This window comes from Mycobacterium sp. 1165196.3, from assembly GCF_001673415.1.
GTDB classification, from domain to species: Bacteria; Actinomycetota; Actinomycetes; order Mycobacteriales; family Mycobacteriaceae; genus Mycobacterium; species Mycobacterium europaeum_A.
Genome location: NZ_LZLU01000058.1, coordinates 1 through 49,295, shown reverse-complemented (window position 1 = coordinate 49,295; position 49,295 = coordinate 1). Strand labels below are relative to the sequence as shown.

Here is a 49,295-nt window from a genome sequence, read left to right as displayed (position 1 = left end):
CCATCGAGATCACCGAGACCATGCTCCCCGGACATGCCGCCCTGCCCAACGGATTCGGGCTCGACTACATCGGCGACGACGGGCGCACCGTCACCGCGGGTGTCGCCCCGAACGCGCTCACCTCCACCGAATGGCGCGATCCCTACGCCGGCACGCCGTGGCACAAGCACGTCCCCGCCCGGATCGAGCCCGCGCAGGTGAGCGTCAGTTCCAGATCTTGACCCGGTTGTCCGGTTCCAGGAACAGCGCGCCGGCATCGGCGCCGTCGAAGGCGTCGTAGAAGGCGTCCATGTTGCGCAGCACGCCGTTGCAGCGGAACTCCGGCGGCGAGTGCGGATCCACCGCCAGGCGCCGGATCGCCTCGGCCTCACGGGATTTGGTGCGCCATACCTGGGCCCACCCGTAGAACACCCGCTGCACGCCGGTCAGGCCGTCGATGACCGGAGCCGGCTGGCCGTTCAGTGACAACTGGTAGGCCAGCAGCGCGATCGACAAGCCACCCAGGTCGCCGATGTAGTCGAGCCCGAATCCGTTGGGCAGGGCGGCATGTCCGGGGAGCATGGTCTCGGTGATCTCGACGGTGGCCTCGGCGCTGCCGGTCGCGGTGCTGATGCGGGCCCGGCAGCCGTCGACGAGCCCCAGGGCCTGGGCGTCCTCGACGCTGACCCGCAGTGCGCCGTCGGCGTCGCGCTTGCGCCAGGACGGGTCGCGGAAGATGTCGTTGGCGGTATAGGCGCGCCGCTCCCCCACCGACAGCACGATCGGGAAATCCGGCGTGGTAAGCCGGGGCGGGGTGCGGGTCAGCGCCCCCAATTCGTCGAGCATCGCGGGGATTTCCAGGGCGATCTTGCGGTCGGCGTGGCTGATCAACGCGAAGTCGTCCTCGTAATTGTGCACGGTGAACGTCACCCCCGACGGGTTGTCCATGATCGCGTCGAACAGCGCGTTGCCGTCGGCGTGACCGGCGCGCCGCACGGCGTCGGGATAGCTCATCGCGGTTTTCTGGGCGAGGCCCCACAGGGCGGCGGCGCCGCGCAGTCCGTCGGGCAGGGTGGGCCCCAGCGTCTCGTAGAGAACATACGGAAGCAGCTGCGCCACAGTCGGATTGGTGGCGACGGCGGAGAGGAACGCCTCGGTGTAGGCCTGCCGTCCCCGCTGGGCGGCCTCGCGCAGGGGCCGCAGGTCCGCGTCGTCCACCACCCCGAGCGCCCGCACCAGCCGCGCCCAGATCTCGGGTTCGGGCAGGGTGCCCGGCAAGGGTGGCAGCAGTGGGCGGCGCAGCTGGAAGGTGTTGTGCGGGAATTCCAGGTTGAAGAAGGTGGCCTCCGGCTTCTCGAACTGGGAGGCGGCGGGAAGCACATAGTGGGCGAGCCTGGCCGTCTCGGTCATCGCGACGTCGATGACCACCATCAGCTCCAGAGATCCGAACGCCTCGCGGCAGGCGGCCGAATTCGCCAGTGAGTGAGCCGGATTGCTGCTTTCGACGATCATGGCCCGGAAGCGATCCGGGTGATCGGTCAGGATTTCCTCGGGCACCACGTTGCTGGGCACCAGCCCGGAGATGATCGGGGCGCCGGTCACCGGGGTGCGGCCGGAGAACTGGCCGAACAGCGGCGCGAACGACGAATGTAGGTGCTGGCCGCCCTGTTTCGCGAAATTGCCGGTGAAGATCCAGAGCAGCTTGTTCAGATAGGAGCACAGCGTGCTGTTGGGTGCCTGCTGCACCCCGAGGTCCTCGAACACCGAGACGCTGGCCGCGGTGCCGATGCGCCGCGCCGCCGCGCGCAGCAGTTCCTCGTCCACCCCGCAGTGCTGCGCGTAGCCGGCCACCGGAATCTGGCGCAGCGCGTCACGCACGGTGTCGGCACCGCGCACATGCTCGGCGAGAAACGCTTCGTCGCAAAGGTTTTCCTGTACGAGGATGGCGGCCAGCGCGGCCAGGCACCACGCGTCGGTGCCCGGCCGCACCCGCAGGTGGAAGTCGGACATCTTGGCGGTGTCGGTGACGACGGGATCGATGACGATCATCGAGCGGTTCGGATCCTTCGCGATCTCGTTGAGCACCACCCGGGCCCGCGGGAAGCTCTGCGACATCCACGGGTTCTTTCCGACGAACACCGCCACCTCGGCGTGCTCGAACTCGCCCCGGGTGTGGCCGCCGTACAGCTGGCCGTCGACCCAGGCCTCGCCGGTTTTCTCCTGCGCCAAGGCATTTGACCGGTAACGCGAACCCAGCGCCTTGAGGAAGGCGCCGCTGTACGCCCCGCCCAGGTGGTTGCCCTGCCCGCCGCCGCCGTAGTAGAAGATCTTGTCCCCGCCGTAGGCGTCGCGGATGTGTTTGAAGCCCTCGGCGATCTCCACGATCGCGGTGTCCCAGTCGATCTCCTCGTAGCTGCCGTCGGCGCGGCGGCGCAGCGGCGAGGTCAGCCGGGCGCGGCTGTTCTGATAGTGGTCCAGGCGCAACGCCTTGTTGCAGGTGTAGCCCTGCGAGGCGGGATGGGCTTTGTCACCGCGGATGCGGGCCAGCCGGCGATCCTCGACTTGAACCACGATGCCACAGTTGCATTCGCACAGAATGCATGCGCTGGGTTGCCATTCACCGGTCATTGCGGGTGTCCTTTCCGGCTGCCTGATAGGACGAGGTGGCCAGCAGCAGCTCGCGCAGCTGGCGATGGACGACGTCGAGGGGCATCAGGTCGCGTCGCACCCGGGCCAGCACGATCGCACCCTCGAGCGCGGTGGTGGCCAGGACGGCCAGCTCGCTCGCCCGCTCCCGCGGAACACCGTCGGCGATCAACCGCGCGGCGATCAGGTCGTTCCACCGGTCGAAGGCCGCGGCGGCGCGTTCGACCACCGGGGCGATGCGCTCGGCGTCCTGCTGTTCGCCCGCCTCGACGGAGACCGCCACGATCGGGCAGCCGGCGCGGAAGTCGGTATCGAGCAGCTGCCGGCGGTACTGGTCGATCAACGTGTCGATCAACTGCAGTCCGTCGGCCGCGCCGGCGATCACGGCGGCGACGTACTCGCCGGCGAAGTCGACGGCCTCGCAGAGCAACTGGGTGCGCCCGCCGGGGAAGTAGTGGTAGGCCGACCCCCGCGGCGCGCCGCTGTGTTCGAGCACGTCGGAGATGGCGGTGGCGCGCGCGCCCCGCTCGCGGATCAGCAGCGCGGCGGACACGACCATCCGCTCGCGTGGACTACGCATCGCAGCTCCTCAGCCATCGGGGTATGTATGATGCTATACATAACGCGCGCGCGAGCGGAACCCCCAGGCAACAACAACCCGCCTAACCGCAAATCGCCCATTCCCGCTCGGGAATGGGCGATTGTGCGCTGTCGCTGCGGGTTAGTTCATCCAGTCGGCGGAGCCGTCGTTCTTCTTGTAATTGCCGCCGCTGGAGTTCTTCACGACGATCGGGTCACCGGGACCGAAGTTGTCGAAGAACCACTTGGCGTTGGTCGGGCTGATGTTGATGCAGCCGTGGCTGACGTCGCGCTTGCCCTGGTCGTCCACCGACCACGGCGCGCTGTGCACGTAGTCGCCGACGTTGTCGAAGCGGACCGCGTCCTCCACCGTCACCTTGTAGCCGTAGGTCGAGTTGACCGGCACGCCGTAGGTCGAGGAGTCCATCACCACCGACGCCTTCTTGTCCTGGACGTAATAGGTGCCGTTGGGGGTTTGGTGATTGCCCGACGTCATGCCCATCGACATCGGGAAGGTCTTCTCGACGGTGCCGTTGCGGGTGACAGTCAGCTGGTGGGTGGCGTCGTCGGCGGTGGCGATCAGCGTGTCACCGGTCTGAAAGGTGGACACGGTGCCGCCGGCGTCGACCGTCACGGCGGTGTGGGCGGGCCAGAAGTTGATCGGCCGCCAGCGCAGCTGGGTCGGGGTCATCCAGTAGAACTTGCCCGGCACCGGCGGGACCGAGGAGACGTGCACCGCCGCGATGGCCGCGTCGGCGTTCTCGACCGTGCCCGGGAAGTTGATGATGATCGGCTGGCCCACGCCCACGGTCGAGCCGCTCTTCGGGACGAACGACGGCGGCCCGAACGGCGCCGTGCCGGTGAACGGCGTGTTGTTCTGCCCATCGGCGGCGCGAACGGGTCGGGCGGCGCGGGTGGTGCTGGCGGAGCCGCGACCGCGCCCGGGTCAGCGGGGGCCGGGTCCGGATCCGCCAGTGCGGGAACCGCACTCAGCACCAGCGCCAAGCCCACGACGGACGCCAAGCCGGCGGTGTTCAGAGCGGCGAAGAGGCCCTTTCCGGTCCTGTCCCTCGTCCTGCCCGACATACGCATACCTCCACTCGTGTTCTCGACACAGTGTGGCATAGGGCATGCGCCAGCTACCGTCAGCCGCGGCTGAACCGGGCCCGCAAGCAGCGCTGATTGCGTGGTTGAGCTGGGCGGCTATGAATCGGGTGAGCTTGTCGGAGCAACATCCAGCATCCGCCGGTTGGCCACGATGCCGGCCAGGGCGACGGCCATCAGGGCCGCCGACGCGGTCAGCATCATCGTGACGCTGCGTTCGAAGAGCAGGCCACCGGCCAGCGAGCCGGCCATGATGCCGACCTGGAACGCGGTGACGTAGAGCCCCGACGCGCCGTCGGGGTCGTCGGCCCCGTTGCGCATCGCGGCGGATTGCATCATCGGCGAGACCGCGGTGGCCATCGCCCCCCACAGCACGATGGCGGCGGTCCCGATCAGCGCGGTGGCCACGCCGGTCCGGCCACCGATCGCCAGGGCGGTCAGCGCCACGAAGGCCGCCGTCAACCCTGTGATGCACAGGATGATCGCGCTCTTGGGCCGGTGGTCCAGCGGCCGGGCCACCAGCGGCAGCGACAGCAGGCCGGCCAGCCCGTAGGCGGCCAGCACGAAGGCGAGGTTCGGCCCGCGCACCCCGAGCACGTTGCGGATGACCTCGACGATGTAGGTGTAGGAGACGAAATGGCCGGTGACGGCGATCATCGCCAGCACGCTGACCAGGATCAGCCGCGGGTTGCGGTGGTGTCGCGACCGCGGACCCACGTGGGCGAGCTGGTCGGAGGTGAGCACCATCTCCGGCAGCATCAGGCGGGCGGCGACCGTAACGGCGGCGGCCGCGACGGTGACGCACACGACGGCCAGGCGCCAGCCCCACATCAGGCTCAGGGCCGCGGTCAGCGGGCTGCCCACCACCAGCGCCAGGCTGGTGCCGACGTAGATCGACATGGTGGCGCGCCCGGCGTGGCTTGGCGGCACCAGCCGGGTGGCGATCGGTGCGATGACCGCCCACAGCAGGCCGTGGGTGATCGCGCAGAGCACCCGCCCGGCGGCCAGCACCGCGAAACTGGGCGCCAGCGCCGAGATGACCTGTGAGGCGGTCAGGCAGCTCAGGCTGAGCATGAGCGCACGACGCCGGGGCCAATGCGCGGTCCAGCGCACCAGCGGAAACGTCGTCAGCGCCGCCACGAAGGCATACCAGGTCAGCAGCGTGCCCACCGCAAACAGGCTGACGTGCAGGTCGCGGGCGATGGCCGGCAGCGCGCCCACCGGCAGGATCTCGGCGGTGACGTAGGTGAACGCCGCGGCCGCCAGCACAGCCAACTGAGCCGCGATCCGTGGGGTCCACGTTCGCGCGGCAGCATTAATTTCGGCAGTCATGGCGTCTGTATCGGCCGGACTACCCACTTCCTGGGTTGTCGCGCCTAATGCGATCACACTGCCTTACCGTACGGACCGCAACTACGCCTCCCCCTGAATCAGGGCCGATACGCAGGTCTCAACTGCGTCACCGATCAGGAACGAACCAGCCGCGCAATCGCGGCGGAGGCCTCGTCGAGCTTGGCCTGGGCGTCGTCGCCGCCTTCGGCGACGGCGCGGGTGACGCAGTGGTTCAGGTGCTCGTCCAGCAAATTCAGGGCGACCGACCGCAGGGCGCTGTTGACGGCGCTGACCTGGGTGAGGACGTCGATGCAGTACTTGTCCTCCTCGATCATCCGGGCGATGCCACGGACCTGGCCCTCGATGCGCCGCAGCCGTTTGGCGTAGTTGTCCTTCTGCTGCGAGTACCCGTGCTCGTCGGTCATCTGCCACCCCTGCTCACTCGGCCGCCCGTCGGCGGCATCACGCCGGACTCCAGCTTATACCCCAGCGGGGTATCACCCCGGAAATGGGCATCGCGACTGGCCAGCGCATACTTGAACAATGCCTACCGATCCGGCCACCACCGCCGACATCAAGCCGCGTAGTCGTGACGTCACCGACGGCCTGGAGAAGGCCGCCGCCCGGGGCATGCTGCGGGCCGTAGGCATGGGAGACGAGGACTTCGCGAAACCGCAGATCGGGGTCGCGTCGTCGTGGAACGAGATCACCCCGTGCAATCTCTCCCTGGACCGGCTCGCCAAGGCCGTCAAGGAGGGCGTGTTCTCGGCCGGCGGGTATCCCCTCGAGTTCGGCACCATCTCGGTGTCCGACGGCATCTCGATGGGCCACGAGGGCATGCACTTCTCCCTGGTGTCGCGCGAGGTGATCGCCGACAGCGTCGAGACGGTCATGCAGGCCGAGCGCCTGGACGGCTCGGTGCTGCTGGCCGGTTGCGACAAGTCGCTGCCCGGGATGCTGATGGCCGCCGCACGGCTGGACCTGGCCTCGGTGTTCCTCTACGCCGGCTCGATCCTGCCCGGCGTCGCCAAGCTGTCCGACGGCACCGAGCGCGAGGTCACCATCATCGACGCGTTCGAGGCGGTGGGTGCGTGCGCCCGGGGCCTGATGCCGCGTGAGGACGTCGACGCCATCGAGCGGGCGATCTGTCCCGGCGAGGGCGCGTGCGGCGGCATGTACACGGCCAACACGATGGCCAGCGCCGCCGAGGCGCTCGGGATGTCCCTGCCGGGCAGCGCGGCGCCGCCGGCGACCGACCGCCGCCGCGACGGGTTCGCCCGGCGCAGCGGTGCGGCCGTCGTCGAATTGCTGCGGCGCGGCATCACCGCCCGCGACATCCTGACCAAGGAGGCGTTCGAGAACGCGATCGCGGTGGTGATGGCGTTCGGCGGCTCGACCAACGCGGTGCTGCACCTGCTGGCCATCGCCCACGAGGCCGACGTCGAACTGTCGCTGGACGATTTCAGCCGGATCGGGTCGAAGGTGCCGCACCTGGCCGACGTCAAGCCGTTCGGCCGCCACGTGATGTCGCACGTCGACCACATCGGCGGCGTGCCGGTGGTGATGAAGGCGCTGCTGGACGCCGGGCTGCTGCGCGGCGACTGCCTGACGGTGACCGGCGCGACCGTGGCCGAGAACCTGGCCGAGATCGCCCCGCCCGACCCGGACGGCAAGGTGCTGCGCGCGCTGAGCAATCCCATCCACCCGACCGGCGGCATCACCATCCTGCGCGGATCGCTGGCGCCCGAGGGCGCGGTGGTCAAGTCGGCCGGTTTCGATTCCGACGTGTTCGAGGGCACCGCAAGGGTTTTCGACGGCGAACGGGCCGCGCTGGACGCGCTGGAGGACGGCACCATCACCAAGGGTGACGCCGTGGTGATCCGCTACGAAGGCCCCAAGGGCGGCCCCGGCATGCGCGAGATGCTGGCCATCACCGGCGCCATCAAGGGCGCCGGTCTGGGCAAAGACGTGCTGCTGCTGACCGACGGCCGGTTCTCCGGGGGGACCACCGGCCTGTGCGTCGGCCACATCGCGCCCGAGGCGGTCGACGCCGGGCCGATCGCCTTCTTGCGGGACGGCGACCGGATCCGCCTGGACGTGGCCAACCATGTCCTCGACGTCCTGACCGATCCGGCCGAATTCGAGGCCCGCCGCAGGGATTTCACCCCGCCGGAGCCGCGCTACAAGACCGGGGTGCTGGCCAAGTACGTGAAGCTGGTCAGCTCGGCCGCGATCGGCGCGGTCTGCGGCTGATCGCCGCCCCGGGCCGCACCGCGCCGGCCCGGGACCGGCGAATTGCCTTGCTGCTGAACCGAGTTCGAGACTACGCGTGCGTGCCCGCCGCGCGGGTGCGCATGCCGAAGTAGGTCGCGTTGAGCCCCAGGAACGTCAACAGCGCCCCCGCAACGACATTCGACCACGTCATGCCGGAGGTCAGCGTGACGCCCGGCAGGATCCACGTCGACACGATGACCCACACGCCCAACACCGGTAGCGTCCAGGTCATGCCGTGTGCACGATCCAGCGTCGTCGCGAACCCGTAGGCCAAGAACGCCACCGCAATCCCGACGATAAGGTCGGACGTGGCAAGCGATCCCGTCCCGTTGAATCCGATGATCCACGGCGACGCCGCCACGTACAGGCCCGTCAACAGGACCAGCCCGAACGTGACATGCGCACTCATCGACTCGGCAACGCGCTCGTAGCGCGCGCGAAGAGCCAACAAATCGGGGTGGTGATCGATTGATGAATGGACTGTACTCATTTTGTGACCTTTCTGTTATGCGACAAGCCTTTTGAGCGTTGCCGCACCCATCCATCTGCCGTCCAGATTACGCCCGCGCGCCGTGGACCAGCAACGAAAATTGACGCCCCGGCAAGCCCGGGAGGTGGGGCTATTTCGGCGACCCGCGTAGCGTCTTGAGGCATGGACATCGCGGACCGGCTTCGCCTCGATGTGCCGATCGGCCAGGCCGGCATGGGTGGCGGGCTGGCGGGCGCGGCACTGGCGGGCGCCGTCGCCGCGGCGGGCGCACTGGGCACGCTGGGCATCGACACGCCACGCCGGCTACGGGCTTCGATAGATGAAGTGCGAGAACGGGCCCCGGGCCGCGCCGTCGCCGTGAACCTGCTGGTGCCCTTCGTCCATCGCCGGCACGTCGCGGTCTGTGTCGACGCCCGGGTGGACGCGGTCGTGGTGGCGTTCGGCGAAAAGCGGGGGCTCGTCGAGCACCTGCGCGAGGCGAGGATCTTCGTGTTCGTGATGGTGGGCACCGAAGCGGCGGCCCGGGCCGCGATCGCCTGTGGCGCCGATGGTTTGATCGCGCAGGGGCGCGAGGCTGGGGGCCATCTCGTCGGGACCATGCCGGCTCTGGAGTTCGTGCCGCCCGCCCTGCGCGCGGCGGGGACGCGCCCGGTGTTCGTGGCCGGTGGCATCGCCACCGCCGCCGACACGCGCGCCGCGCTGGCCGCCGGCGCCAGCGGCGTCATAGCCGGCACCCGCTTCCTGCTGACGCACGAGGCCAACGCGAACCGCGCGTACCAACGACGAATCTTGCAGGCTGACAGGACGATCGAAACCAACCTGTTCGGCCTGAGCTGGCCGTTGCGCCACCGCGTCGTGCCCAACGCTGCCACCCGCCGCTGGTGCGGCGAGGACGGGCAGGCCAGGCCGCTGCCCGCCGCCCTGAACGCGATCAGCCGCCCGCTGTCGGCGCTGGGCTACTTCGACGCCGGGCCGTTGATGCGGCTGCAGTCACCGGCGCTGCCGTTTTTCACGCCGCTGGCACCGGTGGCCGGCGTGCCCGATTCCTGGCTGGACAGCGCCGCCCTGTACGCCGGCGAAACCGCCTTGCGGATAGACGAACTCACCTCCGCCGGGCAGGCCGTGGCCGACCTGAACCCCCGCTGACGCCCTACCGCACCACGGCGAACGCGAAGCCGTCCCAGTGCTTGGCGCCCACCGTCTGGAGCACGGCCGTGTCCAGCCGCGGATCCTCACCCATCGCCTGCAGGGTTTGGCGCACCGCCTGCGCTTGAGCGTTGGACTCCGGGTCGAGGATCTGGCCCTGCCGAATCACGTTGTCTGCCAGGATGATCGCGCCAGGACGGGCCAGCCGCACCGCCCAATCGAGGTAGGCGGGGTAGTTCTCTTTGTCGGCGTCGATGAAGATCAGGTCGAAGGGGCCGGTCACCGTCGGCAGCGTGTCCAGTGCGGCTCCGACGATCACCTCCACCCGGTCGGCGAGACCGGCCCGGTCCAGGTTGGTGCGCGCCACCTCGGCGTGCTTGGGCTCGTATTCGAGCGTCACCACCCGCCCTTGCGGGCCGGCGCCGCGCGCCAGCCAGATGGTGCTGAAACCGCCCAGCGTCCCGAGCTCGAGGATGTTGCGGGCACCGACGGCACCGGCGAGCAGGCTCAAGAACTTTCCCTGCTGCACCGACACCGCGATCGGCGGCAAGCCGGCGGCGCTGCTGGCCTCCAGGGCCGCGGTCAAGGACGGATCGTCGTCCACCACCGTGCTGTCCAAGAATGCGTCGACGTCTTTGGGGGTTGGTTTCTCGGTCATGGCGCCCACGCTAGCCGCGGCCGCCGACGACGGCATCGAGCGGCGGGGCGGTATCGCCCCGGTCGCGACTCCTTGCGTATACCCATGGGGGGTATATAGTGAGGGTGCGGTCGACCCGCACCGCAAAAGTCACCACAACGAGAAAAGGGTGAGTTAAATGGCAACATACGAGGCCGGGACCGAGTTGACGTGCGGTCACGAAGGCTGCGGCTGTCGCGTCCGCATCGAGGTCCCCTGCCACTGCTCGGGTTCGGGTGAGCCGTACCGCTGCACGTGCGGCGACGCGTTGACCCCCGTCAAGTAATCCGTCGGGCCGGTCGTGCGTTCGGGCGTCAGCCCGCGACACTCATCGCCCGAACGTACGGCCGGTCAGCTCGACCGTGGCGTGCAGGCACATCGCGATCGCCGACGCGCCCACCGCCACCGCGTAGGAGCCCGGGTCGATCCGCCAGCGCCCGACGCCGCCGTCATAGCGGGCGAGCAGGCGCGGATCCGCCTCGAGGGTCACCCGCCGCGTTGCACCCGGCTCGAGCTCGACGCGCTCAAACCCCAGCAGCCGTAGACACGGCTTTCCGGCCGCGGCCGTCAGGTAGAGCTGCGGTACATCCGCCCCGGCACGGTCGCCGACGTTGACGACGCTGAAACTGGCGCTGACGGTCTGTTCGCCACCGATCACCAGGTCACGGTAGTCAAACCTGGTGTAGGACAAGCCATGACCGAAAGCGAACATCGGGTCGTGGCCACACCGGGCAAACCAGCGGTAGCCGACGTCGGCCCCTTCGAAGTAGTCGATCGTGGTCGGCGTCCCCCACGGTTCCCCCGCGCCGGGCAACTGCGGGCGCGGCGTCTGGGCCAGATCGGCCGGGAAGGTGATCGGCAGCCGGCCCGAGGGATTCACCTTGCCGCTCAGGATCTCCGCGATGGCACGAGCGCCGGCCTGGCCCGGAAACCATGCTTGCACAATGGCATTCACCGAGCCCCGCCACGGCATGTCAGCCGGATTGCCGGTCTGCAGAACCACCACGGTGTTGGGGTTGGCGGCCGACACCGCCGTGATCAGCTCGTCCTGGCCCCACGGCAGCGAGAGGTCGGCGATGTCGAACCCTTCGCCCTCGGCGCGCACGGCGAATACGATGGCGATGTCGGCCGCCGCCGCCGCGCGCACCGCCTCGGCGCGGCTGATGCCGGGATCGAACTCGATCTGCGCGTGCGGCAGCCGCTTTCGCAATTCTTCCAGCGGGCTCGACGGCAACAGGTACAGGTTGCGCAGCGCGGCCTCCTGGCCCGGGCCGCCGATGGGCACCACGCCCGCGTAACCGCCCGCCGGGACGACGGTGCTCGAACCGTAGCCGGCCGGCACACCCAGGTGCGCAAACCCGCCGATGACGGCGATGCGCGCGTTCGACTCGGCCGCCACCGGCAACAGCCCGCGGTTGGTCAGCAGCACCGTTCCCTGGCGCGCTATGCGCAGCGCAATCTCGTTGTGCGCGGCCAGATCGGGCGCCGGGGCCGTATCGGTGCGCTCGGCTCCGACGGCGAACATGGATCGCAGGATCCGGCGGACCATGTCCGACAGGCGTTGCCTGGGCAGCCTGCCGTCGGCGTAGGCGTCGCGCAGCGGCGCACCGAAGGACTCGGCCTGCCACAGCAGCGCGTCGATCTGGGCCCCGCACTCCTGGTCCAGACCGGCCAGGGCGCACTCCCAGCTGGGCGTGGCGCCCCAATCGGACATGACCCAACCCCGGTACGCCCAGGCGCCCTTGAGCACGTCGTTGATCAAGGCGGAGTTGGCCGCGGCGTAGTCGCCGTTGACCTTGTTGTAGGCGGTCATCACGGCGCCGGGCTGTGCGCGCTCGATCGTCAATTCGAAAGCCAGCAGGTCGGATTCGCGGTGTGCGTCGGGGGCGATGACGGCGTTCAGGAAGTGCCGATTGGTTTCGTTGCAGTTCAGCGAGTAATGCTTGACCGTCGAGATGACGCCGTGTTGCTGGATGCCGCGGATCGACTCGGCGGCGATGGTGGCGGTCAACAGCGGGTCCTCGGAAAGGTATTCGAAGTTGCGGCCGTTGCGCGGGTCGCGGGCCAGGTTCATCGCGCCGGCCAGTTGCACGTTGAACCCGCGGCTGCGGGCTTCGCTGCCGATCACGTCGCCGGCGGCCCGGGCCAGCGGCGGGTCGAAGGCCGCGGCCAGCGCCAGTCCGGCGGGCAGCGCGGTGGCCGTGTCACCCGGGCGATAGCCGGGATTGGTGACGCCCAGCCCGGCATCGCTCATCAGCAGCGCGGGCACCCCGAGGCGGGGAACGCCGGGCACGTATCCCGCGCACATCGGCGCGTTAGCGGGGATGCGCTCGTCACGCACCGGCCACATGTCGCCGGCCCCCATCACCGAGACCAGCAGCGCGAACCGCTCGTCGTCGGTCATCCGGGCTTCGACCTCGCGCGCCCGCGCGTCGGGATCGGGCCGGCTCACCGCACGCCCTCTTTGGCGTAGACGACGCGCAGCACGTGCCCCAGTTCCGGTCCCATCACCAGCTCCGTCAACTCACAGATCGTCGCCACGAACTCGGGGCCGTGCGGCGGCTCGGCCTGGCACAAATGATGCGCCACTTCGTGCAGCATCACCAGCTCGCGCAGCGCCCAGTCGGCGGTGTCACGATCGGGCACCGCGATAACGCCTGTGCCGTCACGGTTTTCGTAGTGCGCGGCGGTGGCGGCCCGTCGCGCACGGACCCGCAGCGGCGACACACCCGGCCACCGTTGCCGCACCGCCGCCAGCCCCAGCACGTCGTCCACATAGCGCTGCGCGGACTCCACCGAGCCGAAACGCCCCTCCGGCGGCAGCGTCAATTGCGTGCCGAAGAACTCCACCACCGGGGTGCCATGCTGGGCGGCACGGTCGAACAGCGTCCGGACGAACTCCTCAGCCGCATAAACCTTGGAGCGTTGAGAATCCCGCGGTGGGGGCTTCCCCGCGCTCACCCGCTCAGCGCGCTCCGCGCCCCGGGCAGTTCGGGGCTGTTGCCGAGCCGCGCTCGCTTGCCGGCCCGGTCGCCCGCGCGTCGCGCCGCCGACGAATACCCTGCCGACGCCCGGCTGGCCTGCCAGGTGCCCCGCGCCTTCGACGCGCCGCGGTAGTAGTCCACCAGCTCGACTTCCTTGTCCCGCAAGGCAATGGCGGTGCCCGGCGACCGGCGGCGATCCTTGGTGGCTTCCTGGCGGGCCTGGTCGCGGGCCTCGGTCAGCCGCTGGCCGACCCGTGCCCCGAAGGCCAGCTGAAAGTTGAGTCGGGCGGTGATCGTCGGCGTGGGACGATGCGCACCCGAGGCCAGGTAGGCGTCCGACGCACGGACCATCTGCACCACCAGGCTGGCGTACAGGGCGTGGCTGGCGTCGATGTCCTCGACGAACCCGTAGGCGTACACGAACGTCGAATTCGAGGCCACGTCACAGCGCACGTCGTTGGCCGCGGCGATCAGCACGAACAGCTGCACGTAGGTGCGTAGCCCCTTGGTGCCCGCCGCCCCGATGGTGATCGTGCGCTGCGTCGGCGCCTGCGCCGCCGACCGCTGGGCCGAATGCGAGCGTGCCACCGCCAGGTCGATGGACGCGGCCGTCGCGAGCCGCTGCGCGGCGGACATGAACGCATCGGCTTCGTGGCTGTTGTCGGTGCCTTCGGCCTGACGCAGCAGCGCGGCAATGCGCGACAGCATTTTGTCGTCACTCACGGCGACGCTCCTCCCCATCGCTTGGCTCTGTCGCCAAAGTACGGGAGCCGGCTGACACGCCCCGCCTCACAGCCGAGCGGTGATCCAGGAGACCACATCGTCGAGCACCTGCTCGCGCTCGGGCTCGTTGAAAACCTCGTGGTAGAGCCCCGGATAGATTTTCAGCTCCACGTCAGCAGATCCCACGCACTCCACCAGGCGACGGCTGCCGGCGACGGCGACCAACCGGTCCTGTTCCCCGTGCACCACCAGCAGCGGCGCCGTCAGGGCCGGCGCCCGCTGCGGCATCGTCTCGCCGACCAGCAGCAGCGCGCGACCGATGCCGGCCGGCACCTTGCCGTGGTACACCAGCGGGTCCTCTTTGTAGGCGGCCACCACCGCGGGGTCCCGGGAGATGGCGTCGACGTCGAGTTCTTGGGCCGGCAGTCCGGGCACGACGGCGCCGAGCACTTTGGCGGCCAGCCCGAGCAGCGGCGACACCTGATCCTGGGCCGCCACCGCGGGACCCGACAGCACCATCAGGTCGTAGTTGTCCGGGCGTTCGACGCCATAGGCGAACACGATTCCGCCGCCCATGCTGTGCCCCAGCACGATGCACTTGAGCCCGTGGTGTTCCCGGGTGGCGATACCGACCAGGGTGTCGAAGTCGGCGGTGTACTCGTGGATGTCACGCACCAGCACCCGCTTACCGCCCGAGCGGCCGTGCCCACGATGGTCCAGCGCGTAGGTGACCAGGCCCGCCTCGCCGAAGCGCTTCGCGACGTGGTCGTAGCGGCGGGCGTACTCCCCGAGACCGTGTGAGAGCACCAGGACCGCGCGCGGTGCGGTCTCGGGCGTCCAGACGTCGTAGACGATCCGCACGCCGCCGTACCCGTCGAAACTGCGTTCGCTGCGGTTCACTCGGGGGTCCTAGTCATTACGGGCAGCGTAATGGCTGCTGATGTGGGCCGCGCGCCCCGACACTGCGTAGGCTCATGCGGATGAGCCTTCTCGCGCAGAACTCTGAAGGTGACCCGGTGGCCAACGCAGATTTCTCGGCGCACGCCGAACCGTACCGGCGCGAACTGCTGACCCACTGCTACCGCATGACCGGGTCGCTGCACGACGCGGAGGACCTGGTGCAAGAGACCCTGCTGCGGGCCTGGAAGGCGTACGACCGTTTCGAAGGCAAGTCCTCGATCCGGACCTGGCTGCATCGCATCGCCACCAACACCTGTCTGAGCGCGCTGGAGGGACGCCAGCGCAGGCCGTTGCCGGTCGGGTTGGGCGCGCCCAGCTCGGACCCGACCGCCGAGCTGGTGGAGCGCCGCGAGGTGCCGTGGCTGGAGCCGCTGCCGTCGCTGACCGAGCATCCGGCCGACCCGTCGGTCGTGGTCGGGTCGCGCGAGTCGGTACGGCTGGCGTTTGTCGCTGCGCTGCAACACCTTCCACCCCGGCAGCGGGCGGTGCTGCTGCTGCGTGACGTGCTGGGCTGGCGCTCGGCCGAGGTGGCCGAGGCGGTCGGCACCACCACAACCGCCGTCAACAGCCTGCTGCAGCGGGCCCGGTCCCAGCTGGAGGCCGTCGGGCCCAGCGCCGAAGACCCACTGGTGCAACCGGATTCGCCCGAAGCCCAGGACCTGCTGGCGCGCTACATCGCGGCGTTCGAGACCTATGACATCGATCGGCTGGTCGAGCTGTTCACCGCGGAGGCCGTCTGGGAGATGCCGCCGTACACCGGCTGGTACCAGGGGCCGCGGGCCATCGTCACCCTCATTCACCAGCAATGCCCGGCGGAGGGCAGCGGGGACATGCGCATGCTGCCGCTGGTCGCCAACGGCCAGCTTGCCGCGGCCATGTACATGCGCGCCGGCGACGTCCACGTCCCGTTCCAGCTGCACGTGCTGGATGTGCAGGGCGGGAAGGTATCCCACGTGGTGGCGTTCCTCGACGACGCCTTGTTCGTGAAATTCGGGCTGCCCGCTTCGCTGTCCGCGGGCCAGAGCTGACAGGACCGCCGCGATGACGAACGCCACCCAGGTGACGCCCATCCCCGGAAAGCCGGCGCTGCTGCTGAGCGCTTTCGACCTCGCCGACGTGGGCTACACCGTCGAGGAGTTCTTCGTCTGCGCCACGGCGTCCTGCTACGCCCCGGCAGGTGAACCGGCCCCCGACGGCCGATGGGACGTAACCCCCTCGGGCTCCGCCGATTACACGACCCGCATCGTGGCGCTGACGCCGACCGATTCGGCCCGGTTCAACGGGACGGTCCTCGTCGAGTGGCTCAACGTCAGCGGTGGCATCGACGCCGCCGCGGTATGGATGATGGCGCACCGCGAAATCATCCGCGGCGGTTACGCCTACGTCGCGGTGTCGGCCCAGCGGGTGGGAGTCGAGGGCGGCGACAACATGCTGGGTGCTGACATGTCGCTGAAAAGCCAGGACCCGCAACGATACGCGGACCTGCAGCACCCCGGCGACGCGTTCGCCTACGACATCTTCGCCCAGGTCGGCGGCCTGCTCAGAAGCGGTGAACACGGCGCCGTCCTGCGCGGCCTGCCCGCCCGGCGCGTGATCGCGGTGGGCGAATCGCAATCCGCGATGTTCCTCACCACCTACATCAACGCCGTCGACCCGCTGACCCCCGGCTACGACGGCTTCCTGGTGCACTCCCGGTTCGGCCCGGCCGCACCCCTGGACGGCGGCTCGATCTTCGCCGAATCCGTTGCACGGCAGGCGGTCCCGTTCCGTCCGGACCTGCGCGTTCCGTTGCTCGCGGTCGTCACCGAGACCGACGTCTTCGGCGGCCCACGCGACGGCTACTACTTCGCCAGGCAGCCGGACAACGAACGGCTGCGGGTCTGGGAGATCGCCGGGGCCGCCCACGCCGACAACTACACGATTCAGGTGGCGTTCATCGACAGCGGCTCGGCACCGCTGGAGGCGATCGTGGCCGGCTACGCGCCGACCGACGTGTTGATGGGCCAGCGACTCGCGCACTACATCAACTTCGGCCCCCAGCATCACTACGTGGTGCAGGCGGCGCTCGCGGCGCTGAACGCCTGGGTCGGCACCGGCGAGCCGGCCCCCCACGCCGATCCGCTCGAGGTTCGGGAAAGCGCCGGGCCGCAACCGGTTCTGGACGGCAACGGCCTGGCCCGCGGTGGCATCAGGACCCCGTGGGTGGACGTGCCGACCGCCAGGACGTCGGGTCTGGGCGGCCAGGAGAGCATCATGTCGGCGATCTTCGGCTCCGGGGAACCCTTCGACGCCAACACGATTCGGCGGCTCTACCCGGGTGGGCGCGGGCAGTATCTGGATAGCTTCACCGCGGCCCTCGACGCGGCGATCGGCTCCGGGTTCATCCTGGCGGCCGATCGCGCCGAGATTCTGCAGCTCGCCGCCGCGACGTATCCCGGCGAGCCGGGCTAGGTAAGATCGCCCGGCTCCTCACTCGCGCCGTCCCGGCGCTCACCGTCGCCGGGCTAGAACAACCGGCTGTCCGGCGAGGGCCCCGGCACCGGACGCAGCAGTCCGGCGCCGGTGATCAGGGGCAGATCCAGCGCGGACAGCAGCCCGGGCGGGGCCGCGCACACCGCGGGGATGGCGTTGACCATCCGCGACGCGCCGGCGATGCGGGCACCCAGGTCATGGTCGGCGTCCTCGGCCATCTCGAACTCGCACCGCATGCTCGGGGAGCCCTCGATCTCCACCCGGTACAGGCCGCGTCCGGACGCCTGCCCGTAGCCGAGGTCCTTCGGCGGGATCGAGATGTGCGGCTGCGGCCAGTCCGGGGCGATGTCGTCACGCATGCGGGTCACGTGGTCGAGCACGAACGTCGGCTTCCCGTCGACGTACCCGGTGAGCGTCGAGCGCATCGCGGCGATGGTCCCGGCCGCGATGTGACCGGTGGGCGTGTCGAAGGATTCGGGGGACGGCACGCGCTCGTTGCTCTCCTCGATGTCGTCGATCTTGACGCCCAGCCCGGCCGCCAGCTGGTGCAGCACCGGCCCCCAGCCGAAGGTGAACATTCCCGGCTGCGCCGCGAACGCCTGATATTCCGGCGGCTGGCCGAAACCCAGGATCTCGTAGACGGCGGCCCTGTCCGGATAGGTGGCATAGTTGAACATCTCGGTGACACGCACCGACTCGATCACCCGGGAGACTCCCGTAAGGACCAGCGGCAGAACGTCATTGGCGAAGCCGGAGTCGATACCTGTGGTGAAGAACGAAACGCCGCCGTCGAGGGCGGCTTGCCGCAGCGGAGCGGTGAAGGCGGCGTCAAGCCCGTCCGGAAAGACCAGCGGCACCACCGAACACGACACCACGTTCTTGCCCGCCCGCAGGATCGACACCATGTCCGCGACGGCCTCCAGCGGCCGCAGGTTGGCGCCGGCCGCGTACACCACCGCGTCGGCGTCCCCCGCCAGCAGGGCGGCCGGATCCTGGGTCGCCCGCACCCCGACCGGCGCGATGCCACACAGCTCTCCCGCATCGCGGCCGGCCTTCGCGTCGCTGTGCACGACGAGGTCGACCAGTTGCAGCTCCGGATGGTCGATCACCCCGCGCAGGGCGATCACGCCCATCGAACCGGGCCCCCAAACTCCCACCTTGAACACGACTATCTCCTAATATTAGGACTTATATCCTGGCATTTTGGACGGATCGTAAGGAGGTGGCGGTGGATACGTCAATGGCCGCGACCCGCGGCGACTCGGGCGCCAAGTCGCCGCCCACCGCGCGGGTGATGGATATCCTTGCCGCGCTGGCTAATTCACCGCACGGCCGGACCTCGGCCGAGCTGGCGAAGAACTGCGCGATCAGCACTTCCACCTGCGCGCTGGTGCTGGCCGAGCTGCAACGGAGGGCCTGGGTGTCCCGGCGGGGCGATCGTCGCTACGTGCTGGGCAGCGGGCTGTTTGGACTGGTCCACGGCTTACGGCAACAATTCCCGCTGCTCGACCGCGGGCGTGACGCGCTGCGCTTCCTGAACGATACGCTCGGCGCGGGCTGTTCGATGTCGAAAATCGGTGCCCGGCATCTCACCACGGTCGACGCGGTCGGCCACGGCACCGACGGTGAGCACGCCGTGGGGCAGCGCTTCCCCATCGACCCGCCGTTCGGTCTGGTGGCCATGGCCTGGCGCGACGACGACTCCGTCCGAGCGTGGTTGCACCGCGTGACACCCCGGCTCACCCGCACCGAGATCGCCGAGCACCAGCGGGTGCTCGCCGATATCCGCGCCCGCGGCTACGGCGCATGGCGGTTCGACGACACCCACCGGTCGCTGCACACTCGGCTCGCCGACGTGCTGGCCTCGCTGGAGCCCACCGCCCAGGTCACCCGCCAGCTCACCACCCTGATGACGATGGTGACCCTGCAGTCGGTTACCCACTCGCTCGAAACAGACCTCGCCACAACGGAATTCGTCGTCCTGCCGATATTCGCCCACGACGGCCAGCCCGAGTACCAGATCGAGATCCACCTGGGTCACTCGACCGGGTTGACCATGCCGGAGCTCGACGCCGCGCTTCGGCAGGCCCAAGGTCTGCTCACCGACGCGGTGACCTGACGCCGCCCACGATTAGGCTGGGGTCATGTCGGCCACCACCGAGATCAGGAGCGCGGCGAGCCGGGCCGTCACCACCACCGGATGGCTGACCTCCCGGCACTCCTTCTCCTTCGGCGACCACTACGACCCGGACAACACCCACTTCGGGCTGCTGCTGGTGAACAACGACGACATCGTCTCGCCCGGAACGGGATTCGACACCCACCCACACCGGGACATGGAGATCGTGACCTGGGTGCTGCGCGGCGAGCTGTCGCATCACGACTCGGCCGGCAATCGCGGCGTGATCTATCCCGGTTTGGCGCAACGGATGTCGGCCGGCAGCGGGATCCTGCACTCCGAACGCAACGACTCCCCCAGCGAGCCGGTGCATTTCGTGCAGATGTGGGTGGCGCCGGACGAGGCCGGTGTCGATCCGAGCTACCAGCAGCACGAGATCGACGACAAGCTGATGGCGGGCAATCTCGTGACGATCGCCTCCGGGAGGCCCGCGCACGATGCCGCGATCACCCTGCACAACCGCAACGCCGCGCTGCACGGAACCCGGTTGCCGGCCGGGGCATCGGTGGACCTTCCGCCGGCCCCCTACCTGCACCTCTTCGTGGCCCGGGGCCAGGCCGTCATAGAGGGCATCGGGGCGGTCGACGAGGGTGATGCGGTGCGCGTCACCGACGCCGACGGCCGGCGCGTCACCGCGCGCGAGCCGGCGGAACTGCTGATCTGGGAGATGCACGCGAAGCTGGGCGACTGAGGCCGTAGAGGGTCGGCGGGCCAGCCCATAAAGTGGGCACGACAGAACAGGAGTCGGCATGCCTCACTCGCACCCGCAGCACGCGGCGCCCAACCCCAACCGGAACGTCAAGGCGGTCCGCACCGTGCGATTCTGGGCGGCCCCCCTGGTCATCACCCTGGCGCTGATGGCGGCGTTGTGCGCGCTGTATCTCGGTGGCATCTTGAACCCGACGACCAACCTGCGTCATTTCCCCATCGCGGTGGTCAACGAGGACGCCGGTCCCGGCGGCGCGCAGATCGTCGATCGGCTGGTCAATGGGTTGGATAAGAACAAGTTCGACGTCCGCGTGCTCTCCCGCGACGAGGCCCGCCGCCAGATGGACACCGGCCGTGTCTACGGCCAGGTGCTGATACCGCCGAGCTTCTCGTCGTTGCTGCGCGACTTCGCGGATAGTGCGGTCTCGCCGGCCCGCGCGGACCGCCCGTCGATCACGGTTTCCACCAATCCGAGGGCCGGCACGCTCGGCGCGAGCATCGCCGGTCAGACCCTCAGCACGGCGATGGGGATGGCCAACGGCATTGCCGGGCAACGGGTTATGGCGGAGGTGGTCGCGCAGACCGGCGGCGCACCGCTGGCCGGCGCGGCGCAGGTGGGCCTGAGTGCCCCCATCGACATCCAGTCGAACGTGTACAACCCGCTGCCGAACGGCACCGGCAACGGCCTGTCGGCCTTCTATTACGCGCTGTTGCTGTTGCTGGCGGGTTTCACCGGCAGCATCGTGGTGAGCACGCTGGTGGACGCGCTGCTCGGTTACGTGCCCGCCGAATTCGGGCCGGTGTACCGGTTCGCCGAGCAGGTCAAGATCTCCAGATTCCAGACGTTGCTGCTGAAGTGGGCCATGATGGTGCTGCTCGGGCTGCTCACCTCGGCGGTGTACCTGTCGATCGCCGACGGGCTCGGCATGCCCATCGATCACGGCTGGCGGCTTTGGGCGTTCGGCGTCTTCGCGATCGCCGCGGTGGGCATCACGTCCAGTTCGTTGCTCTCGGTGCTGGGCACGGCCGGAATGCTGGTCAGCATGCTCATCTTCGTGATCCTCGGGCTGCCGTCGGCCGGCGCGACGGTGCCGTTGGAGGCGACGCCGTCCTTCTTCCGCTGGCTGGCCGAATTCGAACCGATGCACCAGGTCTTCCTCGGGGCCCGGTCGCTGCTCTACTTCGGCGGCCGTGGCGATGCGGGGCTGACGCAGGCGTTGACGATGACGACCATCGGCGTCGTCGTCGGCCTGCTACTCGGCGGCATCGTCACTTACCTGTACGACCGCAAGGGCTTTCACCGGATCCCGGGCGCGGTCGAACTGGCCATCGCCCAGGAGCACCAGTCGAAGCACCAGACCCGCCGCGGCAAGCGCGCCGAACCGGCGGCCGCCGTGCCCATCGCTACAGAGCCATCCGGCGCCGAGCCCACCACCGCTACCCAGCCGACCGCTGGCGATCACGAAAGTCCAAGCGAGCAAGCGTAATTCGGGCGTGGCCCTATCGTCACCCCACCGTGACCTTTGTTGACAGTGTGACTTATGGGGCTGATGATGTTTATGTTGCATTAGTTCCGGGCGGAAAGGGCTACCGTGCTGACCCGACGCGCCAGCTTCCGCCGGCTGGCAGCGTCGTGCGCCGCCCTCGTCGCCTGTTTCACCCTGGCCGTCACCTCCGGGCAGCCCCTCGCCCGCGCCGCCGACGGGCGCGATCTGCTCGCCAATGCCATCGGCAGCACCCGCGGTTCCTACCTGGTCTACAACTTCGGCCCCGGCCATCCCGCGCCGATGCTCAACGCCGGCGGCAGCTGGTATGAGATGGACAACGGCGGGCACCTGATGATCATCAAGAACGCGGCGGGGCGCCTGTCCCCGCACCTGCTGGTCGACACGCATCGCGGCGATCAGGCCCGCTGCGAGAACAACCCCGGGGCGCGCACCGGCGAGGGTCTCTGGCAGGCCTCCGAGCTCTACGCACCGCTGCAGGCGTGGCAGCGCATGGGCCAGCCGACCATCGCCATCAACGCCAACTTCTTCGACGTCCGCGGGCAGAAGGGCGGCTCGTGGCGTCAGACCGGCTGCAGCTCACCGCTGGGCGCCTTCGTCGACAACACGCAGGGCCAGGGTCGCGCCAACCAGGCGGTCACCGGCACCGTCGCCTACCCCGGCAAGCAGGGTCTGTCCGGTGGCGGTGAAAGCTGGAGCGCGCTGTCGACGATGATCCTGCCGTCCGGTGGTGCGCCATATGTGGTGTGGCCCAGGACAAAGAGCGACTACGACGCCGCCACCCCGGTGGTCGCCGACCTGCTCAACAAGAACGAGAAGTTCGTCGCGGTCTCGGGCATCGGGCTGTTGGCGCCCGGCAACACCGGGCAGCTGCACGACGGCGGACCCAGCGCGGCCCGAACGGCGTTGGCCTACGCCCGGCAAAAGGACGAGATGTACATCTTCGAGGGCGGCAACTACACCCCGGACAACATGCAGGACCTGTTCCGCGGGCTGGGCAGTGACAACGCGGTGCTGCTCGACGGCGGCGGCTCGTCGGCGATCGTGCTGCGCCGCGACACCGGGGGCATGTGGGCCGGCGCCGGATCACCGCGGGGATCATGCGACACCCGGCAAGTGCTCTGTGATTCACACGAGCGGGCGCTGCCCAGCTGGCTGGCGTTCAACTAGTAACGGGCGCTTCGGGTTTTCGCCGCCGGCGGCCCGAAGCGGAAGATCAGCAGGCTGGTGGCGATCACCGCCGCGGTGACAACGAACACCGGGGCGATCACGTATCTCGACATCGTCGCCCCGAAGAAGGCGCCGGCGCACATGGTGGCCACGACGCCGATGCGCAACCGCTGCCGTTCGCCGGTGCCTCCGGCCAACCGACTGTCCAGTCCGAGGCTGACGATCGTCGACGTGAGCACCGTGGTGGAGAGCTCTTGGATGCCGAACTGGCGCGCGCTGGAGTGTTGTAGACCGAACGTCACCGCGAGCATGCCGATCATGACCAGCTTGGAGGTCGCCTGGTAGCGCAGCACTCCCGTGCCCGCCAGAACCGCGAGCGCCAGCAGCAGGACGATTTCGATCGTCAGCACCGTGGTGATCCATGTCCGCGTCCGCAGGCCGAAATACCGCGCCAATCGGCCGCTGGCGATCGTGGTGCAGACGAAGGTCGGCAGGGCGACCGCGACGGCGGTCAGGTCGATGATCGTCCTTGGGGCCAGCCAGAATCCGAGGAAGATCACGTTGCCGGTCATGTTGGCGACGAACACGTGGCCGAGCACCAGGATGCTGATCGAGTCGGCCAACCCGGTGGCGAAGGTCAAGAGCAGCAACGCCGCTACCGTCCATCGCTCGGAGACCGGTGACGTGACAGCCATGCGCCCGGACTCGCCGCTAAACCTTGGGCGTCAGATCCAGCGACGTGATCGTCGTCATCCTGGTCACCAGCCAACGGTTGTCGGAACGTTTCAGGAACAGCCGGTAGGACAGGTACTTCAGCGACGGGACGTTCTTGGTCAACGGGCTGGTGGACGTCGTGTTGGTGTAGACGATGACCACGGCGTTGGAGTCGTCGAGGGTTTCGACCGCGGCGCCGGTCACGTCGGTGTGGTTGGTGATCTTGGCCTGCTTGTTGGGTGCCACGATCGCGTCGACGAATTTGCGGTACTGCGCCTCGAAATCGCCACTGAGATACCGGGATGCGCGATCGGCCAGGGTGTCCATGTTTTCCGGGGTGTACGTCCACAGCGTGGTGATCGCATTGGCGGCGGTCCGCGCGACGTTGAGTTTCGTTGCGGCGGTGGCCCGGTCGGCCAGGTACGGCTGCAGCATCGCGCCGGCGAACGCGGCGGAACCGACGAACAGCAGGGCGGCGATGGCGGAAACGGCGGCCCAGACCTTTGCGGTCCGCCGGTTCTTGCGCGCGGCGGTACCCTGCGGCGCGTCGGCCACCCGCTCCGCGTCCTCGTCGTCGGTGGCCCCGTCATCAGCGCTGTGCGGTGCGGCCGCGTCCCGGTCGGTGGCCTCGGATTCCGTTGTGGCCTCGGCCTCTTCGTCGTGGCGCTCCGGGCGGGCCTGGTGCGTCGCGTCCGTCGCGTCGTTCGCGTCGTCCCCGGAGGCGGCCGGAGTCCGCTCGGCGGTCACATCACCTGCTGCAGGTTGCTGATCTTCCACTTGTTCCCTTCCTGCGTCGCGGTCGCCGCCCATCGATTGGCGTTCTCCAACACCTGCTTCTCGTCCGGCGACTTGGTGCTGATCGCCGTCGCCACCATGACGTTGGCGCTGCCGTCGTCGTTCCATCGCTCCAGGCCGGCATCCAGGACCGTGCCGGTGGCCGGTTCGGCCCGGGCGACCTGCAGCAGGATCTCGTTGGCGTTCTTCTCATACTGCTTGGCGAAGTCCCCGGTCGCCTCCGCCAGGATCCGGTTCACGTAATCGTTGGCGTGAAAGGGATCGATGGAGATGAACTGCGTCATGAACCCGGTCACGTAGGTCAGCACCTCGCGGTCCTTGGACGCGGCCCGCGCCCGGATTTCGTGCGAGACGAGCATCAGTGTGCAGGCCGTGATCGCCACCACCATGAGCGCCGCGGCGACCGTGCCGGCCAACGGCAACAGCCATGGCCGCCCGGCCTCGACCGGGCGCGCGATGAGCAGTGGCCGCTCGCCGGGCGCAAATCTGCGGCGGGGACTCACTTGCCGCTCCCGGGCTGCTTCGGCTTGGTCAGCACCGTGAGATCGTCGACGCGCCAAGCGTTTCCGGGGCCCTTGGCAAATACCACCCGCACCGTCGCGCTGATGTAGCGCTGCTCGGGCCCGACGCCCCGTCGACCTTGCATGAAGATCAACATCGTTGCGCTGGACGGGGCGGCCGATTCAATCGAACTGTTGGTGACCCAGTACTCGTTGATCACCGGGTGCCCCTTTTGCACCAGGTCCTGCTGGGCCGACAGCTGGGGCCGATACTTGTCGGTCGCCAGCGACAGCGCCCGGGCGAAGTCGTCGTGCAGCGACTTAGGGTCGTAGGTCAGCATCTGGGCGACGATTTTGGGCCCCTGCGTCGCCAGCTGGGCGCGGGTCTGGTCGGTCGCCCGGTCCTGCCAGTACCCCCCGAAAAAACTCATCGCGACCCCGGCCAGGCAGAGCGCCGCCGCGCTTAGCACCGCGACCGCGCTCCAGCGGCGGACGTGTGGCGGCGACGCGTCCGGTGGGAGGCGCCGCACTTCGGTGCGCGCCAGCATGTCGGCGAACGTGCGACGGCGCGAATCCCACAGGGGCCAAAGCCATCCCACCACCGACGCGGTGTCGAGCAGGTGGGCGACGTCGCGCAGCAGCAGGGTCCAGGGGCCCGGTGCGTCTCCGGTGCGGCGCGTCACCGCGACGCCCGCCAGAGCGCGGCCCAGGCTCCACCCGGTGATCACCGGCAGCAGCAACCGGTTGGCCAGCACCAGCAGGGTGACGACGCCCAGGGCGGAAATGCTCAGCCACCACCACACGCCCTGGGCCGGCACGGTACGCAGGACCAACGCCATCGTGACGATGACGGCCAGGCCCGCCACCGCATCGACTGAGAAGGCGATGACACGAGAATGCCACGGCGCCAAGGCTTCCCGCGGTGACTCCTGAATTGCCCGGGGCGCAGTCTGTTCGACCACCACCGTCACTTCGTCACCTGGTCGAGCTTGGAAATCTTGTACTGCCCTTCGGCGAACGCCATTTTCACGCGCAGCCGGTAGCCGGCCTCGTTCTGGTTCTGGTCGCTGGCCACCTTGACGCGCAGCGCGACGAGAATGTCGATCGACCCGTCTCGGTTGTTGCGCTCGACCGCCGCCCGGACGTCCGACACCTGAACATGGATGTTCGCGGCCTGATACGCCTGCACCAGCATGCTCGTGTACAGCAGCGCCTGCGAGCGGAAGGCGTCGGTCCCACAGTCGACGATCTTCTGCTCGCTCGCCGTCATCGCATTGGTGTCGGGCGCCTGGGTCGCGGAGACGCATTCCACCGCCGCCTTCAGCGCCAGCGCGTCGTTGCGCGCCATCTGTTGGCTTTGCTGGTGGTAATGCAGCGCGAGGTAGCCACCGGCCCCGACGCCGGCGGCGCACAACACCAGCACAGCGGCGATCGCGGCCAGCCACCCGCGGGTCACCCGGGACGGACGGCGCTGGGCGGCGGCGACGGCGGATTCGGCGGCTGCCGGGTCGTCCGCCGCCGTGCCCTCGGACTCGGACTGGTCGGCCTCGGCGTCGGCACCGGCGGCATCGTCGGTGGATTCGGTCAGATCCGCGGAGGCATCCTGCGGACCGGTCTGCTCGGCTCCGTTCTCAGGTGCCGCCGAATCCTCGCTCTTGTCCTGGGTGGTCAACGAATCGTCCGTGTCGATGGGGTTCAGCCGGCTGGCGCCAGCATCTCCTTCCATCCATCGTCTCCTGTTCTGGTCGAGTTCTCGACGGAGTATTTAACTCCGTCTGGCCCTACCAGTTCACCGCTTTGGGGACTGTAGATCGCCGAGGGAGGCCCGCTGGGTTTGTAGACACAGGGGTTGGGCTGCTGGCCATTGCACTGCACGGTACCCGACCCCGGTCGGGACAACGGATCGCTGGTGGGCGGGGGTGTGCCCGCCACCCGGTCCGAGGGCGCCGGGTTGAGTCCGTTGTCCACCGACGGCGCCGGGATCACCATGCCCGGCTTCACCGGCTGATCACAGCGCGCCGCGGGTGCGGGGCAGGTCAGAATCTGGTTCGGGTCGCCGTACCAGGGGTTGGTACCGGCCGGCACATACGGCTTGGGGTCGCGGCATTCCCGCGGGGTTGCGGCCCGTTTGCCCGGAATGTCCGTGCACGGGATGTTGCGCGAGCCGCGCACGCTGTTCGCCGGTGTCTCCATCGGGATCTTGCAATACGTGCCGGTGGGCAGCGGTTGGATGCTGGTGTCGGCCGGGGACCGCCACTCCGACGCCGGAATGAAGCCGGTCAGGCAGGGCGGCGGCTGGTTGATCGACAACGCCAGGTCCAGGGCGGCCATGTTCGGGAACGGCGCCGCCACCGTCTGGGCGATCGACGCACCCTGCGGCAGGAACACCAGGACCTGCTCGACGCCGGTGTGGTAGCGCTTGAGCAGGTCGAAGACGACCTCGAGGTTGGCCAGCGTCTGGGGCAGCGAATCCTTGACGTCGTTGAACACCGAGTTGACCTGGTCGGCCGTCGGGGCCGCCTGGCGCAGCAGGCTTCTCAGGTGCTGGTCCTCCTGCGCGGACTGCGCGCCCAGCCTGTTCAGGTTGCGCGCCCAGCGCTCGATGTTGTCACTCGATTTCACCTGGCTGTCCAGCACCGGGCCGGAGTTCTGGATGATGTCGTTGACGTCGGTGATCTGGTTCTTGAAGTCGCCGACGATCGCCTGGGTGGCGTCGACCAACCGCTGCAGGTTGGGACCCAACCCGCCGACGGACTGCGCCGTCTCGTCGAGGAGCTTGCCGATCTTGTCCTTGGGCAGCACCGACAGGCCGCGGTTCGCCGTGTCCAGGGCCGGCCCGATCTCGGCGGGCACGGTGCCCTTCGTGATCGTCTGTCCTTCCGCCAGGTACTTGCCGGGGTTGCCGCTCGAGGTGAGGTCCAGGTACTGCTCACCGACCGCCGACACGGAGTGCACGTTGGCCGTCGCATCGATCGGGATCTTGTAGCGACTGTCGATGCTCATCGTCGCCTTGGCGCCGTGCTCGGTCGGCTCGACGTCGGTGACCTTGCCAATGGTGATGCCGCGGTAGGTGACGTTGGCCGTGGGATATAGCCCGCCCGAGGCCGGCAGGTCGGCCTTGAGCGTGTAGCGGCCGATGCCCACCAGGCTCGGGATCTGCAGGTAGTAGATCCCCAGCACGAGCAGCGAGATGACGGTCAGGATCCCGAAGGCGATCAGCTGGCGTCGGATGAAGGGAGTCAGCAATTCCTGTCCCCCCTTTCCACCAGCGGTCCACCCGGTGCGTCATTCGGGTTCGGCGTGTAACGCACGTCCGGGATCATCGTCTCCGGGTCGCGCCCAAACGACTGCTCGAGTGCCCGCAGGGCTCCCGACAAACCTGTCCCGGTGAGGAACGCGTTGTCGACGGCGCTGTAGGTCAGGTCGAGCGTCAGCGAGATGTTGATGTAGTCGCCGCGGAAGATCTTCGGGACCGTGTCGATGTCGAACGGCTGGGTGAGGATCAGCTTCAGCGCGCCGATCAGGTACGGCGACGCCCGGCCGAGCTCCTTCAGCGGGCACTGCAGCGCCTGCAGATCGGTGTGCAGCGGCCCGCGCGCCTCCGACAGGTATTGGTCGGCGGCCTGGCTGAGCCGTCCCACCGAGTCGACGGCGTTGATCAGCAGGTTCCGGGTGTCGGCGAAATGCTTGATCAGCGGCGGGATGTCGGTGAGCACCCGATCCAAGACGTCGGCGCGGCCACCCACGTAGGTCAGCAGCCGGTTGGTCGAGTCGATGGCGTGCGTGATGTCGTCGCGCTGCTGGTTGAGCTGGTTGGTGAAGGTGTCCAGCTTGCCGAGCAGCGCCCGGATCGCCTCGCCGCGCCCGTTGAAGATGTTGTAGACCTCGTTCTGCAGCACCTCCAGGTTCGGGATGCCGCCGCCGCGCAGGATCAGCGAGAGGCTGGCCAGCGTCTGCTCGGTGGTGGGGTACGAGGTCGAATTCTTCAGCGGAATGGTGTCGCCGCTCTTGAGCAGTTCGTGCGACGGGTTCGGCGGCGCGGCCAGCTCGACGTGCTGGGAACCCAGCAGCGACGTCTGGCCGATCTTGGCCGTGGCGTTCTTGGGCAACTTGACGTTCTTGTCCACACCGAGCGTCAGGGTGGCGATCCAGTTCTTCAGGTTGATGGCCTTGATCGAGCCGACGAAGACGTCGGCGACCATCACCTTGCTGTTGCCGTTGATCGCCAGGGTGTCGGGCACCTGCACGTAGAGGGTCATGGCCCCCGACCCGCTGCCGGGTCCACCCGGGATCGAGACGTTGGAGATGCCCTTCCAACCACACGAGCTCAGCACCGTCGCGGCCACCAGCAGGGTCAGCCCTTGCCACGCCCGATGGCGGATCAGCCGAAGCGCGCCCCTCACTGGCCACCTCCAAAGTCAGCGGGTACCGGCGGCCCGCCCGCGTTCGGCGCGGGCGCGGACACCGGCGCCGGTGTCGGGGCGACCGGGCCCGGGACCACATCCGGTCCGGGCGGCGGCGGTTGGATCGGCACCGGGGCGTTCAGCCCGATGGGCGGCACGATCGGGTTCTCGTCGTAGGCGTTCGGCGGACCCGGCGGGGTCTGCAGGTTCGACTGGACGGGTTCGATGTTCGGACCACCCATCAGCTCACTCAGCGATTCGGGGGTCATCAGGCCCGCGGTGATCGGCCCGACCTGCTGGCCCTGCATGCCGGGAGCGACGATCCAGCCCGGCTGGGTGTTGCGGTGCGACGTCGGGGTGTCCGGCACCCAGATGCCGGGAACGGTGGTGTCTTTGTATCCGTTCGGTGGGTGCAGCCGGTCCTCGGAATACGCGACTTCCTTGGGCAGCGTCTCCGCCGTGCTGAACAGGTTCAAGCCGAACGGCGGGTAGTTGAACTTGATCGCGTCGAGGATCGGCGAGAGGTACTGCGCACACAGTTCGGCCGACTCCTGGTAGCCCAGCCGACTGCCGGCCTGGATCGCGCTGCAGATGAACTGCATCGGGTTCGCGAAGTTGGTGATCGACGGGATGGCGACCACCGAACCGTGCGACGGGTGATAGATCTGGTTGATGTTCGCCGCGGCCGTCGGCAGCACGTGCAGCGCGGTCTCCAGCCCGTTCAGCGGATCCGGTTGCAGCAACGCGTTCGTCGCGGTCTCGAGGTTGTTGATGTCGTGGGTCAGCACGCCGCGGTTCTGGTCCAGCCAGGGGCGCACGGTGGTGAGCAGGCTGTCGAACTGCTGGATCGCGTTGGCCAGGTCGTTGTCGTTGTGCGCCAGCCGGGTGGTGAAATCCGCCAGGTTCTGGTTGAGCGCGACGAACTGCTGGTCGTCCTGGTGCAGCGCATTGACGAACAGCGCCAGGCTGCGCACCACCGCAAAGAAGTCGCCGCGACCCTCGTTCAGCGCGGTCAGTGCCTGCGACAGGTTGGTCAGCGTGGTGTTGATCTGCTTGCCCTTGCCGGCCAGGCCGTCGGCGAAGGACGTGATGACCTCACCGAACGGCCCCGTCGGCTGCTCGGGTGTGGGGCCCAGCTTGGAGATGATGTTGGTGATGCTGTTGCGCAGCTGGTCCCACTCCACCGGCACCTGGGTGCGCTCCTCGGGGATCACCGCGTTGTTGGCCAGCACCGGACCGCCCTTGTAGGCCGGCTCCAGCTGAATGGACCGCGAGGCCACCAGGGTCGGGTTGAGGATCACCGCCGAGGCGTTCGCCGGAACCTTGTACTTGTTCTCGTAGTGGAAGGTGACCTTCATTTTGTTGCCGCTGGGCTCGATCTTGTCGATCGCGCCCACGCGCAAGCCCATGATCTGGACCTTGTCGCCCGGGTACAGCGCGTTCGCCGCCGGGAAGTAGGCCACCACGGTGTTGTTGGTCAGCTTCTCGTACAGCCGCCAGCCGACGTAGCCGACGACGAGAGCCAACACGATCACCAGCGATCCGATGATCACCGATGTCCGCGTCATCTTCGGTAGCCGAATGTTGCGGACGTCAAAGATGGTGCTCAATTCTGGCTACCTCCCCCCGCTGCGCCGCTGCCTCCGGTTCCGCCCGGGTTGATGAACGGTGCCGGCAGCTGGTTACCCGGCCCGGGTGGCGCGGCGGGCCCCGGCGGGAAGCCCGGCGCGAACGTCGACGGTGGCGGCGTCGGCCCGGCCGGCGCCAGGTTCTCGGTGCGCGCGCCCGGCGGTGCTTGCGCCGGCAACGGCACCGGGGTGCCCGGAACGTCTGGCGGCGGGTCGCCCGGCCGGCCCGCGATCGGGATGCCCGGCGTGGGCGGCAGACCGTTGGGGTTGGGCGGCGACGTCATCACGTCGACCGGCGCGGGGAAGCCCGGCCCACCGAACGGGCCCGTCGTCGCGCCCGCACAGGGCAACGGGTTCCACGGCCGCGGCAGCCCCTCGTCCCCGACGGTGACGTTGCCGCCCGGATTGGCCGGCGTGTACGAGCACGGCGATCCCGGCGGGACGGCCGGACCCGGGTGATCGGGCGTGCCCTCGAGCACCGGCGGTGCCGGCGGCGGCGCGCCGTTGGGGAATCGGGTGCCGTTGGGGTCGGGGAACCGGTAGGCCGGCAATCCCGCACTGCGCCAGAAGTTCTCCGGGTCGATGCCGCGCTTCTTGAAGGCGGCGTCCACCCAGGGCTGCGAAATCTGGTACAGCGCCAGGTTGTGCAGCACCACCTTGAAGAACGGGCCGGAGGCGATGGCCTCGTTCAGCGACGGCAGGAACTTGCCGACCTCGGTGAAACCGTTGGCCAGATCGTCTTTGCGCTGCACCAGGATGTCGCTTACGGTGCGCAGCTGCTCCAGCACGTGGTTGAGGTTCGGGTTGTCGTTGATCAGGCCCTTGACCTGTTCGGAGAACGCCGCGACGTTGCTCAGCAGGGCGTTGATGGCCTGGCCGCGTTCGTTGAAGGCGGCCAGCAGGGTCTTGGCGTTGACCAGCGCCCGGTCGATCTGGTCACTACGGTCACCGAGGATGCCCGCCACCTGGTTGGCCTGGGCGAGCAGGTGCTTGACCTCTTCGTCGCGCTTGCCGATGGTGTCGGAGAACTTGGCCACGCCTTCGAGCGCGGGGCTCAGGTGCGGGTAGGTCTGGTCGATGGTTTGCGACAGGACGTGCAGCGACTGCTTGACGGCGTCGATGTCCCAGCCCTGCGCGGCCTTGGTGACGTCGAAGAACGCGTCGTAGATCTGATAGGGCGTGGTGCTCTGGCCGATCGGCAGCGTCGACCCGGGCCGCAGCGTCTGGCTACCGCGCGGCTCGAGTTCGAGCACCTTCTTTCCGAGGATGGTGTCCGTCTTGACGGCCAGCCGGCTCTCGGTGCCGAAGGTCGCGGTGCCGGCGTTGAACTGGATCACGATGTGATCGCCGTCGATCTTGAGACCCTCCACCTTGCCGACGTCCACGCCGGCGATGCGCACCTTATCGCCCTTGCTGAGACCGCCGGTGTCGGCGAACTGCCCGTAGTAATGCGGTTTGGCCATCAACATCGGGACGCTGGTGAAGCTTTGGCCCACGCCGATCACCAGCACCGTGACGACGATGCCCATCAGCCCGATGCGGACCCGGTTCGGGGGTTCGAGAGTTCTCATTGCGGCGTGCACCTACCCGTCGGCTGCTGGAACAGCCGGACCGTGCGGACCGGGCCGCCGGCCTGCAGACCGTTGATCTTCAGGGTGATGTCGCAGGCGTAGAAGTTCACGAAGTCCCCGTATGACCCGATGGCGCGCCCGATCATGTTCAACGCGGTCGGCACCTTCTTCAGGTAGTCCTGCAGTTGATCCTGCTGGTCGATCAGCGGCTGCTGGACGGCGTCCAGGTAGTTGATCGTCTTGTGCAGCAGGCCGCGGTTTTCGGCCAGCAGGTCGGCAACCGTTCCGGCGGCGTTGCTGATGTGCGCGGTCCCCCCGGCCAGTTGGTCGCCGTGGTCCTTGAGACCGGTGATCAACACCTCCAGATTGTTGATGGTCTGGTCGAACTGCTGCCGGTGCCGGACCGTCGTGTCCAGCACCGTGTTGAGGTTCTTGATGACCTCGCCGATGGCCTGGTCACGCTCACCGAGTTGGCTGGTCAGCTGCGCGGTCTGGTCGAGGATGTCGTTGATGGTGCCACCCTGCCCTTGGAACACGGTGACCAGCGCGGTCGCGATGCTGTTGACCTTCTGTGGGTCGAGCGCCCGGAACAACGGCTTGAAGCCACCGATCAGGGCGTCGAGGTCGAGCGCCGGCTGGGTGCGGGCGAGGGGGATGAACCCGCCGGGCGCCAGCACCTTGTCGGCGCCGTCGCCCTGGCCGCGCTTGAGTTCGAGGTAGCGGTTGCCGATCAGGTCCAGGTAGCGGATCTGGGCGGTCGTCGACTGGTACAGCGGGATCGAGCGGTCGACGTTGAATTTCACCCGCGCCCGCTTGCCGCCGTCGACCAGTTCCACCGTGTCGACCTTGCCGACCTCGACCCCGGAGGCGCGGACGAACTGACCCGCGCGCAGGCCGCTGACGTTGGTGAACTCCGCCGTGTATCCGCTGGTGCGGTCGAAGCGCATCTGACCGAACACCACGATGATCATCACGGTGAAGATCAGCAGCACCACCGAGAAGATGCTGAGCTTGACAAGGGTTCCGGTGATTTTCATGGGTTGATCGTGTTATCCCCTACCTGGCGTCCCCAGACGTACTCGATCGCATACGGCGATCCGGTGTCCAGGTGGTTGTACGGCGCAAGGCTGTTGCCGGAGTCCATCACCAGTTCCGGTGCGGGCCACAGGTCATGGGTGAGCGGTTGCCAGCACCCCGGGGCACCGCCGGGGCCGCCGCGCGCGTTCACCCGCGGCAGGTTCTCCGGCCACACGTAGGGGTTCGGTGCACCACCGACCAGGCCGGCGACGCCGCCGAGCCCCATCGTGAGCGCGGCGACCGCGACCAGCGACAGCGGGTTGGCGACCAACCCCAACCCGGACAGCGCCTGGGTGTGGCTGTTGAGCGAGTAGCCGTTGCCGCCCAGGAACGAGGCGGCCTTGGGCTCGATGTCGTGGTAGTTGCGCACGGTGCAGAACAGCTCGGGACTGTAGGTGTCCAGCAGCTGCGCCGTGGGCACCAGGTCTTCGGCGCCGCGCGCCAGGTACGGACCGCCCTTGTTGAACAGCTCGGCACCGGTGTTACCGAAGCCGACCGCCGACAACAACGCCTGATCCAGATCCTTTTGCTGGGCGTTGATGGTGCGCGAGGTGATCACCGCGTTGTTCAAGAAGTCGAACAGGTCCGGCGCCGCGTTCGCGTAGGTGTCGCCCAGCGCCGCCAAACCTTGAATGTCCTTGCGCGCCTGGGGCAACCGCGGATTCACATCATCGAGCAAGATGTTGGCGTTGACCACCGACTGGCCGAACTTCTCGCCCAGCCCCGACAGCGACTGCGCCGCGGCGCTCAGCGTCAGGTTCAGCTTGATCGGATCCACCTTCTCCGCGATCGAGGTGATGGTCTGGAACAGCGTGTTGATCTCGGTGGTCACCGAGCGCGCGTCGATTACCGTGCGCGACGAAATCTTCTGCGGCGACGGATTCGCCGGCGTCGTCAGCGAGACGTACTTGCCACCGAACACCGTCGTCGCCTTGATATCGGCGTTGACATTCGACGGGATCAGCTTCAGGTAGCGCGGATACACCTCAAGGGTGAACTTGGCGGCCGGCTTGCCGTCGCGCACCGTCTCCGAGATCGAGCCCACCCGGCCGATCTCCACCCCGTTGTAGGTGACCTTCGAACCCGGGTCCATCACCAGGCCGGCGCGCGCTGCCAGCATGGTCAGTTGCGTCTTGGGGGTGAAGCTGCCCCGGAACTGCCCATAGATCAGGGCCAGCGCCAGCGCGGCGACGACCAGCAGCGCCACGCCGGCCAGCTTGTAGGGCGGGGTGCGGGGGGCGTTGGTCTGGATCGGGCTGGCCATGGCGATTACACCGTGAGCGCGAAGTTGGGGTTGACGCCATAGAGCGCCAACGCGGCGGCCAACACGACGACCTGTACCGAGACCAGCGAGAAGCGCATCGACCGACCGACGGCCTCGCCCACGCCGACCGGACCGCCGCCGGCCTCATAGCCGTAGAAGCAGTGGGTGATCATCACGACCGCGGTGATGATGATGGCCTCCAAGAATGACCAGAACACGTCCTCGGGGCGCAGGAACGTCCGGAAGTAGTGCTCGTAGGTGCCGTTCGACTGCCCGTAGATCACCGTCGTGGTGATCTGCGGGGACAGGAAAGTCATGATGATCGCCATGGAGTAGATCGGGATGATCACCACCAGCCCGGCCATGATGCGGGTGGAGGCCAAGAACGAGATCGACTTGATGCCCATCACTTCCAGGGCGTCGACCTCCTCGCTGATGCGCATGGCACCCAGCTCCGCCGTGGCGCCGGCGCCGACCGTGGCCGCCATGGCGATGCCGGTGACGACGGGTGCGGCGATGCGCACGTTGATCAGCGCGGCGAAGAAGCCGGTGAACGCCTCGACGCCGATGTTGCCCAGCGAGGCGAAGCCCTGGATGGCGACCAGCGAGCTACCGGACAGCGTCACGAAGCCGACGATGGCGACGGTGCCACCGATGACCGCCATGGCGCCGGTGCCCATGCCGATCTGGGCGATGAGTCGCAGGGTCTCCTTGCGGTAGTTGCGCACCGCGTGCGGGATGTGCCCGACGGCGATGGCGCCGAACCACGCCATCTGACCGATGTCGTCGAGACCGCGAGCGGCGGCGAGGCCGTAGCGGTTGAGGTTCTCTGCCGCCCGCGGGAAGCGGGCGCGGAAGACGGCGGAAGTCGACACGTCAGTGCCCCGTCCCGAACCGGACACCGATGGTGGTCAGCACGACGTTGACGGCGTAGAGCGCGACGACACAGAGCACGACGGTCTCGTTCACGGCGGTGCCCAGGCCCTTGGAGCCGCCGCGCACGGTCAGGCCACGGTAGCAACCGACCAGCCCGGCGATCAGCCCGAAGACTGCGGCTTTGACCGTCGCGATGACGACCTCGGGCAAGCCGGTGATGGTGGTCAGCGTGGCCAGGTAGGCGCCACCCGACACGTTCTGCAGGTAGACGCCGAACAGGTAGCCGCCGACCAGGCCGACGGTGATCACCAGGCCGTTGAGCAGGGTCGCGACCAAGGTGGCGGCCACCACCCGGGGGACCACCAGCCGGTGGATCGGGTCGATGCCGAGCACCTCCATCGCGTCGATCTCTTCGCGGATGGTGCGGGCGCCCAGGTCCGCGCAGATCGCGGTCGAACCGGCGCCGGCGACCACCAGCACCGTGGTCAGCGGGCCGAGCTGGGTGACGGCGCCGATCGCCGCGCCGGCGCCCGAGAGGTCAGCGGCCCCGAACTGGGCGAGCAGGACGTTGAGGGTGAAGATCAGCAGCACGGTCAGCGGGATCGACACCATGATGGTCGGCAGGAACGCCACCCGCATGATGAACCAGCACTGCTGGATGAACTCGCGGTACTGGAAGGGCCAGCGGAACAGCGCCCTCCCGGTGAGCACGCACATCCGGAAGAATCCCCCGACGAGCGTCAAAGGCGTCTCCAATTGGTCGCGAACGTAGCCAACCAGGTAGGGACCCCGCCGACTTGTCGACGTTGAACTCACCGTTGCCCCCTCGCGACGTCACCGCGCGCCTCCCAGCGCCGCGGCGGATCGTGTAGCACGCCTCTCCCCCTCGCCGCGAGGCGGCTGGGTGTGCCCCCGCCTCGCCCCGACTCAACGTGTGTGACCATCGGCTCCCTACTGGCAAGTAGTAACGGAGACCACAGGAATGTACCCGATGGCCAATCAGGTGTGAACCGCATCCGCACAATTAACCCTTCGCCAACAGCTGGCAAACGTTACAGCTCCCGTCAACTTCCCTTTCTGCCCCTAAAACCTCTTGCCGTAGAATGGATTTAGTCGATTTCTCCGACGCCGTAGCGAACCCGCAGTTCAGTCTTGAGCACCTTGCCGGCTGGGTTGCGCGGCAACGCATCGACGATCTCGAGCGCCTTGGGGTGCTTGTACCGCGCCAGCCGCTCGGTCAAAAACTCGTCCAGCTCTTCGAGCGCTAACTTGTCGCCCGCGACAGCGGCGACCGCGATCGGCACCTCGCCCCACTTCTCGTGCGCCCGGCCGATAACGGCCACCTCGACGATGCTGGGGTGGCTGGCGAGGACGTTTTCCACCTCGGCGCAGTAGATGTTCTCGCCACCGGAGATGATCATGTCCTTCTTGCGGTCGACCACCCACACGTAGCCGTCTTCGTCCATGCGCACGAGGTCGCCGGAGTGGAACCAGCCGCCCGCGAACGCTTCCGCCGTGGCCTGCGGGTTGTTCCAGTAGCCGCTCATCAAAGTTGGTGCGCGGTAGACGATTTCGCCAACCTCGCCGATCGGAACGTCGTTCATGTTTTCGTCGACGACGCGGGCGGCCACGGTGGGGATCACCTTGCCGACCGAGCCGCGTTTGCGAATGGCGTCCTCGCCCAGCAGCATGCACGTCACCGGCGACATCTCCGTCTGGCCGAACGCGGCCAGTATCTGGGCGCCGGGGAACCTCGCCGACATCTCCCGCAACAGCGCGTCGGGGGCCGGCGCGGCGCCCCAGGAGATCACCCGCAACTTCAGGTCGCGCGGGCGAGCGTGTTGTTCGGCGCAGACCGCCTGCCACTGCGCGGGGACCAGAAAAATCCCGGTGACCTTCTCCGCGGCGAGCACGTCAAGTAGTTGTCCGGGCTCGAACGCGCCCAGCGGGTAGATCACCGTCGGGATGCCCAGCAGCACCCCGGTCAGCAGGTTGCCGATGCCCGCGATGTGAAAGAACGGCACCCCGATGAATCCGACGTCGTTGTTGATGTCGGCGCCGTTGGTGTACAGCCCGGTCATCGTCTGGCCGGTCAGATTCGTGTGGGTCAGCACGGCGCCCTTCGGCCGTCCGGTGGTGCCCGAGGTGTACATGATCAACGCCGGCGAGTCATTGGGGATGTCGACCGGTTGGTGCTCCTGACCGGGCTCGTCGATCAGGTCCTCGTAGCCGAGTACGTTGTCGTCGGCCGGGCCGCCGGCCACCACGACGGTGGCCAGCATTGACTCGATGTCGCGGACCCCGATGGCCACCGGGGCCAGCACCGGTTCGGTGATGATCACCCGCGCCTCGCAGTCCTGGACCAGGAACGCGATCTCGGCTGGCGTGAGCCGGAAGTTCAGCGGGACCGCGATGGCGCCGAGCATGTTGACGGCCAGCACCGATTCGACGAACTCGGTGCGATTGAGCATCAGGATCATCACCCGGTCGCCGAAGCCGACACCCCGGCGGCTCAGCGCATCGGCCAGCGCCGCCACCCGGCGGCGCAGGTCACCCCACGACAGGCTGTTGCCCAGGAACCGCAGCGCGGTCGCGTTCGGCTGCATCAGCGCGTGCCGTTCCAGTTGGTTCACCCAGTTCTGTCGCCGGGCCAGGTACGGCTGCTCGTTCGCCTGTGTCGGATGGCTCGCCAATTGCGCGGTCAAACTCAACACTTCCCTTCACTCGCGCACCGCTTGCGCCAGGTTGATATTTGATAAAACTTAGTGTTGTGTGGGTCACACTATGGCGTTGACGATCCACTGACAAGTCCCCGTTAACACCCGTCAAAACTTAAACCCCGTCCCGCCAAGCCCACGAAAGCCCTGGCAGCCCCCGTGAACGCACCGATGTCAATGCAGCCGAGGAGTCGGCGGCCGCTGCGACGGGCGCAGTTGTCCGACGAGGTGGCCGGGCGTCTGCGGGCGGCGATCATGTCCGGCTCGCTGCGGCCGGGGACGTTCATCCGGCTCGACGAGACCGCGGCCCAGCTCGGGGTCAGCGTCACCCCGGTGCGTGAAGCCCTGCTCAAGCTGCGCGGCGAGGGCATGGTGCAGCTCGAACCGCACCGCGGCCACGTCGTGCTGCCGCTGACCCGCCAGGACATCGAGGACATCTTCTGGCTGCAGGCATCGATCGCCCGCGAGCTGGCGGCGGCGGCCACCGACCACATCACCGACGCCGAGATCGACGAGCTGGACCGGATCAACGACTCGCTGGCCACGGCCGTCGGGTCCGGCGACGCCGAAACCATCGCCGGCATCGAGTTCGCGTTTCACCGCGTCTTCAACCAGGCGAGCGGCCGGATCAAGCTGGCCTGGTTCCTGCTCAACGCCGCGCGCTACATGCCGGTGCTGGTCTATGCGGCCGACCCGCAGTGGGGCGAGGCCGCGGTGGACAACCACCGCAAGCTGCTCGCCGCGCTGCGCCGGCGCGACACCGCCGCGGTGATCGAGCACACCGTGTGGCAATTCACCGATGCGGCGACCCGGCTGACCGAGATGCGCGACCGCACCGGGCTTAGCGCTTCCTGACGGTCGCGAGCGTAAGCACACTGCGAATTCGGGGGCGCCTTTGCGCAGTGGGCTTACGTTCGCGGCGAGAACGGGCTGTCGCGGCTGTTAGCTCGCGGCCAGCTGCTCGGCGCGCTGCTTGAGGCTTTCGGCCAGGTGGTCCAGCACGTTGTTGAGGAGTTGCTTCACCATGGGCGCCGGGACCGGCATCGAGGTCTCGACGTCCAGGTCCACGGTCAGCAGGCTCGAAGCGCCCATCGACACCACCGAGAACAACTGTTCCTGCTTGGTGAACAGGTCGCCCTGCTGCAGGACGGTCTGGATCTGGTTTTCGCCCGGGTAGTACACGGCCTGGATGAACATGCTCTGCATGCCTTGGTAATCGGTGTCGAGCCGCAGCTGGCTGGGGCGCCCGTCGTCGTAGCGCGCCAGCACCCAGAGGCCCTTGATCTCCTCGTTCCACTGCGGGTAGGCCTCGAAGTCGCCGACGATCTTCATGATCAACGCGGCGTCGGCGTCCACTTCGACGGTCTTGCTCATCACGGGCATGCGCGAAGCATATCGGGGGCTCGAAGGGGCGAAAGCGGCCGCCCTGAGCCCGATTTCAGCCCAGCGGTGACCGCAAGCGCGGCCAAGTCGGGCGCTGCTGGTCGCTGTTCGGGCGGCGGCAGACGATCTGGACCTGGCGCCGCCGGATGGCCGCCGAAGGTACTTGGGATGAGGTGCTGTCTCAGTTGCTGATGGCTGCTCAGACGCTGGGATGCTTGATTGGTCAGTGCGGTGGATTACACGATCGCGCGGTTGCGGCCTGAGGACCAAGATCCATCAGCGTCGATGGTGCTGGCCTTGCCCTGGTGATCCTGGTCGGTGCCGGCCAAGCAGGCGACCACCCGGTGTTCGAGCATTGCTGAACTATCTGAAAATCACGCGCAGGCCGGTGGAATGCCGTCGGCTGACATTTCGTGAATTCGTCTCGTCGAGTGTTCAGGGAGCAGCTCAATAAAGGAGATCATCGTGAAACCTCGCCTGGATGTCGTGACGAACAACGTGGTGCTGAAGGTCGTGAAACACCTGGTTGCCGCAGACCGGGCGGCCGCGGCGGCGGCAGTGCCAGCGGCCACACAGGAGTTGCTGAAGATCCGGATAAGTCAGATCAACGGCTGCGGTTGCTGTCTCGACATGCATACCAAGGACGCGGCTGCGGCGGGGGAGTCGACGGTGCGGCTCAACCTGGTGGCCGCGTGGCGAGAGGCGACGGTCTTCAGCCCCGCAGAACGCGCCGCGCTCGAGCTCGCGGAGCAGGGCACCCGCCTCGGTGACGGGCGCCGTGTCACAGATGAGGCCTGGGCTAACGCCGCCGAGCATTACGACGTCGACCAACTTGCTGCCATCGTCGCCCACATCGCCATTCTCAATGCCTTCAATAGGCTGAATGTCATCCTGCAGCAGCCGGCCGGCGACTACCAGCAGGCCAGCTCGGCCGGTGCGGCGCCGGCGTGACTTACCGCTGCACTCGGTGCACAGAATGCGTCGGCATGTGAAGCGTTCCGAGATAGAACACCAGCAGGCAGCATGAAGCGAATACCGCGTAAGGGACCATGTTGAACACGACGAACCTCCGCTCCGAGTAGGGTGTTCCGCCGTAGAGCCGCGGGAAGAACGAGCGGAAGTCGGTGACGAATTCCTCTGCGAAATGGAGGAATTGAACGGCTAGCGCACCGAAGAACCACGGTACGAACGTCTCCGAGCAGGGCACCGCGACGTGACGCATGTACATTCATCCCAAGACCAACCAGCTCACCGCCGCACCGGGCACAAAGGTCACCATCAGTGATCGCCCAGAACTCGCGCGGCTGAAACCGGCGATCATTAGCAGCGCGATCACTGAACCGATCGCAAGCTCACAGTCATGACATTGTCCTTTCAGGATGTTCCTTTAGGTCTGCAAGCGGAGAAGTAGTACACGAGGTGATCGGCCGCGAGCGGAACCGACCCACCGCACGATCGAACCAACCCGCGGCCCGCGGGTCCGGCTCACCGCGGCGCCACACCATCGTCATCAGATCCGCTGTGCAGCACGGTCTTACCGATGGTGCTCCGTTCCTCCATACCGCGGTGCGCGTCCGCCGCACGGGTCAGCGGTAGGCGTCGACCGATCACGGGGGTCAGGGTGTGGTCCCGTACCGCGGCCAACGCCCGCTCCTCGAGAGGCCGCAGCCCACCGGGGCGGTTGACGAGTCGGGCACCGGCGGCGGCAGATGCCGTGATCCCGCGCCGGAAGATGTCTTCGCCGTCGAGCGGGCAGATGCTGCCGGAGGCCTCGCCGTACATGACGAGCCGGCCGCCAACGGAGAGGAGTTCCAGCGCGCCGCGGCCTACCTCGCCGCCGACCCCGTCGCAGGCTAGGGTGATCGGCCGGGGTCCCACCGTGCTGCGCACCTCGTCGGGCCACTCTGGTGTGCAGTAGCTGACCGACCACCGCGCTCCGAGGTCGTCAACGACCGCGAGTTTCGCGGGATCGCCGACCAGTCCGATGACGTCGGCGCCGGCTGCGCGCAATCCCTGGATCAACAGGGACCCGATTCCGCCGGCGGCGGCCGTCACCACGGCCACGTCCCCCGCCGCAGGTGCGGCCAGGTCCAGAATGGACAACGCCATGGCGCCGGTTCCGATCATCGCGACCGCATCGTCGAAGCTGACTTTCTCCGACAGCGGGTGCAGCCCCTCGGTGCCGGCAAGGGCGAACTCGGCGTAACCACCACCGGCCGGTCCGAGATTGGCGACTACCCTTGTGCCCAGCCATCTCTCGGCGTCCACTCCGTCGCCGACGGCGTCGACGACGCCGGCGACCTCACGACCGGGCACGATTGGCAGCGTCGGCGTTCCGAACGGACCCAACGGGCGCCCGCTGCGCACGGCGGCGTCCACCAAGTGCACCCCGGCCGACGCGACCCGTATGCGAACCTGATCGGCTGCGGGTGTGGGGTCCGCGACCTCCTCTACGCGCAGCTCGTCGGGCCCTCCGAACTCCAACACTCTTACCGCAAGCATCTACGCGTCCTCGGTGACAGATTCGCTCCGAGGCGCCATCGGCGCCTCGCACAGACCGTGGCGCAGCAGCCACTGGACCAGTTCGTCCGCGATGGCCGGGGATTGATCCTCTGGAACGTGATGTCCGGCGGGCCCCAGTTCGGCCAATTCCAGTGCGGCAATGTGGTTTCGGCACCAGTCGATCAACTCAGGCGTCATCATCAATCCCGGCCCGGGTGGACAGGTCATGAGCAGTTTGGGCACGTCGTCGCTAGTGGCCAGCCACCGGTCGTAGGCCTCGATCCGCGCGACGACCTCGGCCGGCTGGCCGTCGAGCGGCATCATGCGCGGCCATGCCAGCATCGGCCGCCGCGACTCGGGGGTCGGGTATGGCTCGCGGTAGGCCTGCAGTTCGTCGGGCCGTAACCCGCGCAGCACGGTGGAGGTGAGGGCCTGCTCGATGAAGACGTTCTCCTGCAGCACCATGCGTTCCCCCACCTCCGGCGTGCGCAGCGCCGCGAACATCGCACGCGCCGCCTCCGGGAACTCGGCGGTGGCTAGTGGGCGCACGATGGGCTCGGTGAACGCCACGGCACGGACGCGATCAGGATGGTGCGCGGCCCAGTCGAACGCCAGCGCCGCCCCCCAGTCGTAGCCCACGAACACCAACGGCGGCAGGTCGAGTGCGTTGATCCAGGCGTCCAAGTAGTCAGCGTGGTCGGCGAACGAATAGCCGATCTCCGGCTTGCCTGAGGCGCCCATGCCGATCAGATCCGGCGCGAGACAACGGCCGACGCGGCCCACATCGGGAAGGATGGCCCGCCAAATGAACGACGAGGTGGGGTTGCCGTGTAAAAACACGATCGGCTGCCCGCAGCCGGTCTCCAGGTGGAACACGGTGGACTCGACAACGGTGGTGTGGGGCATGAACGACTCCCGGCATAGAATGGACAGGTGCCTGACGATCACGCCAATGCTAACACTTTAGACAGGCGCCTGTCTAAACATGACGGGTCCGACGGTCGACCGTTGCTGGGATTGCTGCTGCGGCTGCTCAATCAGCACTGGGGCCGCGAGGTCGACGCTGCGCTGGTGCGTGCGGGATTCGAAGACATCCGACCGACGCATGCCAACGTGTTCCCCTTCATTCCGGCCGATGGCATCCAAGTCAGCGAGCTGGCCACTTATGCGCAGATGCGTAAACAGTCGATGGCTCAAGCTGTCGAGCAACTCGAACGCGCGGGCTACGTCGAGCGTCGTCCGGATCCCGCTGACCGGCGGGGCCGACTGGTGTTCTTGACTCGACGCGGCGCTGCCGTCCGCCCGGTTGGGGTGGCCGCTGGTCGCGATGTCGAACGGGAGTGGGCACGTGTCATCGGCACGAAACGCCTTGAAGAACTTCGCGATACGCTCCAGGAGCTACTCGACGAGCTCGCAGACCCGCCGGGTTGACGGCGACACCGCGTCGTTGGAGGTGACCGGGCCGCCGGTTGTCAGTGTGGCTGGCCGTCCGACGTCGGCTCCGGCGCTACGGTGAGCAGCCAAGCTGGGATACCGCCTTGTGCGTGCTGACCGGGCAGCGCCCCGACCATCACACTGCGCTCGAGACTGCACAGCGTCCAGTCCGCGAACGCCTCGACGAGGTCGGCGGCGCTGAGTCGGCGCGGGCCGGGCCCAGCCGGCGCCGCGTCGCTGACGGCGATGATGTGCACGCGGGCGCCGGGCCGGCACACCGCACCCAGCGCGGCGATGTAGCGGCGCCGGTCGTCGTCGCTGAAGACGTGCAGTAACCCGGAGTCGATGACGGTATCGAACCAGCCGTGGAATCCGGACAACTCACGAGCATCGGCGACAGCGAAGTGGACCCGTTCGGCCAATCCGCGCGCGGCGGCCTTGAATCCCGCGTGCCGGATCGCGGCGGCGGAGGCGTCCAGCGCGGTCACGCGGTAGCCGAGACCGGCAAGATACAGCGCGTTCTCACCCGTGCCGCAGCCGATGTCGAGGACGTCACCACGGATCGCTCCGGCCGCGTGCAGATCGACCACCGTGGGCTGCGGCCGGCCGCAATCCCAGCCGGCGCCCGCAATCGGTGCGCCGGTCGGCGGTTGGCCGGCGTATACATCGTCGAAGTAGTCGATCTGGTCGCGGGATGGCGGTGCATGTCGTTCTGTCATCGGGGAAGCCCTCCTTAGGGATTTGGTGAATGCCTTGCCTCCGACACCGCCGCGGCGGTCGACTATGCGGCGCGCTTCGGCGCATCCGCGCGGCGTGTGGTCGGTTCCGGCTAGTCGGCAGTCCATGGCCGCAGCTTCTGCGGATTGCGGATGACCCAGATGCGGGTGATCCGGCCGTCGGCGATGTCGAAGGCGTAGACCGACACGACCGTGCCGTCAAGCTGTGCAACCAGACCGGGTTGGCCGTTCACCACGCGCTCGCTCAGGGTGACCGCGGCGCCGCGGGCCGCGATCTCCATCCACGCAGTGGTGATCTGCTCGGCGCCGACGATCGGGCCGAGGAAGGCCGGCGCCAGGCCGCCGGTGTCGGCGCTGGCGATCGCCTGCGGGTCGAGCAACCCAATCAGCGTCTCGATGTCCCTGGTTTCCCAAGCCTGTTTGAAGGCTCTGACGATGTCGGCCCGCTTGGTGTTCGACGGTCGTCGCGAGAGATCGATGCGGCGCCGCGCGCTGAAGGCGAGCTGGCGACAAGCCGCGGGCGTACGGCCGACGACATCGGCGATCTCGGAGAAGGAGTAGCGGAACACGTCGTGCAGGACGAACGCCACCCGCTCGGCCGGCGTCATGGAATCGAGCATGACGAGAAAGGCCATGCTGATCGACTCATCGAGGGTGACACGGTCGGCGGGATCGGCGGGGACTGCGCCGCTAGCCCATTCGAAGTGGCCGGGTACGGGCTCTGGAATCCATTCGCCCACATAGCGTTCGCGCCGAGCACGCGCCGAGCCGAGCAGATCGAGGCAGACCCGGCTGGCAACCGTCGTCAGCCACGCGCCCGGTGACGTCACCGCGTTCCGCTGGGCGTCGGACAGCGCATACCAGCGTGCGTAGGCTTCCTGCACCGCATCCTCGGCCTCGGCCAGGGAGCCGAGCAGCCGGTAGGCGACATTGAGCAGATGTCGGCGCTCATTGAACACGGCGGGCGGGTGCGGGTGGCTCACGGTCAGCTCCATTCTGTCTCTTCCTCATCAACACGACGAATCAGCCCTCCGATGTGTAAGGCGGCCTGACATTTCCGCGGGTTACGTCGTCGAAAGGTCATGACACATTCAGCGACGCAGGAGTTGAGAAAGTGATCAGAATCGGCATCATCCTGGGCAGTACCCGGCCCAACCGCAACGGTCCGCAGGTCGCCCGGTGGGTGCTGGAGACGGCATCGCAGCGCGGTGACGCCGATTTCGAACTGATCGATCTGCACGATCACCCGCTGCCTCATCTTGCCGAGCCGGTGCCGCCGATGTTCGGCCCATCGCTTAATCAGCACACCCGGGCGTGGGCCGAGCGGATCGCGCCGTTCGACGGCTTCCTGATCGTGACCCCCGAATACAACGGTGGCGCGCCCGCGGTGCTCAAGAACGCCATCGACCATCTGTTCACCGAATGGAATGACAAGGCGGTCGGCTTCGTCTCCTACGGCGCGGGCGGCGGCGCCCGCGCCGTGGTGCAGCTGCGGACGGTATGCAGCACGCTGGGCATGGCTGACGTGGGCTACTCGGTCGCGATCTCGCTGCTCACCGACTTCGAAGAGCACACCCGGTTCATCGCACGCGATCACCACGTGGTCGCCCTAAACACCACACTGGACCAAGTCATCGCCTGGAGCACCGCGCTGGCGCCGTTGCGTCACGCTCAGCCGGCAACTCGACGGTGAGGAATCGGCCGTGGCGCGACACACGAGCCGCCGGGCGGACGACGTTGAGATCCGCCTGCAGATCGACAAAGCGGTCGAAGGAATACAGACGAAGTCTTTGGATGTGCTGAAGCAGCTCTACACGCCCGATGTGGTGTCATTCGATGTTGAGCCACCATTACAGCATGTCGGGCAAGCGGCGAAGCTCGAGAACTGGTCGAAAGTATTCCACCTCTTCGACACTGTGACCTACGAGGTCCGCGACCTGAGGTTCACCGTCGGCGAAGACGTGGCGTTCGGACACGGCTTCGTTCGACTCAGCGGCACTCTCATCAACGGGACGGCGACGGATGGCATGTGGGTCCGGGTCACCTACGGAATGCGCAAGATCGACGACGTCTGGTTGATCGCACACGACCAAGTCTCGGTTCCGCTGGACGTCCTGAGCGGCAGGGGCGTCGTCAATCTGACGCCCGACTGGTCAGACCCCCGCGCCTCGATAGTGAGCGACGACCGCAGGGGGTAGCCGGTGAGTCGCCGCTGTACAGCGGCGCCGAGGCGCAAGCTTCATCGCGATGTCATCTGGTCACACCGGATTTCGCTTGCGGCGTCGTCCAAAAATCGAGCTGCCGGTCGCCGCATTGGTCCACGCGTGGGGCGGCGAGCGCTGCCGGCGCCGCACCGCCTAATCAGGCGCACCGAAGCGCTTGTACACAGGCAAACCCATCGATGTCTCGGCGCAGTGCGCGACGGCACCCACCTGACGGCGCGGTGGATTACGTCGTCGGACGACTAGAACGATCCGCCACGACGACCCCAACGGCGCACGTCGGCGCAGACACCGGCATGGAGGACGGAATGACAAGTTCAGGATCCATTAGACCCCGCGTACTCACAATCGGGATGCAGCCAAGCGCATTCGATTACCGCCGACATCCCGGCCTGGATGAGCCGACTATCAGAGCACGCAGCGAGGCGCTAACAAGGCAGTCCGGGAAGCCGGCATCGACGCTGTGCCGTGCTATGTCAGCACATCACCCGACGCAGCTGAACAGGCGCTGCGCGAGTGCCTGTCTCAGGACGCCTACCAGCTGGCGATGATCGGTGCGGCAGTGCGAGCACCCTTGGACAACGCCGTGCTGTTGGAGCGGATCGTCAACGTGCTGATTCAGGCAGCGCCGGGAATCCGGCTGTGCTTCAACGAATCCCCAGAATCCACCATCGACGCCATCCGACGTTGGATCCGGTCGTAGAGCAATGCGCAGGCGGATGGACGCCGACGGCGTTGCGCTAGTCCCTCCGGTCTGACCCTCCTGATCAACGCGCAACATCAGGGAATAACTCCCGAGTATCGAAAATGACTGTTGTCTCGGCGGTTTGGCCCGCACGGATCCGGAATCGATCGACCCCGAGCCAGCGACGTTCTTCCCCAGCGATCGTTCCGCGACCTTCCCAAGCCAGCATTAATACACCGTCGCGATATGCATAGTCGACAACCGACAACGTCAGGTCTGGAATTCGCGTGACCGCCGCTGTCAGCTGAGCGACGTAAGCGTTGCGCCCCCGCAACGGTTCCTTCGTGCCCGGCCAGTTGAGTACGACATCGTCTGTGACGAGTGCGTGTACAGAGTTCGGTGCATCTGCTGGGGCCGACCAGAATCGTGCCCACTCGGCAACGAAAGACTGGATCCGTTCTGGTTCGGCAGTGGTCGCGAACTCGCGCACACCGGCTTGCTCATAAAGGGTGTGCGTGTCGAAATAGCCGCAGTCACTTAGAAGCAGACCGTCCTCGCGGAATTTGCAAACGAAGGTGACCGGCACGTCGATGCGGCTGCCCGCCGCGGCGGGGTGACCGAAGAGATCGGCGCCGACGGTACCGGTCATGTGACCCCAGACCACGGCGGTGTTGTCACCGAATGCCGTTCCAGCAAACCGACCCTGATAGTCAGGAATCGAAGCGAACAGCGCCTCATAGAATTCGCGTAGTCGGGCGTGCCCGGTAATCGGCCCTCGGATGCCAGAGCCTTCGTAGCGGCCCTCGGACGCGTACGCCGCGACGAGCGCATCTACGTCATGTCTGTTCTTGGCGTCGGCGTAGTTGAGTAATGCGGCGTGGAGAGCCGCGTTGCTCGCCGTCGCGATCTCAGTGGACATCAGTTTCTCCGTTCTCAGGTAAGACCTTCGGGCCAGAATGTGCCGTGACCTGGACTGGGATGCCGTTGAGCACCGCGGTGCCTGACAGCGGGTCCAGTGCGGAGCCGACAGCCAGGATGTTGCTGTTCACCCCAGGCCGTCGGGCCGCGACGCTGGCGCCAATTTCAGGTTCGTCGTGTCCCCAGCCGTGAGGCAGAGACACGACGCCCGGGCTGATCGCGTCCGTTTTCTCCACTACTGCAACGACTTCTCCAGCTGCCGAAGTGACGAGAGCGTAGTGTCCGATGTCCAGGCGCTCGGCATCAGCGGGATGGATTTGCAGGGTGCAGCGGTCGGGCCCTTTGGCCAGTTTCGGCAGATTGTGCATCCATGAGTTGTTAGACCGCAGATGACGGCGCCCGATGAGTACCATGTCGGATGACGGTGCGGCCCTGAGGAATTTACGCAGCCGGGCGACATCCCGCACTAAAGGCGTGGGCGCCAGCTCGACGAGACCCGAGGGGGTGTCGAGCAAGCCCGGCAGCTGAGAGGTGAGAGGTCCGAAGTCCAGACCGTTCGGCTGTGGGCACAGTTCCGCCACGCCCAGCGGCGCATCGGCGGTGTTGTACGGACCGGCCCGCAACAGATAGTCGAGCAGTCGTTCAGGGCCGCGAACACCTGGCTGATCGCCATGCGAGTCGAGCTGTGCTCCAGCGCAATCAGAGAGCGTTCGCGCCATCGACGCTGCGACCATGTCGTCGATTGCGTCGAGATCCGCCTGGGGGCCTTGTCCGGTAATGACCGCGACCAGTCGCAGAATTGACTGCCAGTCGGGTCTCTCGTCGGGTTCTTGCGGCAGCACCGGTTCGGTGTAGGTTGCGGTGTTTCGGATCGCGAAGTGGTTGAAAAACAAGTCGTAGTGCGGTTTGGTCAGCGGTGACGGCGCCGGCAACACGACGTGA

Annotated in this window: 46 protein-coding genes and 3 pseudogenes; 16 read left to right on the top strand and 33 right to left on the bottom strand. The window is 67.7% G+C overall.

Features of this window, described 5'->3' with window-relative positions; all coding sequences use genetic code 11:
* The coding region (locus A5659_RS05750; protein WP_156748851.1) for a hypothetical protein at positions 1-221 on the top strand (221 nt) is incomplete at its 5' end.
* On the opposite strand, the gene A5659_RS05745 is transcribed toward A5659_RS05750, so the two are convergent.
* The 5 genes and pseudogenes from A5659_RS05745 to A5659_RS05725 all read right to left on the bottom strand — a co-directional run bounded on the left by A5659_RS05745 (position 205) and on the right by A5659_RS05725 (position 6,065).
* Positions 205-2,607, bottom strand: coding sequence for a molybdopterin-dependent oxidoreductase (locus tag A5659_RS05745; RefSeq protein WP_082975904.1), 2,403 nt, complete (start codon positions 2,605-2,607; stop codon positions 205-207). The genes A5659_RS05750 and A5659_RS05745 overlap by 17 nt on opposite strands.
* Positions 2,597-3,205, bottom strand: coding sequence for a TetR/AcrR family transcriptional regulator (locus A5659_RS05740; protein ID WP_066876302.1), 609 nt, complete (start codon positions 3,203-3,205; stop codon positions 2,597-2,599). Before A5659_RS05740 ends, A5659_RS05745 begins: the two co-directional genes overlap by 11 nt.
* A gap of 141 nt (positions 3,206-3,346) precedes the next feature.
* Positions 3,347-4,290 (bottom strand): annotated as a pseudogene (locus A5659_RS05735) (L,D-transpeptidase family protein).
* 117 nt (positions 4,291-4,407) lie between these two features.
* A complete protein-coding gene (locus A5659_RS05730; RefSeq protein WP_066862511.1) occupies positions 4,408-5,640 on the bottom strand; it encodes an MFS transporter in 1,233 nt (410 codons plus the stop codon).
* A 134-nt stretch (positions 5,641-5,774) separates the two neighbouring features.
* The gene (locus A5659_RS05725; protein ID WP_067179697.1) at positions 5,775-6,065 is read right to left on the bottom strand and encodes a metal-sensitive transcriptional regulator; all 291 of its coding nucleotides are present in this window, start codon (positions 6,063-6,065) and stop codon (positions 5,775-5,777) included.
* Positions 6,066-6,183: 118 nt separating this feature from the next.
* Between A5659_RS05725 and ilvD the strand changes: the two genes are divergently transcribed.
* Positions 6,184-7,893 (top strand): dihydroxy-acid dehydratase, encoded by a 1,710-nt coding sequence (gene ilvD, locus A5659_RS05720; protein WP_067179694.1) that lies wholly within the window; start codon positions 6,184-6,186, stop codon positions 7,891-7,893.
* Between the two features lie 70 nt (positions 7,894-7,963).
* On the opposite strand, the gene A5659_RS05715 is transcribed toward ilvD, so the two are convergent.
* Positions 7,964-8,404 (bottom strand): SPW repeat protein, encoded by a 441-nt coding sequence (locus tag A5659_RS05715; RefSeq protein WP_066862502.1) that lies wholly within the window; start codon positions 8,402-8,404, stop codon positions 7,964-7,966.
* Positions 8,405-8,566: 162 nt separating this feature from the next.
* Between A5659_RS05715 and A5659_RS05710 the strand changes: the two genes are divergently transcribed.
* Positions 8,567-9,550 (top strand): nitronate monooxygenase, encoded by a 984-nt coding sequence (locus A5659_RS05710; RefSeq protein WP_067179692.1) that lies wholly within the window; start codon positions 8,567-8,569, stop codon positions 9,548-9,550.
* 4 nt (positions 9,551-9,554) lie between these two features.
* On the opposite strand, the gene A5659_RS05705 is transcribed toward A5659_RS05710, so the two are convergent.
* The gene (locus tag A5659_RS05705) at positions 9,555-10,208 is read right to left on the bottom strand and encodes an O-methyltransferase (RefSeq protein ID WP_067179689.1); all 654 of its coding nucleotides are present in this window, start codon (positions 10,206-10,208) and stop codon (positions 9,555-9,557) included.
* A 157-nt stretch (positions 10,209-10,365) separates the two neighbouring features.
* Between A5659_RS05705 and A5659_RS26785 the strand changes: the two genes are divergently transcribed.
* The gene (locus tag A5659_RS26785; RefSeq protein WP_067124138.1) at positions 10,366-10,512 is read left to right on the top strand and encodes a metallothionein; all 147 of its coding nucleotides are present in this window, start codon (positions 10,366-10,368) and stop codon (positions 10,510-10,512) included.
* 42 nt (positions 10,513-10,554) lie between these two features.
* Here the strand turns inward: A5659_RS26785 and A5659_RS05700 are convergent, their stop codons facing one another.
* The 4 genes from A5659_RS05700 to A5659_RS05685 all read right to left on the bottom strand — a co-directional run bounded on the left by A5659_RS05700 (position 10,555) and on the right by A5659_RS05685 (position 14,794).
* On the bottom strand, positions 10,555-12,630 hold the full coding sequence (locus A5659_RS05700; RefSeq protein ID WP_067179707.1) for a beta-glucosidase: 2,076 nt from the start codon (positions 12,628-12,630) through the stop codon (positions 10,555-10,557).
* Positions 12,631-12,674: 44 nt separating this feature from the next.
* Positions 12,675-13,187: a TIGR04338 family metallohydrolase gene (locus tag A5659_RS05695; RefSeq protein ID WP_066862492.1), complete on the bottom strand. Its 513-nt coding sequence runs from the start codon at positions 13,185-13,187 to the stop codon at positions 12,675-12,677.
* The gene (locus A5659_RS05690) at positions 13,184-13,933 is read right to left on the bottom strand and encodes a DUF2786 domain-containing protein (RefSeq protein ID WP_066862489.1); all 750 of its coding nucleotides are present in this window, start codon (positions 13,931-13,933) and stop codon (positions 13,184-13,186) included. Before A5659_RS05690 ends, A5659_RS05695 begins: the two co-directional genes overlap by 4 nt.
* A gap of 66 nt (positions 13,934-13,999) precedes the next feature.
* Positions 14,000-14,794 (bottom strand): alpha/beta hydrolase, encoded by a 795-nt coding sequence (locus A5659_RS05685; RefSeq protein ID WP_231997748.1) that lies wholly within the window; start codon positions 14,792-14,794, stop codon positions 14,000-14,002.
* Between A5659_RS05685 and A5659_RS05680 the strand changes: the two are divergent.
* Positions 14,787-15,921 (top strand): annotated as a pseudogene (locus A5659_RS05680) (sigma-70 family RNA polymerase sigma factor). The gene A5659_RS05685 and the pseudogene A5659_RS05680 sit on opposite strands and share 8 nt — an antisense overlap.
* A gap of 13 nt (positions 15,922-15,934) precedes the next feature.
* Positions 15,935-17,344, top strand: coding sequence for an alpha/beta hydrolase domain-containing protein (locus A5659_RS05675; protein WP_066877872.1), 1,410 nt, complete (start codon positions 15,935-15,937; stop codon positions 17,342-17,344).
* A gap of 53 nt (positions 17,345-17,397) precedes the next feature.
* Here the strand turns inward: A5659_RS05675 and A5659_RS05670 are convergent, their stop codons facing one another.
* Positions 17,398-18,531 (bottom strand): dihydrodipicolinate reductase, encoded by a 1,134-nt coding sequence (locus tag A5659_RS05670; RefSeq protein ID WP_082975903.1) that lies wholly within the window; start codon positions 18,529-18,531, stop codon positions 17,398-17,400.
* 128 nt (positions 18,532-18,659) lie between these two features.
* Between A5659_RS05670 and A5659_RS05665 the strand changes: the two genes are divergently transcribed.
* From A5659_RS05665 to A5659_RS05650, 4 genes are all read left to right on the top strand, one after another.
* Entirely contained in the window at positions 18,660-19,484 is an 825-nt protein-coding gene (locus A5659_RS05665; RefSeq protein WP_369829360.1) for a MarR family transcriptional regulator, read from the top strand.
* A gap of 25 nt (positions 19,485-19,509) precedes the next feature.
* Positions 19,510-20,235 carry a pirin-like bicupin family protein gene (locus A5659_RS05660; RefSeq protein ID WP_067179681.1) on the top strand — a complete coding sequence of 242 codons (726 nt, stop codon included), beginning with the start codon at positions 19,510-19,512 and terminating at the stop codon, positions 20,233-20,235.
* Between the two features lie 58 nt (positions 20,236-20,293).
* Positions 20,294-21,739, top strand: a complete 1,446-nt coding sequence (locus A5659_RS05655) for a YhgE/Pip domain-containing protein (protein WP_067179678.1) — start codon at positions 20,294-20,296, stop codon at positions 21,737-21,739.
* Between the two features lie 105 nt (positions 21,740-21,844).
* Complete coding sequence (locus tag A5659_RS05650) at positions 21,845-22,927, top strand: phosphodiester glycosidase family protein (protein ID WP_066862467.1); 1,083 nt, start codon at positions 21,845-21,847, stop codon at positions 22,925-22,927.
* Here the strand turns inward: A5659_RS05650 and A5659_RS05645 are convergent.
* The 14 genes from A5659_RS05645 to fadD5 all read right to left on the bottom strand — a co-directional run bounded on the left by A5659_RS05645 (position 22,924) and on the right by fadD5 (position 38,460).
* Entirely contained in the window at positions 22,924-23,622 is a 699-nt protein-coding gene (locus tag A5659_RS05645) for a YoaK family protein (protein ID WP_067179675.1), read from the bottom strand. The two genes, A5659_RS05650 and A5659_RS05645, sit on opposite strands and share 4 nt — an antisense overlap.
* Positions 23,623-23,638: 16 nt before the next feature.
* Positions 23,639-24,418 (bottom strand): mammalian cell entry protein, encoded by a 780-nt coding sequence (locus tag A5659_RS05640; protein WP_067021343.1) that lies wholly within the window; start codon positions 24,416-24,418, stop codon positions 23,639-23,641.
* Positions 24,385-24,939 (bottom strand): mammalian cell entry protein, encoded by a 555-nt coding sequence (locus tag A5659_RS05635; RefSeq protein ID WP_067179704.1) that lies wholly within the window; start codon positions 24,937-24,939, stop codon positions 24,385-24,387. Before A5659_RS05635 ends, A5659_RS05640 begins: the two co-directional genes overlap by 34 nt.
* Positions 24,936-25,907 (bottom strand): RDD family protein, encoded by a 972-nt coding sequence (locus A5659_RS05630; protein ID WP_067179672.1) that lies wholly within the window; start codon positions 25,905-25,907, stop codon positions 24,936-24,938. The genes A5659_RS05635 and A5659_RS05630 overlap by 4 nt, the downstream gene beginning before the upstream one ends.
* On the bottom strand, positions 25,904-26,662 hold the full coding sequence (locus tag A5659_RS05625; protein ID WP_066862451.1) for an Mce protein: 759 nt from the start codon (positions 26,660-26,662) through the stop codon (positions 25,904-25,906). The genes A5659_RS05630 and A5659_RS05625 overlap by 4 nt, the downstream gene beginning before the upstream one ends.
* Positions 26,632-28,182 carry a virulence factor Mce family protein gene (locus tag A5659_RS05620; RefSeq protein WP_066862448.1) on the bottom strand — a complete coding sequence of 517 codons (1,551 nt, stop codon included), beginning with the start codon at positions 28,180-28,182 and terminating at the stop codon, positions 26,632-26,634. The genes A5659_RS05625 and A5659_RS05620 overlap by 31 nt, the downstream gene beginning before the upstream one ends.
* Positions 28,176-29,339, bottom strand: coding sequence for a virulence factor Mce family protein (locus tag A5659_RS05615; protein ID WP_067142800.1), 1,164 nt, complete (start codon positions 29,337-29,339; stop codon positions 28,176-28,178). The genes A5659_RS05620 and A5659_RS05615 overlap by 7 nt, the downstream gene beginning before the upstream one ends.
* A complete protein-coding gene (locus tag A5659_RS05610) occupies positions 29,336-30,949 on the bottom strand; it encodes a virulence factor Mce family protein (RefSeq protein WP_066862441.1) in 1,614 nt (537 codons plus the stop codon). Before A5659_RS05610 ends, A5659_RS05615 begins: the two co-directional genes overlap by 4 nt.
* Positions 30,946-32,538 (bottom strand): virulence factor Mce family protein, encoded by a 1,593-nt coding sequence (locus A5659_RS05605; RefSeq protein WP_066878313.1) that lies wholly within the window; start codon positions 32,536-32,538, stop codon positions 30,946-30,948. Before A5659_RS05605 ends, A5659_RS05610 begins: the two co-directional genes overlap by 4 nt.
* Positions 32,535-33,575: a virulence factor Mce family protein gene (locus A5659_RS05600; protein ID WP_067021599.1), complete on the bottom strand. Its 1,041-nt coding sequence runs from the start codon at positions 33,573-33,575 to the stop codon at positions 32,535-32,537. Before A5659_RS05600 ends, A5659_RS05605 begins: the two co-directional genes overlap by 4 nt.
* Complete coding sequence (locus A5659_RS05595) at positions 33,572-34,879, bottom strand: MCE family protein (protein WP_066877148.1); 1,308 nt, start codon at positions 34,877-34,879, stop codon at positions 33,572-33,574. The genes A5659_RS05600 and A5659_RS05595 overlap by 4 nt, the downstream gene beginning before the upstream one ends.
* Before the next feature lie 5 nt (positions 34,880-34,884).
* Positions 34,885-35,754 (bottom strand): ABC transporter permease, encoded by an 870-nt coding sequence (locus tag A5659_RS05590; RefSeq protein WP_066861586.1) that lies wholly within the window; start codon positions 35,752-35,754, stop codon positions 34,885-34,887.
* 1 nt (position 35,755) lies between these two features.
* A complete protein-coding gene (locus A5659_RS05585; protein WP_066861583.1) occupies positions 35,756-36,571 on the bottom strand; it encodes an ABC transporter permease in 816 nt (271 codons plus the stop codon).
* Between the two features lie 293 nt (positions 36,572-36,864).
* Positions 36,865-38,460: a fatty-acid--CoA ligase FadD5 gene (gene fadD5, locus A5659_RS05580; protein WP_067179703.1), complete on the bottom strand. Its 1,596-nt coding sequence runs from the start codon at positions 38,458-38,460 to the stop codon at positions 36,865-36,867.
* Positions 38,461-38,643: 183 nt separating this feature from the next.
* Here fadD5 and A5659_RS05575 point away from each other — a divergent pair, with 183 nt between their 5' ends.
* Positions 38,644-39,327 (top strand): GntR family transcriptional regulator, encoded by a 684-nt coding sequence (locus A5659_RS05575; protein WP_197497929.1) that lies wholly within the window; start codon positions 38,644-38,646, stop codon positions 39,325-39,327.
* An 87-nt stretch (positions 39,328-39,414) separates the two neighbouring features.
* Here the strand turns inward: A5659_RS05575 and A5659_RS05570 are convergent, their stop codons facing one another.
* Positions 39,415-39,855: an SRPBCC family protein gene (locus A5659_RS05570; protein ID WP_066861577.1), complete on the bottom strand. Its 441-nt coding sequence runs from the start codon at positions 39,853-39,855 to the stop codon at positions 39,415-39,417.
* A gap of 465 nt (positions 39,856-40,320) precedes the next feature.
* Between A5659_RS05570 and A5659_RS05565 the strand changes: the two genes are divergently transcribed.
* A complete protein-coding gene (locus tag A5659_RS05565) occupies positions 40,321-40,806 on the top strand; it encodes a carboxymuconolactone decarboxylase family protein (RefSeq protein WP_067179668.1) in 486 nt (161 codons plus the stop codon).
* 534 nt (positions 40,807-41,340) lie between these two features.
* On the opposite strand, the gene A5659_RS05555 is transcribed toward A5659_RS05565, so the two are convergent.
* A complete protein-coding gene (locus tag A5659_RS05555) occupies positions 41,341-42,357 on the bottom strand; it encodes a zinc-binding dehydrogenase (protein WP_067179665.1) in 1,017 nt (338 codons plus the stop codon).
* On the bottom strand, positions 42,358-43,263 hold the full coding sequence (locus A5659_RS05550; protein ID WP_067179700.1) for a haloalkane dehalogenase: 906 nt from the start codon (positions 43,261-43,263) through the stop codon (positions 42,358-42,360).
* 27 nt (positions 43,264-43,290) lie between these two features.
* Here A5659_RS05550 and A5659_RS28930 point away from each other — a divergent pair.
* Positions 43,291-43,605, top strand: a pseudogene (locus A5659_RS28930) (MarR family transcriptional regulator); the annotation flags it as partial.
* 224 nt (positions 43,606-43,829) lie between these two features.
* On the opposite strand, the gene A5659_RS05540 reads toward A5659_RS28930, so the two are convergent.
* Both A5659_RS05540 and sigJ read right to left on the bottom strand, forming a co-directional pair.
* Complete coding sequence (locus tag A5659_RS05540; protein ID WP_067179663.1) at positions 43,830-44,510, bottom strand: cyclopropane-fatty-acyl-phospholipid synthase family protein; 681 nt, start codon at positions 44,508-44,510, stop codon at positions 43,830-43,832.
* 110 nt (positions 44,511-44,620) lie between these two features.
* Entirely contained in the window at positions 44,621-45,523 is a 903-nt protein-coding gene (sigJ, locus tag A5659_RS05535) for an RNA polymerase sigma factor SigJ (RefSeq protein ID WP_156748844.1), read from the bottom strand.
* Positions 45,524-45,642: 119 nt separating this feature from the next.
* Between sigJ and A5659_RS05530 the strand changes: the two genes are divergently transcribed.
* The 3 genes from A5659_RS05530 (at position 45,643) to A5659_RS28065 (ending at position 47,453) form a co-directional block, all read left to right on the top strand.
* Entirely contained in the window at positions 45,643-46,221 is a 579-nt protein-coding gene (locus A5659_RS05530; RefSeq protein WP_067139602.1) for an NADPH-dependent FMN reductase, read from the top strand.
* 10 nt (positions 46,222-46,231) lie between these two features.
* A complete protein-coding gene (locus A5659_RS05525; RefSeq protein WP_067139636.1) occupies positions 46,232-46,726 on the top strand; it encodes a nuclear transport factor 2 family protein in 495 nt (164 codons plus the stop codon).
* A 487-nt stretch (positions 46,727-47,213) separates the two neighbouring features.
* The gene (locus A5659_RS28065; protein ID WP_197497928.1) at positions 47,214-47,453 is read left to right on the top strand and encodes a hypothetical protein; all 240 of its coding nucleotides are present in this window, start codon (positions 47,214-47,216) and stop codon (positions 47,451-47,453) included.
* Positions 47,454-47,517: 64 nt separating this feature from the next.
* On the opposite strand, the gene A5659_RS05515 is transcribed toward A5659_RS28065, so the two are convergent.
* Both A5659_RS05515 and A5659_RS05510 read right to left on the bottom strand, forming a co-directional pair.
* Positions 47,518-48,354, bottom strand: coding sequence for a nuclear transport factor 2 family protein (locus A5659_RS05515; RefSeq protein ID WP_067179660.1), 837 nt, complete (start codon positions 48,352-48,354; stop codon positions 47,518-47,520).
* Positions 48,344-49,295: molybdopterin dinucleotide binding domain-containing protein (locus A5659_RS05510; RefSeq protein ID WP_304441590.1), on the bottom strand; the 952-nt coding region annotated here is incomplete at its 5' end. The genes A5659_RS05510 and A5659_RS05515, both read right to left, overlap by 11 nt.

Bases quoted from the DNA above. Each gene is read 5' to 3' on its own strand.
- A5659_RS05625 (WP_066862451.1), bottom strand. From the start codon at position 26,662: ATGGAAGGAGATGCTGGCGCCAGCCGGCTGAACCCCATCGACACGGAC.
- A5659_RS05730 (WP_066862511.1), bottom strand. From the start codon at position 5,640: ATGACTGCCGAAATTAATGCTGCCGCGCGAACGTGGACCCCACGGATC.
- A5659_RS05645 (WP_067179675.1), bottom strand. From the start codon at position 23,622: ATGGCTGTCACGTCACCGGTCTCCGAGCGATGGACGGTAGCGGCGTTG.
- A5659_RS05600 (WP_067021599.1), bottom strand. From the start codon at position 33,575: ATGAAAATCACCGGAACCCTTGTCAAGCTCAGCATCTTCTCGGTGGTG.
- A5659_RS05515 (WP_067179660.1), bottom strand. From the start codon at position 48,354: ATGTCCACTGAGATCGCGACGGCGAGCAACGCGGCTCTCCACGCCGCA.
- A5659_RS05705 (WP_067179689.1), bottom strand. From the start codon at position 10,208: ATGACCGAGAAACCAACCCCCAAAGACGTCGACGCATTCTTGGACAGC.
- A5659_RS05540 (WP_067179663.1), bottom strand. From the start codon at position 44,510: ATGACAGAACGACATGCACCGCCATCCCGCGACCAGATCGACTACTTC.
- A5659_RS05710 (WP_067179692.1), top strand. From the start codon at position 8,567: ATGGACATCGCGGACCGGCTTCGCCTCGATGTGCCGATCGGCCAGGCC.
- A5659_RS05595 (WP_066877148.1), bottom strand. From the start codon at position 34,879: ATGGCCAGCCCGATCCAGACCAACGCCCCCCGCACCCCGCCCTACAAG.
- A5659_RS05550 (WP_067179700.1), bottom strand. From the start codon at position 43,263: ATGCCCCACACCACCGTTGTCGAGTCCACCGTGTTCCACCTGGAGACC.
- A5659_RS05725 (WP_067179697.1), bottom strand. From the start codon at position 6,065: ATGACCGACGAGCACGGGTACTCGCAGCAGAAGGACAACTACGCCAAA.
- A5659_RS05715 (WP_066862502.1), bottom strand. From the start codon at position 8,404: ATGAGTACAGTCCATTCATCAATCGATCACCACCCCGATTTGTTGGCT.
- A5659_RS05745 (WP_082975904.1), bottom strand. From the start codon at position 2,607: ATGACCGGTGAATGGCAACCCAGCGCATGCATTCTGTGCGAATGCAAC.
- A5659_RS05740 (WP_066876302.1), bottom strand. From the start codon at position 3,205: ATGCGTAGTCCACGCGAGCGGATGGTCGTGTCCGCCGCGCTGCTGATC.
- A5659_RS05605 (WP_066878313.1), bottom strand. From the start codon at position 32,538: ATGAGAACTCTCGAACCCCCGAACCGGGTCCGCATCGGGCTGATGGGC.
- A5659_RS26785 (WP_067124138.1), top strand. From the start codon at position 10,366: ATGGCAACATACGAGGCCGGGACCGAGTTGACGTGCGGTCACGAAGGC.
- ilvD (WP_067179694.1), top strand. From the start codon at position 6,184: ATGCCTACCGATCCGGCCACCACCGCCGACATCAAGCCGCGTAGTCGT.
- sigJ (WP_156748844.1), bottom strand. From the start codon at position 45,523: ATGGAGCTGACCGTGAGCCACCCGCACCCGCCCGCCGTGTTCAATGAG.
- A5659_RS05675 (WP_066877872.1), top strand. From the start codon at position 15,935: ATGACGAACGCCACCCAGGTGACGCCCATCCCCGGAAAGCCGGCGCTG.
- A5659_RS05575 (WP_197497929.1), top strand. From the start codon at position 38,644: ATGTCAATGCAGCCGAGGAGTCGGCGGCCGCTGCGACGGGCGCAGTTG.
- A5659_RS05700 (WP_067179707.1), bottom strand. From the start codon at position 12,630: ATGACCGACGACGAGCGGTTCGCGCTGCTGGTCTCGGTGATGGGGGCC.
- A5659_RS05665 (WP_369829360.1), top strand. From the start codon at position 18,660: ATGGATATCCTTGCCGCGCTGGCTAATTCACCGCACGGCCGGACCTCG.
- A5659_RS05655 (WP_067179678.1), top strand. From the start codon at position 20,294: ATGCCTCACTCGCACCCGCAGCACGCGGCGCCCAACCCCAACCGGAAC.
- A5659_RS05660 (WP_067179681.1), top strand. From the start codon at position 19,510: ATGTCGGCCACCACCGAGATCAGGAGCGCGGCGAGCCGGGCCGTCACC.
- A5659_RS05555 (WP_067179665.1), bottom strand. From the start codon at position 42,357: ATGCTTGCGGTAAGAGTGTTGGAGTTCGGAGGGCCCGACGAGCTGCGC.
- A5659_RS05570 (WP_066861577.1), bottom strand. From the start codon at position 39,855: ATGCCCGTGATGAGCAAGACCGTCGAAGTGGACGCCGACGCCGCGTTG.